Origin of the sequence: Massilia rhizosphaerae (assembly GCF_016093545.1) — a bacterium.
GTDB classification, from domain to species: domain Bacteria; phylum Pseudomonadota; class Gammaproteobacteria; order Burkholderiales; family Burkholderiaceae_D; genus Telluria; species Telluria rhizosphaerae.
Map to the genome: position 1 here is coordinate 56,809 of NZ_JADKYX010000010.1, position 57,671 is coordinate 114,479.

The window sequence follows — 57,671 nt, forward strand, 5'->3', positions numbered from 1 at the left end:
GTGCCGCTGTACTGGCCCGGCCGGTCGGCCGTCAGGCGCAGCACGATCACCTGCGCCGGATGGCTGGCCCACGCCTCGCGCCGGAAATGCACACCGCCGTGCGTGTACGTGACGGCGTGGATGCCGTGCTCGAGATCCAGCGTGCGCCGGTAGTCGCTCGCGTCCGCGTCATGGCCCGGCAGGTCGACAACGACGTCGCCGAACGGCTGATAGGCCCCCATCGACTTGTCGTCGCCGGACCACAGGGTGATGTCGTTGAACTGCAGGTGCTCGCGGGCCAGCCCGCCGAATACCATGGCGCCGATGCGCCCGTTGCCGATCGGGAGCGCTTCCTTTTCCCAGCCCTGGTCGTTGTCCTGGGCCGGCCGGTCGTAGCGCAGCACGAGGCTGGGCGCGGCCGGCGCCGCGGCGCCGAGGCCCGCCAGCGCCAGTGCGAGGATGGTCTTGTGCGCGATCCGGCGCGCGGCCGTGAGGGACAGGTTGGGCATCATGTGATGAAATCGATTACAAACAAGAACCATAAAAATCGCTCCGCCATCCGCACTCAGCGCACGGCAGGCTTCCCGTAGACGATGCCGCGGCCGGCGGTACTCATGTACACGACGCCGTAGCGGTTCATGTCGCCCAGGATAAACCGGCCGTCGCCCGGTCCGCCGTACTGGTGGGCGTCGTCGTTGATGCGGGTCCAGCTGGCGCCGCCGTCGTCCGAACGGTGGATGCCGCGCACGCCCCGGACCTCGCCCCAGATGTACACGGCGGGATAGTCGTGCCCGGGCGCCGCCTTGCCGAAGCCGACCGCGCCGCAGTAGGCTACCTTCGCGATCGGCGCGAAGTGGGCGCCGCCGTCGCGCGAGCGTACGAGGCCGCCGCCCTTGAGCGCGACCCACACGTCCCCCGCCCGGCCCGGCGCCACGCGCACGAGCGGCGATCCGCCCGGCGCCAGGCGCGCGCGCGGCGCGAACGTCGCGCCGCCGTCCGTACTGGCGAAGAGCGCCGTCCCGTCGTAGGCGTAGAACACGTGCGGATCGACGGGGTCGGCCACGGGCCGCAGATTCGGCGCCGCGAGCCCGGCGGCGCGCGTCCACGTGGCGCCGCCGTCGGCCGACCGCCAGACCTCTTGCGCCCGTTCCGGCGCATGCAGGATCACCGCGCCGTCGGCGGACATCGCGACCCGGCCGCGCCGGCCCTCGAGCGCGGCCGTCTTCGTCCAGGTCGCGCCGCCGTCGTGCGTGACGAGCATGCTGTCACCCACGCGCACCATCGTGCGCACGTCCTTGGCCGCGAAGGCGAGGCCGGTCGTCGTGCCGATCTGCGGTTCGTGGATGCGGCCGTAGCGCGCCGGGTCGTCGTGCAGGAAGCCGTCGTAGTCGCCGATCGCCGACACGAGCGGGCCGCCCGGGATGCTGACGAGGCCCAGCGGCACCGTCTCTTCCAGCCCGTCCACCGTGAACGTCCACGTGGCCGGCGCCGCGTCGATGTTCGCCGTGCGGAACACGCCGTTGCCGGACGTGACCCAGACGGCGTGCGTGTCGGCCGGATCGAATGCGACGGAGCCGGCCCAGTGGATCGCGTGGCCCCGCACCCAGGGCACGCCGGCCCCGTCGCGGACGAAGCCGCGCGCGATCACGTCCGTCCAGGTGGCGCCGCCGTCGCGCGACAGGAAGATCCGGTCGCCCTTGGCGTCGCCCTGCGGCAGGAAGGTGTTGATGGTGGAGACGACGAGGCGCTGCGGATTCTTCGGATCGACGCTGATCCCGGCGAACGGCCGCGTCCAGCCGGCCGGCGTGATGTTCGTCCAGGCGCCGCTGGCGATCGCGTACTTCCACACCTGGCCGCGGTCCATCGGTTCGCGGCCGCCGCGGTCCGGATGCGGTCCGGCGCCGTTCGCGAACGTGACGATCAAATTCCCCGCCCCGTCCGGCACGGCGCGCTGCGGCATCAGGTCCACCGGTGCCCCGGCCACCGGCGCGAACGTGGCGCCGCCGTCGTCGCTGCGGTACAGGTTGGGCCCGACGGCGCCGAAGCGCGACACGCCCGCGAACAGGCGGCGCGCCTGGCCGTCGCGCACGCTGGCCGGATCGGGCACGACGGCGACGATGCCCACGTCGTTCGGCGTGGACGTCACCGGCAGGCCCGCCATGCGGCGCCAGGTGCGGCCCGCGTCGACGCTCTTGAACAGACCGTCGCGGCGCGTGCCCACGTACAGCAGCTTGCTGTCGGCCGGATCGACGGCGAGGCGCTCGCCGTCCTGGCGGCCCATGCCGTTGCCGTGGGTCTTGAACTGCCGGGTGACGTCGACGACGGCGAAGGTCTTGCCCCCGTCGGTCGAATGCAGGATCGCGGTGCGGCCGCCGTTCAGGTAGGCGGTGCCGGCGAGGAGCCAGAGATCGTCGGCGTCGCGCGGGTCGACGGCCAGCGCATCGATGCCGAGGAGGCCTGTCTGGTCTTCCGCCACCCAATCGAGCAGCGGGATCCAGCGGTGCCGGCGCGGGTCCCAGCGGTAGGCGCCGCCCACGTCCGTGCGCGCGTACGCGACGCCGGGCGCGGCGCGGCTGGGCACGACCGCCGTGACGAAACCGCCGCCGCCGATGGCGACGCTGTCCCACACGTACGGCACCTGCTGCGCGCGCGCGAGCCCGGCCAGCAACGCCAGCGCCGGGGCCAATTTCAGCGACTTCGTCACGCCATCTCCATCATGCGACCATCCACCTTGTCAGCTCTTGAAGACGCGGAAGCTGTGCGGCGGCACGACCACCTCGCTCACCGCATCGCGGCCGCCGCCTGGCACCGTCTCGGCCGCCGGACGCGCCGCGCCCGCCGCCGCGTGCCTGACCACCTTCACCGTCGTCGCGGTGTCGCGGAACGATTCGATGACGTAGGCGCCGTTATCGTACGTGAACAGGCTGACGCCGGCGGGCGCCTCGATGCGCACGGGCGCGTCGGCCATCAGGTATTTCTTCACGCTGTTCATCACGCCCGGCGGCAAACTGTACAAGTCGCCGATATTGCCGGGAATGGACAGGATATAGAGAATGCCCTTCGAATACCGGTTCATCAGCAGCACGGGGAAGCCGCGCGCGCCCGCCACGCCGCGCACGATGGGCCAGGCGTCGTTCGTGAAATAGTGCAGCTCGGGGAACAGCACGTCGCGCGGCGCCACCTTGGGATCGTCGCGCAGCGATTCGCCGTTGCCCGCGCCGTAGCCGTTGTAGTAGTCGTTCAGCAGCACTTGGTTGCCCGTCGCGTAGACTTCGACGATGTCCTGGAAGCCGCGGTCCTTGCGCGTGCGGTCCTGCGTCGCCTTGACGAAGCCGGACGTCACGAACACGACCTTCCCCGCCTCCAGCTGGCGCTTCACCTTGTTCAATACGTCCGGATCGGCGGCCGACGCCTGCGTCAGCAGGATCGTCTGCGCATCCTGCGGGAAGCGCGCCGTCAGCGCGATCGGGATGCCGACGTTGCCCAGGTAGTTGGGCAGGAAGTCTTCCGCGGACGAGGAATTGGCCGGCCGGTAGGTCGGGATGCCCGTCGGATTGCCCAGCTGGCCCAGCATGGCGTCGATCTGCTTCAGCGCCGCACCGGCGGCCAGGCCCCAGCCCGGCGGCGCCTTCGCGTCCGGATGGGCAGACTTCCAGCCGGCCACGATGCGGTCCCAATCGAAACTCGTGGACTCGCCCGCCCACGGACGCTCGCCCGCGACGGCAGGTGTGTCCAGCGCGGCCGGATGCCAGTTGAACAGCGTGATCTCGGGCGCCTTGGCGAGCAGCGTGTCCCACAACTGCTCGGCATAACGGTCGACGTAGCGGATCGAGTACGTGTCGACCCAGCCGCCGCCGTTGCCGCCGTCGCGCCGCAACGTGTCGTAGTAGCGGATGATGTTGTACGACTCGTACTGCTGCAGCAGCTGGTCGGTGATGACGGGGTCGCGCGTCTCGGTGCCCGCGTAGATCCCGTCGAACATCTCGGGCTGCTGCGCGAGGTCGAAGCCCAGCCCTTCGAAATGCTCGTACCAGTTCGGGTACTTGATGACGACCTTGACGTTCGGGTTGGCGGCGCGCGCCGGTCCGAGGATCAGGTCCTTCGAGACCTTGCGCATCGTGTCCAGGCGGTATTGCGTCCACGAGCGCGTGCCCTTGGCTTTGATGTCGGCGTCGGACTTCGACGTGTAGAACGTGAAGTCGTCGAGGATCACGTGGTCGAAGTGGCGCGCCATCAGCGCCATCGCGCGCTTGCACGTGTCGCGGTCCCGCGGCGATTCGTAGTCGAAGGTCATGAACTGGCCGTTGAAGCCGCCCGCCGCCAGCGTGACGCCGCCGGCCACCTCGATGCCCTTGGCCTGGAACTGGCGCTTGACGGCTTCGATCTCGGCGTCGGTGGCGAAATGGTTGTCGCGGAAGCCCTCGATATACACCTTGTCGAACGGGACCTGGCTCATGGCGCGCGCGAACTGGTGTTCGAAGACCCGCGGGTCGACGAGGCTCTGCGTCACGTTCACGGGGATGTAGATCGCGGTCTTGAAGTGCTTGTAATGACCGGCGCCGGGCGCGGCGAGCGCGGCGGACGGCATGGCGGCCAGCAAGGCGCAGCCGGCGGCGAGAGCGGCCAGGGCGGCGCGTGCGCCGGCGCGGCGGGTGAACGTGGTGCGCATGGGTCTCCGTATATTTTTTGTGCACGTCTTACCGCTATGCTAAGCGAAGCGATGTTTGCGGCGCAAGGAAAATGTTCGCGCTAACAGGCCATCATATTGCCCCGTCGCGTGTTTAGCGTGTTTAGTGCCCTCCCCACGAGACAGCACGCGACGCTGTCAAAAGACAGCGCTGTCACGTCACAGTTGTTGTATTTCTCACACGCCGGAAAAAAAATTTTTGGCAGTTATGAAATCGATTGCGTATAACATCGTGTGGTGATCTTACCGCTGGCAACACCTGCAGTACGCAAACACGGGCGCCAAGTGAAAATTACCCTTTTCACTCGTAATATCAGGGCTTTGCCGCAATCCGACGGCACTCTCTCCCGGCCGCGCGGCGCGGACCGGCAAGCCCCTGGCGGCACCGTTTTTTTCCGTCCAGACCGCGCAATGATTTGTTGCGTTGTCGCAAAACTTACAAGCACGTAAGCTCGTCGGAAAAGATTTATGGTAGCGTATAACAACCAGTGTTAGGCATCACAACAACCCTGGCTTCGCAAGAGCTTGTCATAAAAACACTACCTGATCATCGGGGGAGACAATGAGGAACTTCCAGAAGACCGCAATCGCGGCAGCGGTCGCACACGTGGCCGTCTTTTCCAGCGCGGCGGCATGGGCCCAGACGACCGGCGACACCACCGCGCCTGCGACCGAAAGCGCGGCGCCGAACGTCGTCCACATCAGCGGCCAGCGCGCCGCGCTGCAGTCGGCGCAGAAAATCAAGCAGGATGCCGATGAAGTCGTCGACTCGATCGTCGCCGAAGACATCGGCAAGCTGCCGGACCGCTCGGTCACCGAGGTGCTGCAGCGTATCGCCGGCGTCACCATCGACCGCAACATGGCGGGCGACCCGAACCGCCAGTCGGTCGAAGGTTCCGGCGTGTCGGTGCGCGGCCTGACCTACGTACGTTCGGAAATCAACGGCCGCGACGCGTTCTCGGCCGGCGGCGGCCGTTCGCTCGGCTTCGCCGACGTGGCACCTGAGCTGATGGCCGGCGTCGACGTCTACAAGAACCCGTCCGCGGAACAGATCGAAGGCGCCGTCGCGGGCCTCGTCAATCTGCGCACGGCCATGCCGTTCGACTACAAGGGCTTCAAGGGCTCGATGGGTTTGTCGGAAACCTACTCCACCCTGCGCAAGGGCGCGCCGTCCCCGACCGGCACCATCCTGCTGTCGAACCGCTGGAAGACGTCGCTCGGCGAATTCGGCGCCCTGGTCGACTTCGCGAAGGCGAAAAGCCCGACGCGCTCGGACGGCGTGGGCGTCGACCCGTACTGGCCGCACGTGAACTCGACGGACCCGGCCCTGTACGACCGTTCCAAGACCCAGTGGATCCCGCTCGGCGTGGGCTATCGCTCGCAGGCGTTCGACCGCACCCGCCGCGGCGACTACGCAGCGTTCCAGTGGCGTCCGAACAAGGACCTGACGGCCAGCCTGACCTACTTCAAGACCCGCTACAAGGAAGACCTGGACGAGCACGTCGTCGCCTCGTCCGAGGACAAGTGGTACCAGCAGGTCGCCAGCGCCGACTCGGTCTTCAACAGCAACGGCGCGTTCCAGAGCGGCACGATCTCGAACCCGACGTATGGCGGCTCGCCGTTCAACAGCTCGCAGCGCATCAACACGCGTGAATCGAGCACGCGCGACATCTCGGCGAACGTGCAATGGCGCGTGACCCCTGACCTGACCTGGACCAACGACGTCCAGCACGTCCACTCGACGACCGAGGGCTTCGACGCCGACGTGTCGACCGGCTTCATCATGCCGAACCAGACGATGGACATGACCGGCCGCGTCCCGCAGATCACCCTCGGCTCGCCGGCCTACATGGCGGACCCGAACAACTACTACTGGGCCTACACCCAGGAAGCGCTGGACCACGCCACGGCCAGCCAGACGGCCTGGAAGTCCGACGTCCGCTACACGTTCGACAACCCGGTGCTGCGCGACGTCCGCTTCGGCGTGCGCATGGCCAACCGCGAAGGCGTCAACAACAAGGCCATGCCGTTCTATAACTGGCAGGCCATCACCTTCCCGTGGATGGAAGGCTGGCAGATCAACCACGTCGCCCGCCTGGGTGATCCGCGCTTCGCCGGCGGCGCGTCGCTGCAGCAGATCGACAACTTCTTCGGCGGCAAATACAACCTGCCGCCGATGCTGTTCGCCGACGCGTCGATGGTGCGCGGCTTCCCGGACCAGTGGGCCAAGATCCACGCCTACCACGACGTGCTGTGCGCGGAAAAGGGTTCGACCTGCTCGCCGTGGGTGCCGTCGAGCTTCAACGACCCGGCCTCCGTCAACTCGCAGAACGAGAAGACCCGCGCGGCGTACGGCCAGCTGCGCTTCGGCTGGGACGACCTGAAGTACCCGGTCGACGGCAACATCGGCCTGCGCTACGTGAGAACCAAGGACGTCGGCAGCGGCTACGTTTCGTTCACGCCGCCGACCGTGAACCTGCCCACGGACGGCACGGCCGTGTCCGGCCAGGAAAACCTGGTCAACATCGCGAAGTTCGCGCAGCAGATGTCGGAGACCAATTCGTACAACAACTGGTTGCCGAGCCTGAACCTGCGCCTGAAGTACAGCGACAAGCTGCAGTTCCGCTTCGCCCTGGCCAAGGCGATGTCGCGCCCGGACTTCGGCCAGTTGCAGGTGCAGACGACCTTGTCCGCCCAGACCCTGCAGACGCTCACCAAGGACGCCAACGGCAACACGACCGCGGTCCACTTCGACGGCACGAGCCTGAACGGCAACAGCAACGGCAACGCCATGCTGAAGCCGACCACGTCGACCAACGTCGACCTGACCGCCGAGTGGTACTTCGCCAAGGCCGGTTCGCTGACCTTCGCGCTGTTCAACAAGGACATCAAGGACATCATCACGACGCAGTCCTATGACTACGTGGCGAACGACGTCAACGGCAAGCCGCAGACCTTCGTGGTGACCGGTCCGGTCAACGGCGCCAAGGGCTTCGCCCGCGGTTTCGAGATCGCCCACCAGCAGTACTACGATTTCGTCCCCGACTGGCTGAAGGGCATCGGCACGCAGGCCAGCTGGACCTACGTGTCGAGCCGCCAGACGCTGAACCATCCGGTGTTCTCCGCATGGTGCCAGGGTAACGACGCCGCGTCGAACTACAACCTGTTCATCAACGGCTGCGACACCGACGGCCGCGCGTTCGGCAACACCCCGATGCAAGGCCTGTCGCGTCACACGATCAACCTCGCGGTCATGTACGAACAGCACGGCCTGTCGATGCGCCTCGCGTACAACTGGCGTTCGCGTTACCTGCTGGGCGTGACCCAGTGGGGCAGCCGCGGCAACAACGGCTTGAACACGAATCCGGACGCGCCGGCCGGCAAGTACCTGATCCCGACGACGACGAACGACCAGGCGTTCGGCCTGCCGCTGTACCAGGCGCCGTACGGCCAGCTGGACGGTTCGATCTTCTACGACTTCACGGACAAGTTCCGCGTCGGCCTGGAAGCGACCAACCTGACCAACGCCTACACGCGCCAGATCATGCAGCAGCACGCGGGCGACTTCACCCGCCAGGTCTTCATGAGCGGTCCGCGCTACACGCTGCTGGCACAGTACTCGTTCTGATGAGCCGATTCCCGCGCCAACGGGAATCCGCGTGATTCGATACAATTAGCGTTCGATCGCACCGCACCGCACCGCCGCCGCGGCCGACAAGGCCACGGCGGCGCTTTTTTTTTAAAGACAGACAAGGAGCCCTCATGAACATCCAAGGCGAAATGATCATCGGTAACCAGGCCGTGCGCGGCAGCGCCGCGACGCTGCGCGCCTTCAATCCGGCCACGCGTGCCGAGATCGAACCCGTGTTCGGCGCGGCCACCATGGACGACCTCGCGGCCGCCTGCCTGCTCGCCGAACAAGCGTTCGACGCGTACCGCGACGTGCCGCTCGAGCAGCGCGCCCGCTTCCTCGAAACCATCGCCGACCGCATCATGGACATCGGTCCGCTGCTGATCGAGCGCGCCGGCGCCGAATCCGGCCTGCCGGCCGCGCGCCTGGAAGGCGAACGGGGACGCACGTGCAACCAGCTGCGCCTGTTCGCCAAGGTCGTGCGCGACGGGCACTTCCTGGAAGCGACGCTCGATGCCGCCCTGCCCCAGCGCACGCCGCCGCGCCCCGACCTGCGCATGCGCAAGATCGGCCTGGGCCCGGTCGCCGTGTTCGGCGCCTCCAACTTCCCGCTCGCGTTTTCCGTCGCCGGCGGCGACACCGCCTCCGCGCTGGCCGCCGGCTGCCCCGTCGTCGTGAAGGCCCACAACGCCCACCTGGGCACGTCGGAACTGGTCGCCAAGGCCATCCGCCAGGCCGCGCAAGACTGCGGCATGCCGGAAGGGACCTTCTCCATGCTGATCGGCACCGGCTTCGAGATCGGCCAAGCGCTCGTGTCGCACCCGGCCATCAAGGCCGTCGGCTTCACGGGCTCGCGCGCGGGCGGCCTCGCGCTCGTGAATGCGGCGGGCGCGCGCAAGGAACCGATCCCGGTCTACGCCGAGATGAGCAGCATTAACCCGTTCTTCCTGCTGCCGGGCGCGCTGGCCGCCGGCGGCGCCAAGTTGGCGCAAGGCTTCGTCGATTCGCTCACCATGGGCGTGGGCCAGTTCTGCACGAACCCGGGCCTCGTGATCGGCCTCGCGGGCACGGCGCTGGACGTGTTCCGCACGGCCGCGACGGAAGCCCTGGCCGCCAAGGGCGCGGGCACGATGCTCACGGCCGGCATCCACCAGACCTATGTCGACGCCGTCGCGCGCCGCTCGCGTCTGGCCGGCGTGGAACTGGTCGCACAAGGCAGCGCCGATGGCTGCGGCTGCGCCGCCCAGGCCGCGCTGTACCAGGCCGACGCCGCGACCTTCCTCGCCAACAGCGCGCTGGAAGAAGAGATTTTCGGCCCGACCTCGCTGATCGTCGCCTGCAAGGACGAGGGCGAACTGCTGGAAGTGGCGCGCCACGTCGAGGGCCAGTTGACGGCCACGATCCACGCCACCGCGGCCGACCGCGACCTGGCGGCCAGGCTGATGCCGCCCCTGGAGCGCAAGGCCGGCCGTATCCTGTTCAACGGCTTCCCGACCGGCGTCGAAGTGTGCCACGCGATGGTCCACGGCGGCCCGTTCCCGGCCACGTCCGATAGCCGCACCACGTCGGTGGGCGCCACGGCCATCGACCGTTTCCTGCGTCCGGTGTGCTACCAGGACGTGCCGGCGGACCTGCTGCCGGAGGCGCTGCGCGACGACAATCCGCTGGGCCTCGTGCGCATGGTGGACGGCACGCTGCAAGCCGCGCGCTGAGCGCGCAGGGCCTTCAGCTGCCGCTGTCCGGGGCGAACTCCCGCCCCAGTTCGGGCATCGCCCGCTTCAGTTCCGCTTCGACCATGCGCGCGAAATACGCGGCGCCCTTGCTGCCCAGGTGCGTGCGGTCGAACGCGGTCCTGGGCCCGGACGGCGGCTGGACGTGTTCCGGCACGGACGCGCCGACGCCGGACGTCCCCGGCAGCACGGCCGGCGCGGTCCAGCCGGCGGGACGGGGCGCAACGGCCAGCGTGTCCGCCTCGTCCTGGCCCATCGCCTGGACGGCCGCATGGCTGTCGGCGTTCAGGTCGAGCACGGGCACGTGCTCCCGCGCCGCCACCTTCAGCACCGCGTCCGCCCACGGCCGCAGGTTGTTCTCGAGCCGGCCGGCGACGAACGTGCGGCGCGTCAGCGGCGTCACGAGGATGGGCACGCCGCCCAGCGCCTTGACCTCGCGGGCATAGCGCGCCATGTTGGCAGGGAATTCCGTCGCCAGGTCCGTGCTGTGTCCCGGCTTGCCCGGCTGGTCGTTGTGGCCGAACTGGATCAGCACATAGGTCGCCCGGTACGCGCTGCCGCCGCGCAGCAAGCCTTCCACTTCGTCCCAGCGCCCTTCGCGACGAAAACTGGCCGAACTGCGGCCGGGACTCGCCAGGTTGAGGCAGGTGTCGGCGCCGACCAGCCGGTCGCATAACGCATTCCCATAACCGCTCCGCTTCGCCACCGTCGAGTCCCCGACGAGGATGAAGCGCGCGGGCTTCTCCGCGCCGGCATGGGCGCCGGCGGCCAGGACGGACAGGCCGAACGCCAATCCCACTGCAAATATACTGCGCATGCTGCTCCTTTCAGATCAATGATTCAGGTCGATGCCGCGCGGCGCGCCATAGAATGCCGGTGCGCCGTCGAGCACGACGTCGATCCGGTCCAGCACCACGCCCGGATCCAGCGCATACACCTTGAGCGTGTGCCGTCCCGGCCGCAGCCGCGCCAGCGCGGCCGTCCGCACCGCGCTGTTGGACAGCACGTTGCGCTTCCATTCGTCGCTGCGGCCGCGCGTCGTGTAATCGGCCACGGCGACGGGACCGCCATCGAGGCTGTAGGCGATCCGCACGCGGCCATCGCCGGCCAGCGGATGCTCCGGCAGGGCCACGAGGCGCAAGGTGGCGCCGCCATCCGTCGTCGTGTCGAACGCGTACGCCAGCGGCGCGGCGCCGCCCAGGTGATCCGGCGCGCGCGGGCGCAGGTCCAGGCGCGCGCGCATCGCGCGGCCGCTGCTGCCCAGGCCCGGCTGCAACTCCCAGTCGGGCTGCGCGGCCGCGCTGCCGGCCGCCATGCTGACGATGTGCCCGTGCTCGGCCGGTACGCCTGCGGCGCCGCGCGGCTCCAGGCGCAGGTTCACGCGCAGGTCGCGCCCGCCGCAGCGGAAGGCGACTGCCGGGTCGTCCGATCCGTCGTAGCGGAGGACGATGCGCTGCTCGAAGCCGTTGACGGCATCGAGCGTGCCGGTGCGCCGTGCAGTCGCGATGCCACGCGCGCCGTCCAGCACGCGCCAGTCCGCGGCCGCGCCGCCGCGTGCCGACAGGGTCACGGCGGCCGTCGCCGGCACGCCCTTCACGAACGCCAGGCGGTCCGCATCCGCGGAATACGGGAACGGGTAGACGATGCCGCAGCCCTTGCCGCCGTTCACGGCATACGACGGCCACACGGGTTCCGCGAACACGGGCAGGCGGCGCGGCGCCATGTCCATGATGCCGCGCCATTTGCCGCCCGCGAGGCCGTTGTAGGCCGCCGTGTCGGCCACCAGCCGGGCATGCGCGCGCCGCGCGTCGTCCACGAGATGCTGGGCGGACGGCCGCCCCTGGCGCGCCGCTTCGGCGGCCAGGTCGAGGTCCAGGATGCGCGCGTTCAGGCCGGCCGCCGAGTGCACGGGATACGCCACCAATTCGAAATACGCGTCGCGCAGCTCGAAGGGCACGCGCTGCGCCAGCGCGTCGGCGGCGGCCGCGAGCGCCGTGTAGCGTTCGAGCCGCCGTACGCCCTCCTCGCCGCCGGACCCCATATAGGCCGTGCGCCGGTTCGGCGTGATGGGCTCGACCTGGCCGAAGCCCATGAATTCGGGACGGCGCTCCCACGCCAGGTCGTAGTAATCGCGCAGGATGCGGGCCACGCCGGCGCCCACGTCCGGGCCGAACTGCGCCGTGCTCCACGCGTCCAGGTGGCGTTGCGGGTCCCGGTCCAGCTGGCGTGCGTCGAACGCGGCGTCGAGGAAGTACTGGACGAGGTATTCCGCCGGCTTGATGTCGCCCACGTTCACGACCCACAGCTTGCGCGCGCCCGCGGCCCAGGCGCGCTGCAACTGGTCGCGGATCAGCGCCGGATGCGTCGTCCCCAGCCACAGGTAGTCGTGCGGACGGCCCCAGTACGAGATGTGGTAATAGATGCCCGCGCCGCCCGTCCGGCGGCGTTCGTCCGCGTCGCTCAGCTGGTGCAGGTAGCCGTAGTTATCGTCCGGCCAGACCAGGGTGACGTCGTCCGGCACCCGCATCCCCGCCTTGTACAGGTCGAGCACTTCCTTGTACAGGGTCAGCGCCTGCGGCACGCCGGCGGCCGGGCGCCCGAGGCTGTGCGCGAGAATGCCGCGCTGCAGACGGATCGCGTCCTCGGTGGCGGCGCGCGCCTGCTCGGGCGTCGCGGCGCCTTCCAGCGCCGAGTCGTGCACGCCGCGCAGGCCGACCGAATACACGTTCTCGCCGTCCTTCACCTCGTCCACGCGGCGGCGCCAGTAGTCCGCCATCGCCGCGCGGTTGGTGAAGAAGTTGAATGGTCCGTCCTTGCGGCTGTCCCATTCGCGCACGTTGTTGCGCATCATGGGTTCCGCATGCGACGTCCCGACGACGATCGCATAGTCCGCCGCGGTGCGGGCATTGCCGTCGATCTGGTAGAACGGCTTCGTGGATTCGTGCATGGCCGGCCAGATCAGGTTCGCCTTCAGGCGCCACATCAGCTCGAAGATGTGCGCATACGTGGCCGGGCCGATGTCTCCCGCCGGGTCGTGCGCGGCCGCCCAGGGCTGCAGGCCCCAGTCCTCGTCGTTCAGGAAGATGCCGCGGTACTGGACCGACGGCGCGGCCGACAGGCGCACCGCGCCGTCGACGGCAGGATGCGTGTTGCGGCGCGGCGCCACGTCGGCCCACCATTCCCACGCGGAGACGCCCAGCTCGCGGCCGATGTCCACCACGCCGTACACGGCCCCGCGCACGTCCGAGCCGGCGACGAGCAGGATGCGCCGTCCGGCGCCGTCGCGCACGGCGGCCCGCACATAGCGCTCCCACTGGCCGCGCAGCGGCCGCAGGTCGACGCCGCCCTCGCGCGCGATGCGCTGCACGGCGGGCGACGCCGCGGTGCCGACGACGACGCACACCTGCGAACACGCGGCCAGGTCGTCCTTTGCTGCCGCGTCCACGCCGGACACCGCCCGCAGGTCGTGCCGCAACATCGCGGCCGCCAGCCCGAGTGTCTTGCCGCCGCCGTCGTGGACGATGACGGGCGGCGCGCCCGCCGGCGCCAGATCGAACGGCGCCGCGCCGGCACGCGAGGCCAGGAACGCGCAAAGCAGGACGAGAGACCGGATGGATATCGGCATAGGCATCGGGAACCGGAAGGACGACGAAGCGGGAAAGAACAGCACTCTACGCCGTTGCGCCTTGTCGTCCTATCCCGAAATGCGCGTGCAGGCATGCCGAATTCGGATATGCCCGGCGCCGGCCTCAGTGCGCGTCCGGCACGAGCGTCCACTCGACGCTGTCGGCCAAGGCGCCCGCCCGCGCCTCGATCCGGTTCGCGCCCGGCGCCAGGTGTACCGGCCAGCGCGCGATGTGGTCGTCGACGGTCCGCTCGCCGAGGTCGACGCCGTTCACGGCGAGGCGCACGCGCGGCTGGTTGCTGTACACCTTGACCTCGGCGTCCGCGTGCGTGCGCCGCACGGCGCGGCGCGACGTGACGTGCACCATCGGCTTGTGCGACCAGTTGGCCTGGTACCAGTAATACGCGTCCTTGCGGACCGTGCGGTCCATGCTGACGAGGCCCTTGTCGTTGACGCCCCGCCCGTCGCCTTCGTTGCGGCCGCTGGACGCGAAATCGAAACCCGTCCACACGAAGCTCGCCCACAGCCACGGCGTCGCCTCGATCTGGCGCCACGCCGCTTCGTGGTACAGCGCCTGGTACTGCTCCGGATGCCAGTGGCTGGCCGCCACCGGCCGCCGCGGCGGGTCTTCCTGTTGCCGGTTGCTTCCGCCGGCCCCGTATTCGCTGAGCGCCTCGGGCGTGTGCGGGCGCAGCGCGTGGTTGGACGCGAGGAACGGCGCGAGATCCGCGAATTCCTTGTCGTACCAGCCGAAATACACATTGGACGCGATCGCGTCGGTATGCATCGCCTGCGGCCCGTCGATCGGCGCGCAGCAGTTCGCGTACACGGTCGGCCGGCTGGCGTCCTCGTCGTGCACGAGGCGCTGCATCGCGTCTAGCACGCGCGCGCTGACGGCGTCCACCTTGTAGATCTCGTTGCCGAGGCCCCATACGAACACGGACGGGTGATTGAAGTTCTGGCGCACCAGTTCGCGCGCCTGCTGGGCCGCGTTGGCCAGGAACGCGTCGCTCGCGCCCACCTCGGACGTCAGCGGCAGCTCGGTCCAGACCAGGAAACCCTTGCGGTCCGCCAGCGCGTAACTGTGCTCGTCGTGCTGGTAGTGGGCGAAACGCAGGCCCGTCACGCCCAGCTCGTCGAGGATGCGGTAGTCCGCGTCGACGTCCGCATCCGACACCGCCACACCCTTGCCCGGCGCGTAGGTCAGGTGCACGTTGACGCCATGGACACGGTACGGCCGCCCGTTCAGCAGCAGGCCCTTGTCCGCGTCCAGGCGCACGGTCCGCACGCCCGCTTCAATCTCCACGCGGTCGAGCGGCGCCCCGCCCGCGGCCGGCGCGACGGTCACGTCGCTCGTGTACAAATATGGGTCGTCGACGCCCTGCCACAGATGGGGCGCGGCCAGCACCGCGTCCATCTCCACCGGCACGACGTCGCCGGCCGGCAGCACCACGGCACGCCGCGCCGTCGCCACGACCTTGCCCGCCGCGTCGCGCAGGCGGGCCGCGACGACCACCCGCGCCGCGCCCGCCCGCTCGTTCGCCACGCGCACGCGCCAGTGCAGGCCCGCGCGCGCGGCCGTCACCGCCGGCGTGCTGAAATAGACGCCCGGGCCGCCGGCGTCCAGCATGTCGACGTGCACGTCGGCCGTCGTCACCAGGCGCACGCGCCGATACAGGCCGCCGTACAAAGTGTAGTCGCCGCCCAGCGGCGCGACGTCCGGGTGGCGCGCGTTGTCGACCCGCACCAGCAAGGCGTTCGCGCCCGGTTGCAGGCGGTCCGTGACGTCGAAGCGGAAGCGCGCGAAGCCGCCTTCGTGGCGCCCGACGTGCGCGCCGTTCAGCCACACGTCCGTCGCGAGCGCGGCGCCGTCGAATTCGAGATAGGTGCGGCCGTGGCCCGCCGGCGGCGCCGCGATCGTGCGCCGATACCAGCCGGGTCCGCGATACGGATGCGCCGTCGTGGCGTCGTCCGCGTTGAACGTGTGCGGCAGACGGACGGGCGTCCAGCTGCCTGGCGCGGGCGCGAAGGCGTCCGGCGCATCCCCTTTGATGAACTCCCAGCCGTCGTCCAGCGCGGCTACGGCGCGCGGCGCCGGCGCCGGCGCGCCATGGGCCACCGCCATCCAGGTGAAAGCCAGGCCCACGGCAAGGGCCCGGCACAGGCGAATCGCGAAACTGCGCATGCGTGTATCCGTTAAAAAAAAGGGCCCGCGAACGGGCCCTCGTGACGATCGTGACGATCAGTGGTTGTGGCGCGGCATGTCGTGTCCGACGCCGCGGTACGGCAGCGCCAGTTCCATGCAGGCGCCCGTATGCAGCTGGCCGACGGTGGCGCGGTAGATCTGCTGCCACGGCGTCTGGTTCGGCGGGATCGCCGGCGGCGCGTCCTTGCGGCGCTGGTCCAGTTCGGCGTCGCTGATCAGCACATCGCAGCGGCCCGTGTTCAGGTCCACGCGCACGACGTCGCCCGTGCGCAGCAGCGCCAGGTTGCCGCCCGCCGCGCTTTCCGGCGACGCGTTCAGGATCGACGGGCTGTCCGACGTGCCGGACTGGCGGCCGTCGCCCAAGGTCGGCAGCGCGCTGATGCCCTTCTTGATCAGCGCATCGGGCGGCTGCATGTTCACGACTTCCGCCGAGCCCGGCCAGCCGACCGGACCGGAACCGCGGATCACGAGCATCGTGTTCTCGTCGATGCCGAGCGAAGGATCGTTGATGCGGTGGTGGTAATCGTCCGAACCGTCGAACACGACGACCTTGCACTCGAACGCGTTTTCCGAACCCGGCTTCGACAGGTAGCGCTGGCGGAAGGCGTCGGAAATCACGCTCGTCTTCATGATCGCGAAGTCGAACAGATTGCCCTTCAGGACCATGAAGCCAGCCTTGTCCAACAGCGGCGCGTCAAACGGGTAGATCATTTCCCGGTCGCCGCTTTCGCGGCCGACGAGGTTCTCGGCCATCGTCTTGCCGGTGACCGTCGGACGCTTCGAACGCAGCATGCCTTTCTGCTCCAGCTCCCACATGATGGCGGGCACGCCGCCGGCGCGGTGGAAGCGCTCGCCCAGGTATTTGCCGGCCGGCTGCATGTTCAGCAGCAGCGGCACGTCGTAGCCGTATTCCATCCAGTCTTCGGGGTTGATCTCGACGCCGGCGTGGCGCGCCATCGCCACGATGTGCGGCTGGGCGTTGCTGGAACCGCCGATCGCGGCGTTGACGACGATCGCGTCGATGAAGGCGTCGCGCGTGAGCACCTGCGACGGGCGCAGGTCCTCGAACGCCATGCCGACGATGCGCTTGCCCGTCTCGTACGCCATCTGGCCGCGCTCGCGGTACGGCGCCGGAATGGCCGAGCAGCCGGTCAGCGACATGCCCAGCGCTTCCGCGACGGCGTTCATCGTCGACGCCGTGCCCATCGTGTTGCAATGGCCGGCGGACGGCGCGGACGCGGTCGCGATGTCGATGAATTTCTGTTCGTCGATCTCGCCCGCGGCCAGGCGGCGGCGGCCTTTCCAGATCGCGGCGCCCGAGCCGACCAGCTCACCCTCGAACCAGCCGTCCAGCATCGGACCGCCGGACAGCACGATGGCGGGGATGTCGACGGTGGCGGCGGCCATCAGCTGGGCCGGCGTCGTCTTGTCGCAGCCGGTGGTCAGCACGACGGCGTCGATCGGATAGCCGTGCAGGATCTCGACGAGGCCCAGGTAGGCCAGGTTGCGGTCCAGCGCCGCGGTCGGGCGGCGGCAGTTCTCGAAAATCGGGTGCAGCGGGAATTCCATCGGGATGCCGCCGGCGTCGCGGATGCCGTCGCGCACGCGCTTGGCCAGGTCCAGGTGGATGCGGTTGCACGGCGAGATGTCGCTGCCGCTTTGCGCGATGCCGATGATCGGCTTGCCGGAACGGAGTTCCTCCGGCGTGATCCCGTAGTTCATGAAGCGCTCGAGGTAGAGCGCCGTCATGTCGATGCGCTCCTCGTTGTCGAACCAGTCCTGCGACCGGAAGCGCTTCGGCTTGCTGTTCTGTTGTGTCATTCCGTATTACTCCTGCAACCGCAGCACGTGGTGCGGCAATCCGGCCGTCCCGGCGCGGAAGGTGAACAGCGCGCCCGCGAGCGGCTGCTGGGCCAGTTCCTCGGCCGACAGGCCCTTGCGCGCCGACGTCGCGTACACGGTGCGCAGGTCGTCGCCGGCAAAGGCCAGCTTGGTGATGTTCGAGCAAGGGAAGCGCACTTCGCCCACCTTGCGGCCCGACGGGTCCCGGCGCTCGATGCGCCAGCCGCGGAACACGGCGATCCACACGTGACCCTCGGCGTCGACGGCCATGCCGTCCGGCCAGCCGCCGTCCGTGATCTCCGCGAACAGGCGCTTGTTCGACAGGCTGCCGTCCTCCGCCAGGTCGAAAGCATACACCCGTTTATCGAGCGTGTCGGTGTGATACAAGGTGCGCCCGTCCGGGCTCACGGCCGGGCCGTTCGTGATGATGTAGCCGTCGTCCATCGTGACGACGTTCTTGCCGTCGAAACGGTACAGGGCACCCGTGCGTTCGGCCTCGCTGTCGTCCATCGAGCCGAACCACAGGCGGCCTTGCGCATCCACGTGGCCGTCGTTGAAGCGGTTGCCGTCGACGTCCGCCTCGACCTTCACGAACGGCACGAATTCGCCGCTGTCTTCGATGAAGCGGTACAGGCCGTCCTCCAGCGAGACGACGAGGCCGCCGTCGATGGCGCGCACGACGAAGCTCACCTGGCCCGGCGCGTCCCAGCTGCGCTGGTCCGAGCCGTCGGCCGCGCAGCGGTGCAGGCGGCGACCCTTGATGTCGACGAACCACACCTGCCCGGCCGGGGCATCCCACAGGACGCCCTCGCCCAGGGTCGCGCCGACTTCCCACAGCGGGACCGGTTGCGTGGCGATGTCGGTGTTGGTCTCCATCTTATGCGCCATACCAGCCCGAGTCGACGAAGTATTCGCGGCCGCTGATGTGGCGCGCGTTGTTCGACGCCAGGAACAGCGCCAGCGCGGCCACGTCTTCCATCTCCACGCGCTCGGGGATGCACTGGCCGGCCAGGATGCGTGCTTCCTCTTCCGGGTTGTGCCACAGCGCCTTCTGGCGCGGCGTCACGACGGCGCCCGGGACGACGGTGACGGCGCGGATGCCGTGCGGGCCGAATTCGCGCGCCATGTTGCGGGTCATGCCTTCGATGGCGGCCTTCGCCATCATGTACAGCCCCAGCTGCGTGTGAGGCAGGTGCCAGGAAATCGAACCGAAGTTCAGCAGCACGCCGTACTTGCGCTCCTTCATGCCCGGAATGACGGCCTGCGCGCAGAAGTACTGGTGGCGCAGGTTGACGTTCATGCGGCTTTCCCAGTACGCCGGCGTCACGTTCTCGATGTCGTGGCGGTCGTCGTTCGCCGCGTTGTTCAGCAGGATGTCGACGCCGCCCGCTTCGTCCTGGATGCGGGCGAAGGTGGCCTTCAGCTCGTCGAGGTTGGTCAGGTCGCACTTGATGAACGTCGGCGCGTGGCGCGAGTTCGCCAGCTGCGCCTCGAGCGCGCGCGACGCGTCCTCGGCGATGTCGAGGAAGTAGACGCGGGCGCCCTGGCCCGCGAAGGCCGCCGTCAGTTCGGCGCCGATGCCGCTGCCGCCGCCGGTGATGACGACTCGCTTGCCGGCGAGGTCCGGGTACGTCGCGTAGACGAATGCTTGGTTTTGTTCAGACATGTAATTCTCGTTATTTTGAAATCAGGCCGCGCTGGGCCAGGTTGGCGTACAGTGCGCGTACGCCGAAGGTCCACGGTGCGATCGCATCGCTGCGCTGGACGGTGTTGACCAGCGTGCCCAGCGACGGCGTGGAGATGCTCACGCGGTCGCCCGCGTGGTGGGTAAAGCCGCCGCCTTGCGCATCGCGGTCCTTGATCGGCGAGAACATCGTGCCGAGGAAGAGCATGAAGCCGTCCGGGTACTGGTGATGGCGGCCAGCGGTCTGGCGCACCAGGTCCAGCGGGTCGCGGCTGATTTCGCGCATGAAGCTGGCGCCGGCCAGTTCGAAGCCGTCGTCGACGCCTTCGATCAGCATGCGCACTTCCGCGTTGCGCAGGGTGTCGATATCGAAATCGCCGTCGAACAGGCGGATGAACGGGCCGATGGCGCACGAACCGTTATTGTCCTTGGCCTTGCCCAGCAGGAGCGCGCTGCGGCCCTCGATGTCGCGCAGGTTGACGTCGTTGCCCAAGGTGGCGCCGACCACTTGCGCGCGGCTGTTCACCGCGAGGACGATTTCCGGCTCCGGATTGTTCCAGTGCGACGACGGGTGCAGGCCGACCGGGGCGCCGTGGCCGACCGCCGACATCGGCTGCGACTTGGTGAACACCTCGGCGTCCGGGCCGATGCCCACTTCCATGTACTGCGACCACAGGCCGCGCGCCGCCAGGTCGGCCTTCAGGCGCATCGCGGCCTCGCCGCCCGGCTCCAGTTCCGACAGGTTGGTGCCGATGGTCTCCTGCAGCTGCTGGCGCAGCGCGTTGGCGCGGGCCGGGTCGCCCTTGGCCTGTTCCTCGATCACCCGTTCCAGCAAGCTGACGGCGAACGTGACGCCGCAGGCCTTGATCGCCTGCAGGTCGCACGGAGCCAGCAGGCGCACATCCGCGCCCTCGTCGCCCCGCAGCGCCGCGGCCACGAGGGCGTTCACGTCGCCCAGGTCCTCGCCGTCCGCGTCGCGCACGATGGCGACCAGGTCGTCGCGTTCGAGCAGTTCGGACACGGTCGGCGCGTGGCGCGTGATGTCGACCACGCGGCCCTTGCGTACTGCGACCACGGCCGGGCCGTCGGTCGGGGCGGAGCGCCAGACACGGCCGACCATCAAGGCCTGGTCGAGGTCCTGGGGCAGCGGATTGGCTTGGATTGCTGTCATGTTTCTCTCTCTTGGTTTATGCCACCGTCAAGGTCGCCTTCTTCAGGTCGACGCTGTTCGGTCCTGCGAAAATGGTGAACGTCCCCGGCTCCACGACGCGCTTCATGTCGGCGTTGTAGAACCACAGGTCGGACGGTTTGATGTCGAACGTGACGGTGCGCCGTTCGCCCGGCTCCAGGGTCACGCGCTGGAAGCCCTTCAGTTCCAGCAGCGGACGGGTGACGGAGCTGACGTCGTCGCGGATATACATCTGCACGACCTCGTCGCCGCGCACGGCGCCCGTGTTGCGCACGTCGACCTGCACGCGGGTCGAGCCGTCCGGCGCGATGCGGTCGTGTTCCAGCCGCGGCGCGGAGATCTCGAAGCGCGTGTACGACAGGCCGTAGCCGAACGGGTACAGCGGCGTCGTCACGTCGTCGATGTAGCCGCGGCGGCTGCTCGGCTTGCGGTTGTAGAACATCGGCAGCTGGCCGACGTCGCGCGCGATCGTCACGGGCAGCTTGCCGCCCGGGTTGGCGCGGCCGAAGATCAGGTCGGCGACGGCGTGGCCCGTCTCCTGTCCCATGTACCAGCACTCCATCAGCGCGTCGGCGCGCTGGGCCAGGAAGTTGACGGACAGCGGACGGCCGTTCAGCAGCAGCACGACGGTCGGCTTGTTCAGCGCGAAGATCGCGCGCGCCAGGTCGTTCTGCTGGCCGACCAGGTCGAGCGACGTGCGGTCGCCCAGGTGGTTGTCGGCCCAGGCCTCGCGCGCGGTCTGCTCGTTGTCGCCCAGGACCATGACGATGGTGTCGGCCTGCTTGGCCGCTTCCACGGCTTCCGCGATCAGGCGCGCATTCACCTCGGGCTTGGTCCACACGATCTCGTCCTGGCCCCACACATGGCCTTCCGTCAGGCGCACGCCTTCCGAATACGCGAGCGAGAAGCCGTGGTCCTGCGCTTCCTGCTGCAGCGCCTCGTACACGGAAACGACGTGGCGCGGCTTGTCCGAATAACCGCCGATCGGAGTGTCCCGCGCATGCGTGCCGACCAGCAGCAGCTTGCCCATCTTCTGCGGCGCCAGCGGCAGCAGGCCCTTGTCATTTTTGAGCAGCACAGCCGTGCGCTGGGCGGCCTTGCGCGCGAGCGCGATCGCTTCCGGCGTGGCCGTGCGGGCCGCGGCCTGCGCGGCGTCGGCATACGGGTTCTCGAACAGCCCGGCCTCGAACTTCAGGCGCAGGATGCGGCGCACGACCGCGTCGATGTCCTTCGTCGCGATCTTGCCTTCCTTGACCAGTTCGGCGAGCGCCAGGTAGCCCGCCGGATCCGGGGTCTCGACGTCGACGCCGGCCTTGAACGCGGCGAGGCCCGCTTCCTTCATGGTGGCGACGAGGTGATGGCGGCCCTGCAGTTCGGCGATCGCCATATAGTCGGACACGGTCAGGCCCTGGAATCCCCACTCCTTGCGCAGCACGTCCGTCAGCAGCCAGCGGTTGGCGTGCGACGGGATGCCGTCGATCTCGTTATACGACGGCATCACGGCCGCGATCCTGGTTTCCTTGATGATCTTCTCGAACGGCGGGAAGAAGTCTTCGCGCAGCGTGCGCTCGCCCACGTTCGCGGGGCCGGTGTTGGTGCCGCTCTCCGGCTGGCCGTGGCCCGTCATGTGCTTGAGGGTCGCGTAGACCTTGTCGCGCGCCAGCGGCAGCGAGTCGCCCGAGAAGCCCAGCACGGCGGCCTTGCCCATGGTGCCGCACACGTGCGGGTCTTCGCCGTAGGTCTCTTCGATGCGGCCCCAGCGCGGCTCGCGTGCCACGTCGACGACCGGCGCCAGCGCCAGGTTGGCGCCGCGCGCGCGCATTTCCTTCGCCGCGAGCGAAAACACCTGCTGAACGAGTTCCGGATCGAAGGTGGACGCCAGGCCGATCGCCTGCGGGAAGCTGGTCGCCTCGGGCGCCACGTAGCCGTGCAGCGATTCCTCGTGCATGAAGACGGGGATGCCGAGGCGCGTGCGTTCCAGCGCCCACTTCTGCACGGCGTTCACGTAGTCCGCCGTTTCCTTCGGGCCGCGGTTGCCGACGGCGCCCGAGTTGCCGGCGTTGTTGTCGGCGCCGACCTGGCGGTCGGACGGGCGCGCGAACATGCCCATGCCGTTCGGGTGCGCGCGGCTCGCCTTCTCGGCCGAGAAGCTCGTGTCCGCGTTCTGCAGATCCTTCTTCGTCAGCCACACGCACTGCATCTGCGCGATCTTTTCGTCGAGCGTCATGCGGCCCAGCAGATCCTCCACGCGCGCCGCCACGGGCGCACTCGCCTGCTTGTACACCGGCACGCCGCCCTTGACGGCCTTGGCCGCCATCGCGCCCGGGACCGCGGCCATGCCGGCCGCGCCGCCTACCGTCGCCAGAAACTCCCTGCGTTTGATACCCATCGAATCGTGTCTCCTGCTTGTTTTTGTATGTGCCGCCGTGCGAACCGGCGGTGTCCTCTGCCTGGCATGCGCGCAACATTCCAATAACAAAAATGTTACCGCAACCATTCCAGTCTAATCGGCACATTTGGGGCTTGTCAATCAATTATTCGGGAGATGTCCGGCCGATGCGACGCAGCCGATGCCGGCGGTGGCGGAATCGGCTGGGAAAGCGGGAAAATGGGATGTTAGCGTGAACAAGCCATGCGTCACGCATGCGGGCCGCGGCGGGCGCGGCGGCCCGGGAAGGATCAGCCGACGCGCTTGGCCGCAGTGAGCGGCGGCAGCGCCGACGGGCGGGTGCGCGGCGCGGCGTCCGACTGGCGGCGCACCAGTTCGAAGTCCATGCGCACCTGTTCCGGTTCCGCGGCCGCGCCTTCGCGCAGCGCGCGCACGCGGCGCACGAGCGATTGCACGGCTTCGCGCGCCATGCCGGCGATCGGCTGGCGCACGGTCGTCAGTTCCGGCCAGATCGTGGTGGCGAGCGCCGTGTCGTCGAAACCGGTGACGGTCAGGTCGCCCGGCACGTCCAGGCCCAGGCGGTGCGCGACGGCGACGGCGGCCGCGGCCATGTCGTCGTTGCTGGCGAAGATGGCAGTCGGGCGTTCTTCCAGCGCCAGCAGGTGTTCGGCCGCGTCCAGGCCGGAGCGGTAGGTGAACATGCCTTGCACGACGAGTTCCTCGGACGCGTCCGCGCCCTGCTCCGCGATCGCCGCGCGATAGCCTTGCAGGCGGCGCGCGCTGGCCGTCTGGTTCGGATGGCCGACGACGAAACCGATGCGGTGGTGCCCGAGGTTGATCAGGTGGCGCGTCATCGCGTGCGCGGCCTCGTAGTCGTCGATGCTGACGGCACCCACGCGGGCGTCCGGCAGGCCGCAGGCGACGACCACGGCGGGGATGCTGGCCTGCGCGATGGCGGACAGCACGGCTTCGCTGTCGCACAGCGGGGGCGGCAGGATGATCCCGTCCAGGCCGTTTTCGACGAGGCGCCGGGTCTGTTCGGCCTCCTGCTCGCCCGCCTCGCATTTTTCGACGAACAGCTGGACGTTGTTCAAACCGGACTGGCTCAACAGGCCGACGAGGAATTCGCTCAGGTAGGCGGCGCTCGGGTTACTGTACAGGAAGCCGACGCGGATCGGCTTGGAGCCCGCGAGGTTGCGGGCTTCCTGGTTCGGCGTGTAGTTCAGCGCCGCCACGGCTTCCGCCACCTTGCGGCGCGTGCTTTCGCGCACGAGGCCCTTGCCGTTCATGACGCGCGACACCGTCATCGCCGACACGCCGGCGAGCTTGGCGACGTCCGCCATCGTCGGCTGTCCGCGGCGTTCCACCTCTTCCTGGACAGTCCCTGTTTTGGCTTTGCTCATTCTCCCGATTCCCCATCATTTTTTGTTTGCGCTATCTTAGCACTTCAGGGGCATGCAAAGATAGCCATAACAATGGCCGTAAACACCCAGAAATCGATTTCGCATTTCCTAAGTTTGCGCTAACATTCCTGCGCCGGGCGGGCCGCCGCATCCGGCAACCATAAATACAACGGAGACTACGATGCAGCATTACCTGCGGCGCGTCCGCGCGCGGCTCATGGCGGCGCTCGCCCTGGCCATCCTTCTCGGGCCGTTCGGCGCCCATCTTGCCCACGCCGCCGGCGAAGACGGCTACGACCTGTGGCTGCGTTACCGGCCGCTGCCCGCCGCTCGACGCGCCGCGCTGCAGGCCGCCGCCACCGGCATCGCCACGCCGGACGACACACCCACCGTGCGCGCCGCCGAGGCGGAACTCAAACGCGGCCTCGCGGGCCTGCTGGGACGTGCGCCGGACACCATCCCGGCCGCCGGAGAGCCGCGCGCCGGCGCCGTCGTCCTGGCGCGCGCGACGCTGCCCGCCGGCTTGAGCGGCGCCGAGGCCGTCCGCCGCGACCTCGCCACGCTGGGCGCCGAAGGCTATCTCGTGCGCAGCGCGCGCGTCAACGGCAAGCCGGTGACGCTCATCGCGGCCAACACCGACATCGGCCTGTTGTACGGCAGCTTCGCGTGGCTGCGCCAGCTGCAGCTGGGCGCCGCCCCGGACCGCATCGACCTTCTCGACAAGCCCGCGCTGCCGCTGCGCGTGCTCGACCACTGGGACAATCTCGACCGCACGGTGGAACGCGGCTATGCCGGCGAATCGATCTGGAACTGGTGGGAGCTGCCGGGCATCATCGATCCGCGCTACACGGATTATGCGCGGGCCAATGCGTCGATCGGCATCAACGGCACGGTCCTGAACAACGTGAACGCGAAGGCCGAGGTCTTGAGCGCGGCGTTCATCGCCAAGACGGCCGCCATCGCCAACGTGCTGCGGCCGTACGGCATCCGCGTCTATCTCTCGGTGCGCTGGTCGACGCCGCTGGAACTGAAGGAAACGAAGACGGCGGATCCGCTCGACCCGCAGGTGGCCGCCTGGTGGGCGCGCAAGGCCGACGAGATCTACCGCAGCATCCCCGACTTCGGCGGCTTCCTCGTGAAGGCCAATTCGGAAGGCCAGCCCGGTCCGCAGGATTATGGCCGCAACCACGCGGACGGCGCCAACATGCTGGCGCGCGCCCTCGCCCCGCACCACGGCGTCGTGATGTGGCGCGCGTTCGTCTACGCGCCGCCGGCGCATCCAGGCCAAGTGAGCGACCGCGCGGCCCAGGCGTACGACCAGTTCAAGCCGCTGGACGGCAAATTCGACAAGAACGTCCTCGTGCAGGTGAAGAACGGCGCCATCGACTTCCAGCCGCGCGAGCCCGCGCATCCGCTGTTCGGCGCCATGCCCGACACACCGCTGATGATGGAATTCCAGGTGACGAAGGAATACCTCGGCTTCGCCACCCACCTCGTCTACCTCGGCCCGCTGTTCCAGGAAACGCTGGGCTTCGACACCCGCGCCGGCAACAAACCGATGACCGTCGCCCGCGTGCTCGAAGGCGCGCAGGACGGTAAGGTCGGCGGCATCGCCGGCGTCGCGAACATCGGCAGCAGCCGCAACTGGACCGGCTCCACGTTCGACCAGGCCAACTGGTACGCGTTCGGCCGCCTCGCGTGGAACCCGGCCCTGGACAGTCGCGCCATCGCGCGCGAATGGGCGGGCCAGACGTTCACGCCCGACGCGCGCGTGGTCGACCCCGTCGTCGACATGATGATGCGCTCGCGCGAAGCGGCGGTCGACTACATGACGCCCCTCGGCCTGCACCACATGATGGGCACCGGCCACCACTACGGCCCCGCGCCCTGGGTCGACAGCCTCGCACGCGCCGACTGGAACCCCGTGTACTACCACCGCGCCGACAACGGCGGCATCGGCTTCGACCGCACCGCGTCGGGCAGCAACGCCGTGGCCCAGTACGCGCCGGAAGTCGCGCGCCGCTTCGCCGACCCGGCCACCACCCCACCCCGATTCCTGCTGTGGTTCCACCACCTGCCGTGGGACTATCGCATGGCGGACGGCCGCACGCTGTGGGCGAGCCTCGTCGCGCACTACGACCACGGCGTGGCCGAAGTGGACGCCATGCAGGCCGAGTGGCAGCGCCTGCGCCCGTACGTGGACGCGCGCCGCTTCGACGACGTCGCCCAGCGCCTCGCCCAGCAACGGCGCGAGGCGCAGTGGTGGCGCGACGCGTGCATCGCCTACTTCCAGCACCGGTCCGGCCTGCCGCTGCCGGCCGGCACCCGTCCGCCCGCGCACAGCCTCGACTATTACAAGTCGCTGACGTTCCCGTTCGCGCCCGGCCACGGCTGACCGTTTTCACCCCACCACGCAACACAGAAGGATAGAACAATGACATCGAGACGAGAGATCATCAAGGCGCTCGCCGGCGCCGCCCTGCTGCCGGGCGCCCTGCCCCTCGCGCGCGCGCAGGGGCCCGCGCACGAGCCGCTGAAGGACATCGCCGCGCGCAAGGGCATGCGCTTCGGCACGGCCATCAGCCACGGCCGCAACCAGTTCGGCGATCCCGCCTACCGGGCACTGGTCGAGCGCGAATGCAACCTGATCGTGCTCGAGAACGAGATGAAATGGCAGGCCCTCGAACCGGCGCCGGGCAAGCTAGAATTCGGCCCGGCCGACGAGGTGATCGCCTGGGCCAGGGGCAAGGGCATCGCCGTGCGCGGCCACAACCTGTTCTGGCAGGCCGAGAAGTGGCTGCCCGCGTGGGTCGGGCGGCAGAACTTCGGCCCGCAGCCCGCGAAGGCCGTCGAACAGCTGATGCGCACGCACGTGAGCACCGTCTGCGGCCACTTCGGCAAGGCGATCAAGAGCTGGGACGTCGTCAACGAGGCCGTCGACCCGGCCGACGGCAAGCTGCGCCAGAACGCGCTCACCCGGCCGCTGGGCGCCCTCGCACAGATCGACCTCGCGTTCCGCCTCGCCCGCGAGCACGCGCCGCAGGCGCAGCTGGTCTACAACGACTACATGCGCGGCGACGCCGGCAGCGCGCGCCATCGCGCGGGCGTCCTCACCCTGCTCGCGGAACTCAAGAAGCGCGGCACGCCGGTCCATGCGCTGGGCCTGCAGAGCCACATCGGTTCGTGGGATCTCAGTGACTCGGGTAGCGACAAGGGTCGCGCCGACCTGGCCGAGTGGCGCAAATTCCTCGACGAGGTGACGGGCATGGGCTACGACCTCCTGATCACGGAACTGGACGTGAACGACCGCCGCCTCCCCGCCGACATCGCCAAACGCGACGCCGGCGTGGCCGCCGCCACGCGCGACTACCTGGACGTGACCCTGTCGTATCCGCGCCTGCGCGACATCCTCGTGTGGGGCCTGGCCGACAACATCAGCTGGCTCCAGACGTGGTACGAGGCGCCGCGCCAGGACAAGCTGCCGATGCGCCCGACGCCGTTCGACGGGGAGCTCAAGGCCAAGCCGATGCGGCAGGCCATCGCGGACGCCATCAAGGCGGCGCCGCCACGCCAGGGCTGACGCTTCCGATATCGATTCGGATATCGGTCGGCGCGCACAAGTGATTGGCGCGCGGCCCTGGCGTTGTCTATACTCGGGCCGCCCAATTTCTACCCGAGCCTATACCCAATGGATTCCTACCGCCGCCGCCTCCTGACCGCTTCCCTCGCCACCGCCGCCGCTGCCGGCCTTCCCTCGATCGCCGGCGCCGCCGCGCGCAAAGCCACAGCATCCAAGGCCGCGCCGTCCGCCGCCGGACTCGCGCCGACGCCGCCCATGGGCTGGAACAGCTGGAACTCGTTCGCGACGACGATCACCGAAGCACAAACGCTGGAGACGGCGGACATCATGGCCGCGAAGCTGCTCCCGTTCGGGTACAACGTCCTGACGGTGGACATCCAGTGGTACGAACCGAACGCGAAGAGCTACGAGTACCGCAAGGACGCGGAACTGACGATGGACAAATACGGCCGCCTGCTGCCGGCGCCGAACCGCTTCCCGTCGGCGCAGGGCGGCGCGGGTTTCAAGAAGCTCGCGGACCAGATCCACGCGCGCGGCATGAAGTTCGGCATCCACGTCATGCGCGGCATCCCGCGCCAGGCCGTGCGCCAGAACACGCCGATCCTCGGCACGAACCTGCACGCGCGCGACATCGCCGACACGTCGTCCATTTGCGAATGGAACGGCGACATGTACGGCGTCGACATGACGAAGCCCGGCGCGCAAGCCTATTACGACTCGGTGTTCAAGCAGTTCGCCGCGTGGGGCGTGGACTTCGTCAAGATGGACGACATGTCGCGCCCGTACGAAAAGAACTGGCGCGAGATCGAGGCGGCGCACAAGGCCATCGTCGCCAGCGGCCGCCCCATCGTCCTTTCGCTGTCGCCGGGCGAGACCGACCTGCGCTGGGCCGAGCACGTGCCGCATTACGCGCAGATGTGGCGCATCTCGGACGACTTCTGGGACGAGTGGCGCCTGCTGGCCGAACAATTCCAGCGCCTGGAAAACTGGAACCCGACCATGCGCGCGAACGCGTGGCCGGACGCCGACATGCTCCCGCTGGGCCGCCTCGCGCTGGGCGCGCGCGACACCAAGTTCACGCCGGACGAGCAGCAGACCCTGATGACGTTATGGAGCATCGCGCGTTCGCCGCTGATCATGGGCGGCGACCTGCGTCACCTGGATGAGAAGACGCTCGCGCTGCTGACGAACCCGGAAGTGCTGGCCGTGAACCAGAAGAGCCGCGACAACCGCCCGCAGCGCGCCGACGCCGGCACCCGCATCTGGAGCGCCCGCGCGGCCGACAAACGCGGCCTGCGCTACCTCGCGCTGTTCAACACGGGCGACGCGCCGGCCGACATCGTGTTCGACCTGTCGCGCCTGGACCTGGGCGACCGCGCCGTTGCCGTGCGCGACCTGTGGGCCCGGCGCGACCAGGGCACGGTCAAGGGCGCCATCCGTGCGACGCTGCCGCCGCACGGATCGACGCTGCTGGGCTTGACCGCCTGAACGGTCAGTACGCCGTGACCGAGAAGTTGCGCGCGCCGAAGTTCATGCCGCCGGACGACGACGTGATCTCGAAGCCATACTGGACGTCGCCCAGCGTGACGTTGCCGATCCAGCCTTGATTCTGCAGGTAGCGCATGATGGCGAGGATGTCGACGGTCGTGTTGTTGGTGTACGACGTGCGCAGGAACGAGTACACCATGTTGCCGCCGTTATTGCCGCGATAGACGTTCCACGTCGCGCCGCCGACGTTCACGTTCCAGTACACCGGGATCGCGCAGCCTTGCGCCGACCAGTTGTACGAGACCGGCTTGACGTTGCCGCAGCCGCTCGACGAGCCCGTGTAGTTCAGCCACAGCATGATCTCGTTGGCGTGGTTGGAGTCCCAGATGTCGTACGCCGACTCCCACGCGCCGCCGGCCGGCGTCGTGGCCGAGATGACGGACGTGACGCGCGACAGGGAACTCAGCGACCTGCCGACGTAGAAGCCGATGTGCGGGTAGGACTTGATGCCGCCGGTGTTCGGCTGATCCGACCACACGCCCCAGTCGCTGGGCGAATTGACCCACAAGGTCTGCGGCCCGGCGCCCGAGCCCCATATGTCGTTGTTGAAGGTGTAGGCGCCCATCGTCGTCGACCCGTATTGCGCGCTGGTCGCCCACGTCGCGGCCTGTGACGGCATGGCGAAGCTTGCTGCAAGTACCACTGCGGTCATGCAAAGTGACTTCTTCATCTTATCTCCTCGTCGTATGGCCCCGCTGGGAACGGACCGCTGGCTGCCGGTATCCGCGCGCGGCATCCGGGGCATGAGATGCCGCTGATTTTTTTCGATGAAGGCGTGGTCCCCTCAGGGACCGTTCGACACAAGGGCTGCGACGGCGCCGTCGCTGTGGCGGAAGGGATGGATGGCGGATCTGCCGGACACGCGGGCCCGGTCGCGCTGCTTGGCTGTCATTGCGAGTCTCCCCTGGCCACGAGCGTGGCCATTGTTATTTTTCTATTTCGGTACTTATCGTAGGGATGACTGTTCGACGAGTCAATCGTGCTAACACTATTTGTTAACCGCTATCAGGCAGGCATGCCATCTTCGTATGGCAAATATCGTTTTCGATATAGCTCGGACACCCCGGGCGCGGCGCCCGGGGCCGCGCGTCAACGGATCTGCGTGCCGACGATCGTGCCGTTCGCCGTGCCGTAGACGTACGGACCGTTCAGCGAGGAACCGTCGCCGAACGTCTGCACGGTCTGCTGCGCCCAGTCCGACAGGTTGAACGCCGCCTGCACCTTGAAGCTGTACAGCGGTGCGGACGGATACGGCGACGGCTGCGTGGGCTGGGCGCTCAGGCGGTAGACCTGGATGCCGGCGGCGTCGTTCAGCGGCAGCTTGGCCGCGCATTGCGAGGGCGCGCGAACGATCTTCGCGAAATAGGCCGAATTCTGCGGCGTGTACGGCGCCGTCGTGTTCTCCGTGTTGTACGGATTGGCGACCAGCTGCGCCTTCGCGCCGCCGCGCGGGCCGGACACCAGCAAGGCCGTCTCCTCGTCGATGCCGACGCCCAGCACCGCGCCGAACGCCTCCACGCCGCCGGGACAGCCGTTGCCGATGCGGGCGACGAAGCCCAGCAGCCGGCCCAGGCGGTCGCGCGTGTTGAAATGGTCGTCCGTGATCGTCCTGGCCAACGTGGGAATCGCGAGGAAGCTGCCGGTCTGGACGAACTTCCTGGACGAGGTATTCAGCGGATCGATCGTCATGTATTTGTTGAACGGATCGGCCAGCGCCTGGTCCGACGTGACGCTCCCGTTCAACGCGGCGAACGCGTACTGGCCCAGCATCGCATTGCCGGCGCTCGTGCCGCCGACCGGAACGCCGGCTTCGACCGCCCGCTGCAGCGCGGTGTCCAGCGCCGTCCCCTGCCAGAAATTATAGTAATCCGCCTGGTCGCCGCCGGCGATGAAGATCGCGCTGGCCTTGGCGATCACGCCCAGCACGAACGGATCCTCGGCCGCCTTGCGGCTCGGGATCACGAGCGTTTCGACGGACGTCACGCCCAGGTCGATGCCGCCGACCGTTTCGTACAACCGCGGCGTCGTGGTATCGACCTGCCCGAGCCGGCTGTACACGTACGGGTTGTAGGCGTCGGTGCCCGTCGCGCGGATGATCACGAAGCGGCCGCCGGTGGCGCGGGTGATGCCCGCCTGGGCGATCATCCAGCGAAACGCCTCCGCCACGTCGTAGCCGCCGCCCATCAGGACGACGGACGGCGTACAGGCGGAGCCCCAGCACGACGCCGGCTTCGCGCTGACGGGCGCCGACGGCGTGCCGAGATAGCTGTACGTGTAGCTCGATCCGGCCAGCGCCGGCTGGATGGCGAGGAAGGGGATGGCGGCGAGCCAGGCGCGGCCTGCCTTCTTGATGAGATTCGGTGTCATGCGGGCTCCGTGTGGTCGATGCGTTCGGGACCGGGTGCCGACGGCAGGCCACCCTGGCGAACTCAGCATATTATTTTTTTTGCACCGCCGGAGCCGGATACGGCAACCGTGCGCCACATTTCGCGGTATCGTCTTGCCTGTCCCGTTTCCCACGAAAGACCCACGATGAGTTTCGACCTGATGGTATTCGCTCCCGAGGCCGCGCCGGCCAGGCGCCCCGCCTTCCTCGACTGGTACGAGGAACAGACGGCGTGGCTGGAAGACCACGGCGGCATTGACCCCGCCGCCGCCGCGCCCGCGCTGCAGGCGTTCTACACCGACCTCGCCGCCGAATTCCCGCCCGCGCCGGCCGACGATCCGGACCCCGGCTTCGGCACCGAGTACACCATCGGCCGCGCCCTGATCTATATGTCGTTCCTCGACTGGGACAAGATCGACGCGGCCTGGGAAGCCGTGCATCGCCTCGCGGCGCGGCACGAACTGGGCTTCTTCGACGTCAGCTCCGACCTGGGCGAAGTGTGGCTGCCCGACCGCAAGGGCGGGCTGCGCGTGGCGCACGCCGATTAATCGGCCCGCACGCGCGGGCTTTCCGGCGGACCGAGATAACTCGGCTTCAGCCCACCTGCGTCGATCACGACCCGCTGCAGCACGAGGCCCGGATCCAGCGCCCAGAACTTGAGCGTGTGCCGGCCCGCCGCCTTGATCTCGTGCGCCGTCGTGAACTGCGCGACGCCGTCCGACACGATCTTTTCCCAGTGCTCGAGCGACCTGTCGGCGTGGACGTCGACGACCTGCGGCGCCTCGTCGTCGATCGACACGACATAACGGAATCCCGGCCCCGGACGGAATTTCAACGTGGGGGCCAGCGTCGCCTGCACGTTCACCTTGCCCGGCTCGAACAGATACACGTCGTATTCCAGGCGCATGCCGTCGGCCGGCGTGACGGCGGGCGCGTCGGCCGGTACCGTCGTCATGCCGGACAGCGTGCGGCCCAGCCCCGGCACGCGCAGCCATTCATGGCCGTGCGGCGCGTACGCGCGGCTGTAGTGCTCCGCCTCGATGGCGACCGTGCCGCCAGTCTCGACGAATCCGGACACCGCCGCGTCGCGCCGGTCCGCGTGGCGCAGCGGGACGTCGACGGTGGCCGCCTGCCCGTCCGCACCGCGCACGAGCACGTGGCCGCCGGCCGCCCCGGCCGGCACCTGGTCCCAGCGCACATCGACCGTGATGCGCTCGGTCTTGTCCGTCGTCCCCTGGGCGTCGCTCAGCACGATCCACGCCTGGTCGGCTCGCGCCGTCCAGCTCACGGGCGCCGCGCCGCGGTCGAACACCTCGATATACCGGTTCGACTTGTCGAACGGCTCGAACGCCGGCAGGCGCAGGCTGCCGGCGGCCGGCCACGCGGCCTCACTGCCCTCCACCGCCACGCCCAGCGCGGGCGCGGCCGGCACGGCGATCTCGCGAACGTCGGGCATGATGTTGGTCGCCGGGTCGCGCCAGCTCGTGTAGCCGATATGCGTCTGCGCCATCATGTGGTTCCACTTGCCGCCGTGGATCTCGTGGTATGCGCGCGAGATCGCGGCGTCCCGCGCGAACAGGTCGCGCGCGCGGGCGGCCAGGTCGTTCGTGTCGGCGCGGCCCTGGTCCGCATGGATGCGGTTGGCCTGCACCGTCGCATACAGCTCGCCCAGCGTGCCGGCCGCGAGGACGGGATGCTCGACGAGCTGGAAGAACGCGTCGCGCCGGGCCGGCGCCAGCTTCGCCTTGACGCGCTCCACGCGCGCGGCCAGGTCGCGCCAGGCGGCGACGATGCGCTCGGACTCGCGGTAATTCGTCGCGCTGTACGTGCCGGGTTCCAGCTGCTCGGGCTTGCGGCGCCCGTTGTAGCGGGTATAGGTGGCGACGATGTCGGCGATTTCGGCCGCATTGTCCGCGCCGAATTCGCGCGTGGCCCACAGTGTCAGGTAGTCCGGCAGGCGCGCGGCGGGCCATGCGGCCGGGTTCCACGCGTAGGTGAGGAAGAATTCCGTCGGCACTTCCATCGGCTTTAGGTCGCCCACGTTCACCACCCACAGGCGGTCCGCGCCGAGGCGCCACGCGAGATGCATCTGCTCCCACACCTTCGGCAACGGCGTCACGTTGATCCACTTGTACGAACGCGGACCGCCCACGTAGTCGAAGTGGTAGTAGATGCCGGCGCCGCCGCTGCGCTTGCGCTCATCGAGCGTGGGCAGGCGGCGGATATTGCCCCAGTTGTCGTCGCACCAGAGCAGGGTCACGTCGTCCGGCACACGCATGCCCTTCTCGTAATACTCCTGCACTTCCTTGTACAGCGCCCACACCTGCGGCACCTCGGGCAGCGGCTTGCCCATCGTCTTGGCGATCATCGCGCGCTGGTCGGCGACGATCCGCTCCAGCAGCGCCACGTTGGACTGTTCCGACATCGGCTCGTCGCCGTCGCCGCGCATGCCAATGGTGATGACCTTGTCGAAGTCCTTCGCGCGGTCCAGGCCCTGCTGCCAGAACGCGCGCAGCACCTCGCCGTTGCGGCTGTAGTCCCACGGGCCCTTGCCGTACTTCGCCCATTCCGCGTGGGCGCGCATCAGCGGTTCGTGGTGCGACGTGCCCATCACGATGCCCATCTCGTCGGCCAGCGGGCCGTTTTCGGGGTCGTCGTCGTAGAACGCGTTGCCCCACATCGCGGGCCACAGGTAGTTGCCGCGCAGGCGCAGGATGAGTTCGAACAGCTTCCCGTAGAACTTGTGATTGAAGCCGCCGAATTTTTCCTTGGCCCAGCCGGACAACGCCGGCGCCTCGTCGTTCAGGAAGATGCCGCGGTAGCGCACGACGGGCGCGTCGGCGACACGCGTGCCGGCCGCCACGGCCAGCACGTCGTGGTGCGGCGCCGGCACGTCGGCCCACCAGTTCCACGGCGACACGCCGATCTGCTCGGACACCGTGTACAGCCCGTAGATCGTGCCGCGCTTGTCGCTGCCCGCCACGACGAGCGCGCGCGCCACGCCCGGCAGCGGATTGCGCACGGTCTGCACGAGATAGCCTTCCCACTTGCCGCGCAAGCCCTGCGCATCGATCCTGTTTTCGCGCGCCAGGCGGTCGATCAGCGCGCTTTTCCCGAGCGTGCCGACGATGACGACGTCGGGGCCGGGCGCGACGCGCGCCCCGGATTCCAGCAACGCCGGCCGCGTGCCGGATACACGCTCCACGTCCGCCTGCAGGTCGGCGGCCGCGCGGCGCACGCCGGCGAAGTCGTTGCGGTCGACGACGATGCGCGCGGCTTGGCCGGCGCGCGCCAGCACGACGGCGTCCTTGCCCGCATCGAACGTCACGAACTGGCGCTCGCCCAGCGCCCATGCCGGCTGCGCGGCCGCGAGGGCGAGCATGGCGGCGGCGACGACTGATCTCATAGGTCTCCCGACAGATGGCAGGACTTGAGCTGCTCCAGCGGCACGGCGTCGGCCATGGCCCGGTAGCCGGCCGGGGACGACGGGTGCAGGCCGTCGTTGTCCAGCGCCTTTTGCAGGTGGTCGGGCCGCGCCGGGTCGCGCAGCGCCGCGTCGAAATCGACGACGCCGTCGACGACGCCGGACGTGCGGATCCAGCGGTTATAGGCGAGACGGTCGGCCTCGTTGTCCGGCCCCGGCGCGTAATAGCCGCTGCCGCCGTACGGGGTGATCGTGGCGCCCAGCACGCACACGCCGCGCTCGTGGGCGCGCGCGACGATCTGGCGGTACGCCTGCTCCAGGCCGTCCACCAGTTGCGCGCGCGCCGCCGGGCTGTCTTCCTTGTTCCGGTGCTGCACGCCGAAGTCGTTCACGCCGATCATGACGATCGCGTGCGACACGCCGGGCCGGGCCAACACGTCGCGATCGAAGCGGGCGACGAGGTTCGGCCCCAGGCCGTCGTGCAGCATGCGCCCGCCGCCGATGCCCGCGTTGACGACACCGACGTCCGTCATGCCGGCGCCGCGCAGGCGCACCGCGAGGGCATCCGTCCAGCGCGCATAGGTGTCGGGCTTGACGCCGTAGCCGTCCGTGATCGAATCGCCGATCGCGACGACCGTGTGCGCGGCCGGACCGGCCAGGACCTCGACGCCCGCGATCTGGTACCAGCGCGTGAACGTGTCGGCCTGCGTCCAGTGCGCGGCCCGCACCTGGTTGCCCGGCACGCGGAAGCTCGTCGCGCGCGCGCCCGGATGGCCCGTCTGGCGTGCCGGGGCCTGCGTGAAATGCAGCGAGATCGCGAGGTCGGCGCCGGCCGCATGCGCCAGGTCGACCGGGTCGCTCAGGTACTCCCCGCCGGCGGGAATCGTGACGCCGGCGGCGCCGTCGAAGCGAAGCGGCCGCAGGCTGGCCGCGTGGACGTCGGCCTGGCCGGGCGCCGTCGCCAGCGCGACGCTGCCGGCATCGATCACGAGGGGCGCCGTGCCGAACACGTTACTCAGCTTGACGCGCAGCGTCCGGGCACCGAGCGACACGCGCACGATCTGGCGCAGGCTCGCGTCCTGCCATTGGGCGGCGGGCAGTTCGTTCTGGCCTTCCGGCACCAGTTGCGCACTACCCCAGGAGGCGACCCAGTGGTCGCCGGCGGGTGGTTGGGAAGCCGCACCGCCCGGGAGGGCGGCACAGCCGGCGAGGGACAGGGAAAGCAGGCCGGCAGCCAGAATGCATTGACGCGACATCGTTATTCCTTCACACTTGGGGGACCAATGGTTGCGCTACCATTCTAGTTTAGATATATGTTACGGGCAACCCGATATATTTTTTTCGTATGCCCGACATCACCAGGAGACCCACATGACCCCGATCCGGCGCGCCGCCAGCCCGACCATCACCGAGATGCAGGTGATTCCCGTGGCCGGCCGCGACAGCATGCTGCTCAATCTGTGCGGCGCCCATGCGCCCTACTTCACCCGTATCCTCGTCCTGCTGAAGGACAGCGCCGGCAACACCGGCATGGGCGAAGTGCCCGGCTCGAACGGCATCCTGCGCGCGCTGGAAAAGCTCGTGCCGCTCGTCATGGGCACCGAGGTCGCGCGCTACAACCGCACCTTGAACGTGCTGCGCGCCGCGATCTGCGGCGTCAGCCACCAGGTGACGTCGAGCGCCGAGGAAGCCGTCATGAAGCAGCCGCACGAAATCAACCTGCGGCTGGAGAACGTCGTGACGGCCGTCGAGGCGGCGCTGCTCGACCTGATGGGCCAGCACGTGGGTGTGCCGTTGTGCGAACTGCTCGGCAACGGCCAGCAGCGCACGCACGTGACGATGCTCGCCTACCTGTTCTACATCGGCGACCGCAAGCGCACCGACTTGCCATACGACGGCGCTGCGGCGCGCGACGGCTGGTATCGCATGCGCGACGAGGAAGCCATGAACCCCGAGCAGATCGCCGACCTCGCGAGCAGCGCGGTCGACAAGTACGGCTTCACCGACTTCAAGCTCAAGGGCGGCGTGATGCGGCCGGAAGACGAAGTGGCCGCCGTCGCGGCGATCAAGCGGCGCTTCCCGCACGCGCGCGCGACGCTCGACCCGAACGGCGCCTGGTCGCTGAGGGAAGCGATCGAGGCGTGCAAGGGCCAGGGCCACGTGCTGGCGTATGCGGAGGACCCGTGCGGACCGGAACAGGGCTACTCGGGCCGCGAGATCATGGCCGAATTCAAGCGGGCCACGGGCATCCGCACGGCGACGAACATGGTGGCCACCGACTGGCGCCAGATGGCCCATTCGCACCTGCTGGGCGCCGTCGACATCCCGCTCGCCGATCCGCACTTCTGGACCATGCAGGGCTCCGTGCGCCTCGCCCAGCTGTGCCACGACTGGGGCCTGACGTGGGGCTCGCACTCGAACAATCACTTCGACGTGTCGCTCGCGATGTTCACCCACTGCGCCGCCGCTGCGCCGGGCGCCATCACGGCGATCGACACGCACTGGATCTGGCAGGAAGGCCGCGAGCGCCTGACGACGGAGCCGCTGCAGATCGTCGGCGGCGAAGTGGCCGTGCCGGACGCGCCGGGCCTGGGCGTCGCGCCGGACATGGAACGCATCCGGGAAGCGCACGCGCTGTACAAGCAGGTCGCGGGCGGCGCGCGCGACGACGCGGTGGCGATGCGCTACCTCGTGCCCGGCTGGACCTACGATCCCAAGCAGCCGAGCTACGCGCGCTGACCCGCGCCGTCCGGCCCGCCCGCGCAGATGTCGAACACCCAGCGCCGCAGCCAGCGGTGCGCCGGGTCGGCTTCCATGCGCGGGTGCCACATCATCGACACGGTGAGCACGGGCGTCGCCACCGGCAGCTCGAACGTGTGCATGCCGTCGCGCAGCCGCGCCGTGTGGCGCTCCGGGACGTTGGCGACGAGGTCGGACGCGCGCGCCAGCGCGAGCGCCGTGGCGAACGAGCCGACCAGCACCGCCACCGGCCGCTCCAGCCCCAGCGGCGCCAGCGCCGCATCGATGGCGCCCCGTTCGCGCCCGCGGCGCGACACGGACACGTGCCGGCACGCCGCATACCGCGCCGGCGTCATTGAACCCGCGGCCAGCGGATGGCCGGCCCGCACGGCCCCCACGAAGCGGTCGCGGAACAGCGCGCGCGTGCGGATCTCCGGTCCCGTCTCCTCCCCGATCACGCCGATCTCGAGGTCGATGAGCCCCTCGCGCAGCGGCGTGCTGTCCTTGTTCACCTTTTGCACGAAGCGCAACCGCGCGCCCGGCGCGTCGCGGTCCAGGCGCGCGAGCAGCGCCGGTCCGTAGTTTTCCACGAAGCCGTCCGTGACGCGCAAGGTGTACACGCGCGCGATCGTGGCCGGGTCGACGTCGGATAGGGGACGCAGCATGCGCCCGGCGTCCTGCACGAGGGCGCCGGCCTGCGCGCGCAATTCCTGCGCGCGCGGCGTCAGCACGAGGCCCCGGCCCGCCCGCACCAGCAGCGGGTCGCCCGTCACGTCGCGCAGCCGGGCCAGTGCGCGGCTCATCGCCGACGGGCTCAGTTTCAGGCGCCGCGCGGCGCCGGCCACGCTCCCTTCGGTCAGCAGCACGTCGAGGGTCACGAGGAGGTTCAGGTCGGGCATCGTCATGCCGGCACGATAGCACAGCCGCGCGGCGGCAGACCCCGCATGGCGCCGCGCGCAAGGTGTCATTGCGTCCGGCGCGCCTTCCGCCCGCGCGCTGCATGGCCTAGTCTGCAGGACGACGACACCCACCGGAACCACGATGACGACTTCTCCCGCCACACTCTCGAAAACCGCCAACGCCGACCGCGCCCTGCCCGGTCTCGCGCTGGCCGTGCTGCTGTCCTCGTTCGGCGCGAGCGGCGCCAACGTCGCGCTGCCCGTGCTGCAGCACGCGTTCGGCACCGGCTTCGCGGCCGTACAATGGATCTTGCTGGCCTACCTGCTGGCCGCCACGGCCGCCTCGGTCGGCGCGGGCCGCCTCGGCGACGCGATCGGCCGGCGCCGCGTGCTGCAGGGCGGGATCGCGCTGTTCGCGGCGGCATCGAGCCTGTGCGCGCTGGCGCCGACGCTGCCGCTGCTGGTGGCCGGGCGCGCGCTGCAAGGCCTGGGCGCGGCCGTGATGCCGGCCCTCGCGATGGCGCTGGCCGCCGCGCGCCTGCCGCAGGGCCGCACCGGCCGCGCCATGGGGCTCTTGGGCAGCATGTCGGCCGTCGGCACGGCGCTCGGACCCGTGCTGGGCGGCCTGCTGCTGGCCGGCCCGGGCTGGCGCGCCATCTTCGTCGCGATGCTGGCGGCGGCCGGCGCGACGCTCGTCCTCGTGCGGCGCGTGCCGGACGACGCGCACGCGCGCCCGTCCGCCGGGGCACCGTTCGACGTGCGCGGCCTGCTGCTGCTCGTCGGCCCGCTGCTCGCGTTCGCCCTCGCGTCCACGAGCATCGGGGCCGCCTGGCGCGGCTGGCTGCTCGGTGCGGCCACGCTGGGTGCCGTCCTGTTCGTCCGCTCCCAGGCCCGGGTGCCATCGCCGCTCGTGCCGCTGGCGCTGCTGCGCGACCGCATCCTGGCATCCGGCTTCGCCATGAGCGCGCTCACGATGGCGCTCATGATGACGACGGTGCTCGTCGGTCCGTTCTATCTCGGGCATGGCCTCGGGCTACCGCCGGGCGGCGTCGGCCTCGCGCTGGCGACCACGCCGATCGTCGCGGCGCTGGGCGGCGTGCCGGCGGGACGTCTCGTCGACCGCTACGGCGCCGGCGCGGCCGGCATCGCGGGCCTCGCCGCGATGGCCGGCGGTTGCGGCCTGCTGGCCCTCATGCCGCTATGGTCCGGCGTGGCCGGCTGGGTCGCGCCGCTCGTGCTGCTGGCCGCCGGCTACGCGCTGTTCCAGGCCGCGAACAACACGGCCGTGATGCACGCCGCCGGGGATGCGCGCCGCGGCGTCGTGGCCGGCTTGCTGAACCTCGCCCGCAACCTGGGGCTGATCGCCGGGTCGGCGCTGCTGGGCGCGGTGTTCGCCGCCCACCCGCGCGGGACGGCGGCCGAGGTGGCCGCCGCGACGCGGGCCACGTTCGCGCTGGCGACGCTGTTGCCGCTGCTGGGCCTGGGCGCCGCGTTTCTCGGCGGGCGCGCCAGGCGGCGCTAGGGTCTATCTGATTGACATGTTTTGCCAGCAGTCCCGGTAGGGTGGGCACCCCGTGCCCACCAAACCCAAGCCGGTCCGCGAACGCATGGTGGGCACAGGGTGCCCACCCTACCCGCTCGATATCCGCAGACAGTCAGACACACCCTAGTTGCGCCGCGCTCACGCCGCGACCGTGGCCGGCACCTCGCATTGCAGGAATTTGTCGAATTCCGGCAGCGCCATCGGCCGGGCGAACAGATAGCCCTGCGCCTCGTCGCAGCGGCAGTCGCGCAGCGTTTCCATCACCTCTTCCGTCTCGATGCCCTCCGCGACCACCTTCAGGCCCAGCGCATGGGCCATGTGGACGAGGGCCGCGACGAACTCGTCGCCGTTCGCGTCGAGGCTCTGCTCCAGGAAGTAGGAGCGGTCCAGCTTGAGCACGTCGACGGGAAAGCGCTTCAGGTACGACAGGCTCGAATAGCCGGTGCCGAAATCGTCCAGCGCGAGTTTGACGCCGAGCCGCTTGAGGCGCCGGAGCACGTCGACGGATTGTTCGGTGTCCTCGATCAGGGCGCTTTCCGTCAGTTCCAGTTCCAGCGCGCGCGCCGGGAAGCCGGATTCGCGCAACGCCTGCTCCACCTCGGCCACGAGGCTGGCCGTGCGCAGCTGGCGGGCCGACACGTTCACGGACACGTGCAACGTGGTCCCGTACTTGTCGCCGAGGCGCTTGCCCACGCGGCAGGCTTCCTGCAGCACCCAGCGGCCGATCGCCTCGATGTGGCCGCGCTCTTCCGCGATCGGGATGAATTCGAGGGGCGACACGCGCCCGAGGTCCGGATGGTGCCAGCGCAGCAGCACTTCCACGCCGCGCAGGCGCAGGGTGCGCACGTCCACGCGCGGCTGGTAGTAAAGCTCGAACTGGCCCAGTTCCAGCGCGCGCCGCAGCGCCGCCTCGATCTGCAGGCGGCGCCGCGCCTCCACGCTCATCTCCGGCTCGAAGAACTGGTAGGAGCTTGCGCCCAGCGCCTTCGCCCTGTACATCGCCGTGTCCGCGTTCTGGAACAGCAGGTCGGCCGTCACGCCCTCCTGGCAGGACAGGCTGATGCCGATCGACGCGCCCACGCACATCTCGAGGCCGTCGATGTAGAACGGCACGGTCAAGGTCTTGAGCAGCCGCTGCGCGATGCCGGCGGCGGCTTCGCGGCCCGTGCAATGGGCCGCCACGACGAATTCGTCGCCGCCCAGCCGCGCCACGACGTCGCCCGGCCGCATGCACGACTGCAGCCGCTGCCCCACCTGCTGCAGCAGGACGTCGCCGGCCGCGTGGCCCAGCGAATCGTTGACTTCCTTGAAGCGGTTCAGGTCGATGAACATCACGGTCGTCGCGGCCTGGCTGCGCTTCTGCGCCAGCATCGCCTTCAGGTGGCCGTTGAGCCACGCCCGGTTGGGCAGGCCCGTGAGGTCGTCGCGCGTGGCCAGCTGTTCCAGCCGTTCTTCCGCGCGCTTGCGGTCCGAGATATCGTGGAAGAACACGGACAGGCCGTCCTCGCGGGCGTACACGCGCAGGCTGAGCCACGTACCGGCCGGCTCGTAGAATGCCTCGAACGACGCGTTCTCGCGCAGCTCCATCGCGCGCCGGTAGGTGCGCGCGATATCCGTGTCCGCGAGGCCCTGCGCGAGATCCCACAGCACGCGGCCCGTCGACTCGCCCGGCGGCACGCCGGCGAACACCTCGGCCAGGGTGTTGGCGTAGGTGATCTCCCAGTTGCGGTTCACCGAGAAGAAGCCGTCCTCGATACTTTCCAGGATCGTGCGCACGTGCGCGTGCGCGTGCTCGACCCGGTGCAGCATCTCCCGTTCGCGCGTGATGTCGCGCGACACGAGGACGGCGCCGAACACGGTCCCGGTGACGGGGTCCGCCACCTTGCGCGCCTTCGTCCCCAGCGACACGTAATGGCCGTCGCGGTGCTGCTTGCGGACTTCGACCGCCTCGGCGATGTCTTCCCCGGCCAGGATGCGCGCCAGCACGTCGGCGGCGGCCGCGCAGTCGTCGGGATGCAGGAAACGGAACACGGGCTGCCCCACCATCTCCGCCGCCTGCCGGCCGATGACGGTCTCGTACGACGGCGACACGTGGAGGTAGCGGCCCTCGGCGTCGCAGTGGGCGATCAGGTCCATGCTGTGATCGACGATCAGCCGGTGCTCCGCCTCGCTCCTGAGCGCCCGGTCGAGTGTCGCCCGCTGTTCCGTGACGTCGGCGAACGCGCCGGCATAGCCCGCGCAGCGGCCGTCGGCCGCCACGCGCGGCAGGCCGGACATGACGACGCGCCGCATGGCCCAGTCCGCGCACCGGACCTGGACGTCGAGCTCGAACGGCGCCTGGCGCGCCAGCGCGTCCGCGACGGCGCGCGCGGCGTCGGCCCCGTCGGCGGCGACGCGCTCGCGCAGCCAGTCCACGAGCGCCGTGCCGCTCGTGAGGGGCGGCAGCGGGCCGGTGCCTTGATCGACGGCGGACGTGCAGATGCCTTGCGTATCCGTTGTCCAGATGCTCGCGATGAACGATGTGGGCTGTAACATGGGCTGAAAAAGTGGGAACCGGAGTCTATGCGACCATTATGCGTCGATAGTGTTTCCGTAGGAAAACTCTTACGAGGATTCGGTGCAAAGCGTTGCCCAGCTACAACTGAACGGGGCGCGCGGCGACACCGCCGACGCAGAGTCGGTACCGGGGCGAAGTCGGGTGAAGGCGGTGCGGGGAGCGCGGCCCGGCCAATGTGGCCGGCACCGCGCGGAAAAACGGATTACTGGCGCAGCAGCGTGCGCAGCGTGCGCGACAAGTCCTCGGCCGAGAACTTGGCGACATAGGCGTCGGCGCGCACGTTCTTGACGTGTTCCTCGTTCGTCGTGCCGGACAGCGACGAGTGGATGACGACCGGCATATTGCCGAAGCGCGCATTGGACTTGATGTTGCGGGTCAGCGTGAAACCGTCCATCTCCGGCATCTCGAGGTCGGTCAGCACGAGCGCGACCTTGTCGTGCACGGTCTTGCCTTCGGCCTCGGCCGCCTCGGCGATGTGGTTCAGCTGGTCCCAGCACTCCTTGCCGCTCTTGGTCATCACGAACGGCAGGCCCATGGCGTCCAGTCCCTGCTCGATCAGCGCGCGCGCGACGACGGAATCGTCGGCCGCGAGGATCACGGCGCCCGGCTTGAGCTTCATCTTGTCGCCCACGGCCTGCTCGACGTTTTCCGTGTGCGCGTCCGGGTTCAGGTTGCGCAGGATCGTCTCGACGTCCAGCACCTGGGCCAGGCGGGCGGGCTCGCCGTCCACCGCTTCCAGGCGCGCGATGCTCGTGACCATGCCGCTGCCGGCGCTGCGCTCGGCCGACATCACCTGCGTCCAGTCGAGGCGCACGATTTCTTCCACGCTTTCCACGGCGAATGCCTGCGTGGTGCGGGCGAATTCCGTCACCAGCATGATGTTCAGGCCCGTCACGGGCGTCACGCCGGCGATGCCGGGCAGGTCGAGGACCTGGATGATCTGGCCGCGCAGATTGACCACGCCGAGGACGTGATCGGGCGCGCCGGCGACCTTGGTGATCGTCGGCATGGCGACGATCTCGCGAATCTTGAAGACGTTAATGCCGAACAATTCGCTATGTTCGCCATTGGCGTCGCCGCCGAGGCGGAAGAGCAACAGCTCGAATTTGTTCGTGCCCGTAAGGTTGCTGCGCTCGTCGACTTCCTGCTGAACCGATTTCATGTCTCATCCCAGAGAGGTTGATTCTTTTGGGAAATTCTAGACGTGAACCGGCCTTCGGTGTAACGACGAGCTTGAATCTTGGTAACTTTTTGGCGATTCCGTTCCAAAAAACCACACAAGTTTGACGAATTCGTAACGCGGGTGCCGCCCGCCTCACGCGGCCGGCGCCCCCGTCGGCGCCGCATCGACTTCGCGCAGCGCCTGGCGCGCCATCTCGAGGATGCCTTCGTACGATTTCGCCGCCGCGATGAAGCGCCCGTTGTGGCAAAACCCCGCATCCGGCACGCCCGTGACGGCCGCCAGGTCGGCGTCGCGCAGGCCGGCCCAGGCCGCCGGCAGGTCGGCGCGCGCCTCGAAGCTTTCGGCGCTGACGGGCACCGTGTGGATCATGTGGCGCTGCTCGGCCAGGTTGTAGCTGATGACGAACAGGACTTTCGGCATCTCCTTGCGCACGACGGCCGTCCACGGCAGCGCCCCGTTCTTGAGGAACAGCACGCGGCCGCCCTCGAGGACCTCGGCCCGGCGCACCTGCTCAACGGCGAGCAGCGCGCCCACGCGGTACTTGACGGCGTTGATCATCAGGTCGGTGAGGAGGTCCAGCACGCGCCGGAACTGGGCGTCGCGATAGGCTTCCGCGGCGGGGCCGTAGCCCAGCCGCTGCTCGTCCATCCAGTTCGGATTGAAGCCGGACACGATGGCGGACAGCCCGTAGCTGCCGGGCGCGTTGCGGGCCGCTCCGACGTCGGACAGGTCGAGGTATTGCACGACGTCGGCGTCGATCGCATACGCCATCTGCTGCGCGACGTCGTCCGACAGCTTGTAGCCCGCATGGCGCTCGGCCAGCAGCGCGACGCAGCGTGCACCGTGCTCGCGCCACACGAGGCCCGCGCTGGCATACGGCACGCCGCTGACGCGGGCGCCGTCGAAGCCCTTCTGGTGATGGTCGAAGCGGCCCGCGGCCGGGTCCCACACGCCGCCCACGTCGATGGCGACGTCGGCCTTGGCAATTGTAGCCGGGTCGCGCGTGCGCACGAGTTCCGCCTCCGGATACAACAACAACAGGACGGCCACCGCCCACGCATCGTCCGCGTGGAATTTACCGCCATGGGTCACGATCAACATGCTTGCTCCAGTGTGAATGCCCGGCACCGCATCGTTCGCATGCGCGCCACATGCCGGATGATACCGGCTTTGGCGCCAAGGCCGGGCACGCATGTCATGACTTTCAGCCGCGTGCCGCGCCGATGAAGTATTTTTCGAACGCGTCGCGGGGCATCGGCTGGCTCAGGTAATACCCCTGGATCTCGTCGCACCTCAGCAACCGCAACAGGTTCAGCTGCTCGACGGTCTCCACGCCTTCCGCTACGACCCGCAACTTGAGGGCATGCGCCAGGCTGATGATGGTCGACACGAGCGTCAGGTTCTCGGGCTTCTCGGTCATGTCGACGATGAAGCAGCGGTCGATCTTGAGCGTATCCGCGGGCAATTTGAGAAGATAGTTCAGCGAAGAAAAACCGGTCCCGAAGTCGTCGATCGCGATGCGCACGCCCATCGCGCGGATCGCGCTCAACTTCGTGATGCTGTCTTCCGGGTGTGCCATGATGGCACTCTCCGTGATTTCGATCTCCAGCGCGCCATCCACTGCCTGCGTGCCGAGGTCCTGCTTGAAATACTCCATGAAGCGCGGATGCTGCAGCTGCACGGTGGACAGGTTGACGGCCACGCGCACTGGCCGCAGTCCCGTCGCGCGCCAGTGCGCGAGGTCGGTGATCACCTGGCGTATGACCCACCGGCCGATGTCGTGGATCATCGTCGACTCCTCGAGCATCCCGATGAAACGCGCCGGCGTCACCAGGCCGAGTTCGGGACTGCGCCAGCGCAGCAATGCTTCGGCACTGTCGGTCTTGCCCGTCAGAATATCAAGCTTGGGCTGGTAATACAGGTCGAATTCGTCGTGTCCGTAGGCATTGCGCAACTGGTTTTCCAGCGTCATCTTCGACGCGATCTCCTCCGTCATTCTCTGGGTGAAGAAGAGATAACGGGCCGCGCCCGCCTTCGCCTGCTTCAATGCCGCCTCGGCATGGCGAAACAGCGTTTCCGCATCGGTGCCGTCGCCCGGAGAGACGGCGACGCCGACCTTCGCGCCGAGCCGCACGGGCGTGCCGTCGATGTGAAACGCATGTTGCGGGAAGACTGCCGTCATCCGCTCGGCGAAGCGCGCGGCGCGCTCGCCCCGCTCGGCACGGGGCAGGACGACCGCGAACGCGTCGCCGCCGAACCGCGCCAGCAGGTTCGGATCGCCCGTTTCATTCTGGAGCCATTGGGCAACCTGGCGCAACAGGTCGTCGCCGGCCTGCCAGCCATAGTTGTCGTTCAACTGCTTGAAGCGCTCCAGGTTGATCGCGCACACCGCGACTTCTTCCTGCGCCGTGCCCCCCATCCTCACGAATTGCGACACGCGCTCAAAGAACAGCGTCCGGTTGGCGAGTCCGGTCAACTCGTCGTAGTACGCCAGGTAGTTCAGGCGCTGTTCCTTTTCGATGTGGTCCAGGGAAAAAGCGATGTCGCGCGCGATTTCGTCGAGCGCCTTCAGTTCCTGCGGCTGTGCGAGCGCGGCGCGGTCCCCGGCGAAGAAGACCGCGAGGCCGACGCATTTCCCGTCGACCAGGAACGGCAGCACCGCCATCGCGACGAGGCCGTGCTCCGCCGCCAGACGTGCGAGCTGCGGGCTGGCCGAGTGGTCGAGGTGGTCGGCAACGACGACCTTTCCCCCGGCGGCGGCGCGCGCGGTCGCCTCCGCGAACGCCGGGTCGCCGCGCGCCAGCAGCTTGCGCAACGCCTCCGGCAACGCCGCGCCCGAGGGAGCGCACGCTTGCGCGCAGAGGCGGCCCGACACGGCGTCGCGGTCGCAGACGAGCGCGGCGCGGAATTCGCCGACTTCACACGCGATCCGGCTCGTCTCGTGATACAGGTAGTCGCGGTCGTGCGCGTGCACGATCAGCATGTTGATGCTGCTTTGCATCGCATAGACGCGGTTCAGGTAGCGGATCTGGCGCACCGCGTCGATACGCTCGGTGACGTCCGTCAGGCCCACGACGCAGCCGATCAACCGTTCTCCGTCCACCAACGGCGCGGCGTTCAGGATGAAGTGGCGTTGTGCGCCATCCGACGCGAGGATGACGTCGACGTGCCGCATCGGCTTCCCGGCCAGCGCGGCGCCGAGGTCGAAAGCGCCGCCACCCTCGCACGTCAACGGAAACGCCGTGCCGAAGGCCTGCCCGGAAGGGTCCATCGCGCACAATGCCCGGGCCGAATCGCTGATGCGCTCGATCTTCCCGGCGGCATCGCACACGACGATCGCCTCGATCGTCTGGCGCAGGATGGACCGCGCCAGCCGCTCGGCGGCGGCCACCTCCGCGAGCCGCTGGCGCTGCTCGCTGATGTCCGTGACGACGAGGCAGAAGATGGCTTCCTGCTCGCCGCCGAACAGGCGCGCGGCGGACAGGCTGGCCGGCAGCACCCGGCCTCCGGCGCATTTCAGGTCGACCTCGGTGCGCGTCGGCGCGGCGCCCGCGGCGGCGATGGTCGCCTCGAGCGACGCGCGCGAGTCGCCCACCACGTAGTCGCGCAGGAGGCTGCCGATCACCCGCTCCAGCGGCACGCCGAGCATGCGGGCCAGTTGCTGGTTGCAGTACAGGACGACGCCGGCCGGGGACAGCGTGACCGCGCCCTCGCTCATCGACTCGATGAGATGGCGGTAGACGCGGTCGGCCCCTTCCAGCGTATAGATCTGCGCGCCGCGCGTGCCCTCCACCACCACCGCGTCGACCTCCCCGCCGCGGATGGCGCGCAGGACGTCCTCGGCCTCGGCCAGTCGCTGCCGCAGGGCGTCGCGCTCGGCCGCGAGTTCCTCCGTCGACGGAACATGTGCCATCGGGGCCCCTTCGTCAAGCGGCCGGCACCAGGTCGAGCTGCACCAGCACGCGCTCCGTGTCCGACAGGTCGCCGACGACCCGCCGCAGCGGCGCCGGCAGCTGCTTGATCAGCGTGGGCACCGCCACGATCTGGGCATTGCGGGCAAGCTCCGGCTGCTGGCGCACGTCGATCACCTCGAGTTCGTAGCGTCCCTCGAGGTGACTCTTGCAGATCGCGCGCAGGTTCTCGATGGCGCGGCTGGAACGCGGCGTCAGGCCCGTGACGTACAGGCGCAGCACGTAACGGCCCGCGCCGCGCTCGCGCAAGGCCCGCTCGAAAGCCGAGGTGGCGTCCGTCTTGCGTTCGGTCATCGGGCGCCTCCCGGTTGCGCCGACGCCCCGTGCCCCTGGCCGGGCAGCAACTCGAGCCCGACGAGCACGCGCTCCGTGTTGGCCAGGTCGCCGATGATCCTGCGCACCGGCTCGGGCAGCTTGCGCACGAGCGTGGGGATCGCGAGGATCTGGTCCTCCCGGGCACGCTCGGGATGATCGACGAGGTCGATCACCTCGATCGTATATTTGCCCGCCAAATAGGTTTCGCACAGGCGCTTCAGGTTACCGAATGCGGTGATCGACCTGGGCGTCAGGCCGGCCACGTACAGCCGCAGCGTCCAGTGGTCGCGATCGTCCTCGGGAGCGGCGCCCTGCTCGATGGTCATGTCGAACTCCTTGTCGTTCCGCTCGCGGCTGGCCGACCGTACGGCGCCGGGCCGGCACGCGCACCGGCCATCTCGGCCTCGGCCTGCTGCACCGCCAATTCGGCCTGCAGCGCCGCGATATGCGCCTGCGCGGCGGCATGGCGCCGTTCGGCCAGGCGTTGACGCGCGGCCATCGCCTGCATGTCCGCGTAGGCGATGTCGCGTTCCCGGCGCTCGCGCAGCGCCCGCATGCTGCCGGTCTGCAATTCGCCCGACGGGCCTGTGCACGCTTCGCGGATCTCGATGCCGTGTTCCGTCAGGACGAATTCGCGGATCTGGTTCGAGTTGGCCACGCCGCGCGCCTTGAGCACGTGCAGGATACGGTTGCGTTCGGCGCCGACTTCCAGGTCGCGCAGCAGCAGCCAGACGTCCATCAGCGACGCGATGCCGGCGTCGGTCGCTTCCAGCGGCGCGCCGCCCGCCGTCAGGCTGGTGAAGAACGCCGTAATGCCGTGCGTCTTGAACAGGTCGATCAGCGCGATCAACGTCGCCTTGACCTCGTTCGGCGCGCCGAGCGCGCCGAAACCCGTGATCGGGTCGACGACGACGAGTTGCGGCCGGAACTCGGCTACGCCCTTGTGCGCCGCCAACAGGTGCATTTCGAGCCCGCAAAAAGTCGGGCGCTCCGCATGGAACCGCAACAGGCCGTCCCGCTGCGCCGTCTCGAGGTCGATGCCGATCGACCGCATGTTGCGCATGATCTGGCCGGGCGACTCCTCGTACGCGAACCAGAGGCAGCGTTCGCCCCGGCGCCGCCCCGCGTCGACGAAGTGGGCGGCGAGGCTGGACTTGCCGGCACCGGCCGTGCCGGAGACGAGGACGCTGCTGCCGCGAAAGAAGGAGTGGCCGTCCAGCATCGCGTCCAGCGCGGGAACGCCGGAGGACACGCGCTCCGTGCTGGCCGCGTGCGCGAGGCCGAGCGCGGTGAGCGGAAGCAGGGACATGCCCGTGCTGTCGATCAGGAACGGGAATTCCCCGCTCCCGTGCAGCGAGCCGCGGTACTTGACGATGCGCAGGCGCCGCGTGGCCAACTGCCCCTCGATACGGTTGCTCAGGAGAATTACACAGTCGGCGATGTATTCCTCGAGCCCGAAGCGCGACAGATTGTCGCCGCTGCGCTCGGCGGTGGCGATCGTGGTGACGCCCTTGCCTTTCAGCCACTCGAACAGGCGCCGCACTTCGGCGCGCAGCAGCGCGGCGTCGGACAGCGCGGCGAACAGCACTTCGAGGGTGTCGAGCACGACGCGCTTCGCGCCGATGGCGTCGATGGCCGCCTCCAGGCGAACGAACAGACCATCCAGGTCGTAGGCGCCGGCCTCCTCGATCTGGCTGCGATCGATGCGGACGGTATCGACCACGAATTTGCGCGCCTGGGCGAGCGCGTCGAGGTCGAAGCCGAGGGACGCGACGTTGTCGCGCAACTCGGCCGCATCTTCTTCGAACGCCATGAAAACCCCGGGTTCGCCGGATTCCATCGCGCCGCGCAACAGGAATTCCATGGCGAGCAGGGTCTTGCCGCATCCCGGACCGCCGCACACGAGCGTGGCGCGCCCGCGCGGCAGGCCGCCGTACGTGATCGCGTCCAGGCCCTTGATACCGGTCGGACACTTCTCGATGCCTTTCCGCAATCCAGGCGCGGCCTCGATCATGGTCTTTCCACCGTCGACGAATCGGCGCCGCGAGACAGCCGGCGCGCACATGTTGGATTACCTCCAGCACGTTAGAGTGCCCGTCTCACGCATGGTTCAATGGCCGCTTTGCTCAGCGCGCGATCGACACCGCCAGCGTTTCCTTGACCTCTTCCATCACGACGTAGCTCTTGGACTGGCCGCCGTCGGCCACGTGCAGGATCTCGCCCAGCAGCCGGCGGTATTCCGTCATCTCCGGGATGCGCGCCTTGATCAGGTAATCGAAATCGCCCGACACGAGATGGCATTCCATCACTTCCGGAATCGTCAGCATCGCGCGACGGAAGCGCTCGAACGCCTGTTCCGACTTCTGCCTGAGCGTGATCTCCACGAACACCAGCACCTGCAGGCCGAGCGCGCGCGGCGTCACGCGCGCGTGGTAGCCGGCAATGACGCCGTCGCGTTCCATGCGCTTGACCCGCTCGATGCACGGCGTCAGCGACAGGCCGACGCGCTCGGCCAGGTCCTTCATCACGATGCGGCCGTCGTCCTGCAGGATGGAGAGGATGTGCAGGTCGATACGGTCCAGCACACGATTCGAGTCTTTTTGCACGCGCATGATTCTTCACTAAAAAGATTGTCGCAAACAGAAACTATTATGGCAGTCCCACAACTAAAATGAAAACAATTTCTAATTCCTGAAAAACCTTAATTACAAGGGAAGCTATGCGCGTCATCGTACTCGGCAGCGGCGTGGTCGGCGTGACCACCGCTTATTATCTGGCCAGGGCCGGCCACGACGTTACCGTCATCGACCGTCAACCGGGTCCGGCGCTCGAGACCAGCTTCGCCAACGCCGGCCAGATCTCGCCGGGCTACGCGTCGCCCTGGGCGGCGCCGGGCATTCCGCTGAAGGCGTTCAAATGGCTGTTCCAGCGCCACGCGCCGCTGGCGATCCAGCCGGACGGTTCCCTCTTCCAGCTGCAATGGATGTGGGAGATGTTCAAGAACTGCGACGCCGGCCGCTATGCCGTCAACAAGGAACGCATGGTACGCCTGGCCGAATACAGCCGCGATCGCATCCGCGCGCTGCGCGCGGAGACCGGCATCGCGTACGAAGGCCGCCAGCAAGGCACGCTGCAGCTGTTCCGCACGCAGGCCCAGTTCGACGGCGCCGCCAAGGACATCGAGGTGCTGAAGGAAGCCGGCGTCCCGTTCGAGCTGCTGACGCGCGACCAGCTGGGCACCGCCGAACCGGCGCTCGGCCGGGTACGCGACAAACTGGTGGGCGGCCTGCGCCTGCCGAACGACGAGACGGGCGACTGCCAGCTGTTCACGACGCGCCTCGCGCAGATGGCGCGCGAACTCGGCGTGCGCTTCCGGTTCGACACCGCGATCGAGCGCCTCGACATCGTGGGCGGCCAGGTCGCCGGCGTCCACACCGACAAGGGCCGCATGACGGCCGACCGCTACGTGCTGGCGCTGGGCAGCTATTCGCGCCTGCTGCTGCGGGACCAGTTCCGCGTGCCGGTCTATCCGCTCAAGGGCTATTCGATCACCGTGCCGATCGTCGACGCGGCCAGGGCGCCCGTGTCCACGATCCTGGACGAGACGTACAAGATTGCCGTCACCCGCTTCGACGACCGCATCCGCGTGGGCGGCATGGCGGAGATCGCGGGCTACAGCCATGCGCTGAACCCGCGCCGCCGCGCGACGCTGGAACTGGTCGTGAACGACCTGTTCCCGGGCGGCGGCGACGTGTCGCGCGCCACGTTCTGGACGGGCCTGCGGCCCATGACGCCGGACAGCACCCCGATCGTCGGCGCCACGCCGCTCAAGAACCTGTATCTCAACACGGGCCACGGCACGCTGGGCTGGACGATGGCGTGCGGCTCCGCCAGCGTCATCGCGGACCTCGTCAGCGGCAAGGTCCCCGCGATCCACGCCGACGACCTGGCCGTGTTCCGCTACGCCGGCACGCGGCCCGCCCACGTCCGCCTGGAAGCGGCCAAGGCATGAACGCGGCCGTGCAACCTTTCCATGTCGCGCCGGCGTCCCGCGCCGGCGCCGTCCTGACGGTCGACCTGGATGCAGTCGCGGCGAATTACCGCCTGCTGGCCGAACGTGCCGGCCGCGCCGTCGTCGCCGGGGTGATGAAGGCCGACGCGTATGGCCTCGGCATGGCGCGCGTCGCGCCCGCGCTCGCGCGCGCGGGCTGCCGCGTGTTCTTCACGGCCCACGTCGACGAAGGCATCCGCCTGCGCGGCATCGTCCCGGCCGGCAGCGCCATCTACGTGCTGCACGGCCCGCCGCCGGGCAGCGCCGCCGATGTCGTCGCGCACGGCTTGATTCCGGTGCTGAACGATCCGGGCCAGGTGCGCGAGTGGAGCGCGCTGTGCGCCCGTGCCGGTCGCCGCCTGGCCGGCGCCGTGCAGGTCGACAGCGGCATGTCGCGCATGGGCCTTTCTCCCGCCGACCTCGACGCGCTGGGCGATCCGCGCGACTGGCTGGCGGCGTTCGAACCGGTCCTGTTGATGAGCCACCTGGCGTGCGCCGACGTGCCGGACCACCCGATGAACACGCGCCAGCGTACGCGCTTCGACGCCCTCCGCGCCCGATTCCCGGCCATGCCGGCGAGCCTCGCGAATTCGTCCGCCGTCTTCCTCGGCCCGGACTTCCACTACGACCTCGTGCGCCCAGGCGCCGCGCTGTACGGCATCAATCCGCAGCCGGGCCATCCGAACCCGCTGCGCCAGGCCGTGTCGCTCGACGCCCGCATCGTGCAGGTGCGGACGATCCAGGCCGGCGCCGCCGTCGGCTACGGCGCCCGCTACGTGGCCCACGGCACGCGCCGCATCGCCACCATCGCCGTCGGCTACGCGGACGGCTGGCTGCGCGCGCTGTCCGGCCACGGCCACGCCTACGTCGACGGCGTGCGCGTGCCGGTCGCCGGCACCGTGTCGATGGACAGCATCACCCTGGACGTCACCGGCATCCCGGACGCGCGCCTGCAGCCCGGCATGACCGTCGAGCTGATTGGGCCGCACCAGCACGTGGACGCCGTCGCGGCGGAAGCGAACACGATCGGTTACGAGGTGCTGACCCGGCTGGGCAGCCGCTTCGAGCGGCGCTATGTCGGCGGCGGCGGCGACATGTGAGAATCTGCGTATCTCTGGCGGCGGCAAGCTGATATCGTTCCATGACGATCACCCGTTGAAGGATTGCCGCAATGAAGAGCCTGGGCGCCGCCGTCTGCCTGTCCCTGTTGTCCGCCCATGCGCCGGCGTGCCCGATGGCGCAATCCCTGGCCGACCGCTACGGCATTTCGTTCTCCGGTTTTACGACGGCGATTCCGGCCGCCGCGGCCCCCGACACGTCGCATGACGGGCCGTTCGTCCGGGTCGCGCTGCCCGACGACAGTCACGTCGCCGACGGCTTCCGCCACACGGCCGTCGTCGACACCAGGACGCACAAGGCCTGGATTCTCCGCACCGGCGGATTCGTCGGCGTGCATGAGTGGTACGGCCCGGTCGACGCCGGCGACGCGTCGCTGGACGGCTGCGGGCCGGAACCGGCACTCGCGGCGGCGCGGACCGCGCCGCCGCGCCAGCCCTGATGCGCATCCTGCTGACCGGCTCCTCGGGGTGGCTCGGGCGCTTTCTGGCGCCGCTGCTGCTGCGGGCCGGGCACGAGCCGTTCGGACTCGACGTCGCGCCCGGACCGCACACGCAACGGGTCGGCAACGTCGCCGACGCGGCCCTGGTTCGGCAGTTGTTCGCCCAGCACCGCTTCGACGGCGTGATCCATGCGGGCGCCCTGCACAAGCCGGACATCGCGCGCTATCCCCGCCAGGCGTTCGTCGACGTGAACGTCACGGGCACCCTCAACCTGCTGGAAGCGGCGGTCGCGCACGGGGCGAGCCGGTTCGTCTTCACGTCGACCACCTCGCTGATGATCACCGAGGAGATCCGCGCCGAAACCGCGCCCGCCGCCGTGTGGCTGGACGAATCCAGCGGACCGCTGCGGCCCCGCAACATCTACGGCGTGACCAAGCGCGCCGCCGAAGAACTGGCGCGGCTCTTCCACGCGGAGCACGGCCTGCCCGTGGTCGTACTCCGGACGGCCCGCTTTTTTCCCGAAGAGGACGACACGCACCGCGCGCTCTCCGGCGAAAACATGAAGGCCAACGAATTCCTGCATCGCCGCCTCACCGTCGAAGACTGCGCCCGCGCGCACCTCGCCGCGCTCGACCAGGCGCCGGCCATCGGTTTCGGCCTCTACCTCGTGTCCGCGCCGACGCCCTTCGCGCGCGCGGACGCGGCCCGGCTCAAGGCCGATGCGCCGGCGGTCATCGCAGCGCACTTCCCCGACGCCGCCGCGCTCTACGCCGCGCGGGGCTGGACGCTGCCGGCGACCATCGGCCGGGTCTACGATGCCGCCGCCATCGAGCGCGACCTGGGCTTTCGCTGCCGGACCGACTTCGCCGCCGTCCTGGCCGCATTGCGCGAGGGCCGGCCGCTGCCGTTCGAGCACGATCCGGCCTACACGTCGCCCAAGGACGAGGGCCGGTCATGATTCATTTCTTGCGATGGAGCCGACGCGCGTTGACCGGCCTTCCTGCCGCGTACTCGATGAATTCGATATGGTTGATGTCGTAAATCAGCGGAAATCTGACGCGCACCTGCTCGCCGGGCGTGCCGCAGGTGCCCGCGCCGAGCGTCATCAGGTACGTCGGGATGCTGCCCGGGGAGCCGGCCACGAATTTCGTGCCGCGTCCATCCGTGTACACGGTGCCGGGACGTTCCTTGATCAGCACGTAGTCCTGCGCGCAGGCGGGCGCCGGCGGATTGCGCCCGCGCCAGGACAGGGTCGCGTCCTTGATCGTCAGGACGGCGCGGCCGGCCTCGGGCTCGTCCGGCAGCCAGCGTCCGTGGAGCGGCAACGGCGCCGCCAGCAGCGGCGCGGCGCACGCGAGGCCGAGGACGAAGACGAAGAGGCGTGCCCGGCAGCGCGGGCTCAGGTCGGGTTTCATCCCGCCATGATAGCGTGCCCGGCGCGAAGTACAAATCGAGACGATCTCGCGACAAATTTTGGACAGGATCCGGGCTATATTGCCGGGCGACGCAACCCAACGCCAAGGAGTGACACAGCATGCTGAAACATCTCTTCATCGCCGCAGGCGCCGCCTGCCTCCTCGCCGCCTGTGCCCAGACCCCGGCCACCGACGGGCAAAAACTGTCGCGCGAGGACCGCGAGGCGCCGACCGGCAGCATGCTCCCGCGCCGCCACGCGCCCGGCGGCGCCCAGGTGATCAACAAGGACCAGATCGACACCAACCAGATCCTGAATCCCGGCGCCGTCCAGCCGCACGTGAAGCCCTGAGCGGGACCTGTCACAAACGCGCGACCCGTTCCGTCTAATCGATAGGAGGCTGCATCCGGCAGCCTCGTTCAAACGAAAGGAACCATCATGTCGCACGACGCCCGCATCAACCTGTTCAAGCACGCCCCGTCCGCGCTGAAGGCCATGGTCAATCTGTCGCAGACCGTCAAGCAGGGCGCGCTGGGGCCGCGCATCGTCGAGCTGGTCAACCTGCGCGTGTCGCAGCAGAACGGCTGCGGCGTCTGCGTGGACATGCACTGGCGCGACCTGATCAAACAGGGGGCGGACCCGCGCCACCTGAACACCGTGGCCGCCTGGCGCGAATCGCCGTTCTTCAGCGAGCGCGAACGCGCGGCGCTGGCCTGGGCCGACGCCGTCAACGCCCTGCCCCACCGCGACGACACGGACGCCGCCTGGCCGCTGCTCCGCGAGCATTTCAGCGAGTCCGAGATCGCGGAACTGGGCTATGCGATCGCCGTCATCCGCGGCTGGAACGCGATCAACGTGTCGCTGCGCAACCCGATCCCCGTCGAGCCGCCGGCCGGCATGTGATCAACGCACGGCGGCGGGATCGAACAGCGGGTTCTCGATGAGCCCGAGCACGTTGCCGAACGGGTCCTGCAATTCCGCCACATTGATGCCCTCGCCCACCTCCTGGATGGCCGCGTGGACGACGGCCCCCAGCCCGACGATGCGGTCGACCTCGGCCGCGATGTCGTCCACGCCCCAGAACGTGGTGGAGCCGGACGTCCCGGGCGTGCCGTCCGGGACGAGGCCCAGTTCGAAGCCGCCGACGGCGAAGCCGACGTAGAACGGCTGGTCGAAATACGGCGCTACGCCGAACACGTCGGCGAACCAGGCTTTCGCGCGGGCGAGGTCGGCCACGGGATAGGTCACGGTGCGCAGTCCTTTGATCATGGGAGTCTCCTGTCGAAAACCGTCATGATGCCCGGTCCGCGCGTCCCTGGATTGGAAAAATGGAAGATGCCCCGGCCACCATGCAGGAACTTGATAATCTGGCCAGATTTTCCGCACACCATTATTTTCAATGTTACAATGTTTGTATTTACCCGGAAACCAATAGGCCCCCCATGAAACTTTCCACTATCTCAGTCGCCCTGGCCTCCCTGCTGGCAGCGGCATCAGCCCCCGCCGCCGTGATCAATCTGGTCCAGAACGGCAGCTTCGAAGCCAATCCCGTGGCCAACGGCGTCGCGGCCAATTTGTGGAGCATGAACGGCTGGACGGTCGGTGGCAACGCGGTCGAAGTGCGCAACAACGTTGCCGGCACCGCGTCCGACGGCTCGATTTACGTGGAACTGGATACCTTTGCCAACAGCTGGATCAGCCAGACGATCAACACGTCGGCTGCGGCGCCGTACACGGTATCGTTCGACTATTCCCCCCGCGAATTCACCAGCGCCGCGACCAATGGCATCGAAGTGCTGTGGAACGGCCAGGCGCTGGCCACTTACAGCGGCAACAACGGCGGTCCCGGCAACCAATGGCAGCGCTACAGCCTCTCGGTGATGGGCGCGGGCATGTCCTCGAACCTCGAGTTCCGCGCGGTCGGCGCTTCGGACGGTCAGGGCGGCTCGCTCGATAACGTGTCCGTGACAAGCGCCGTGCCCGAACCCGGCACGTTGGCCAGCATCCTGCTGGGCCTCGGCGTGCTGGGCTTCTCGCTGCGCCGGAAATACTGATCTTTCCGGCGCTGTCGATCCGGCTCAGAGCAAACCGTCGATCTGCGCCGACATCTCGGTCCGGGCCGAAGTCACGGCGTTGC

General features: G+C 68.9%; 42 protein-coding genes (1 of these 42 running past the window's edge). 15 read left to right on the plus strand and 27 right to left on the minus strand.

Annotated elements, in window-relative coordinates; translation table 11 throughout:
• The 3 genes in view from ISF28_RS15940 to ISF28_RS15950 are tightly spaced (at most 53 nt apart) and all read right to left on the minus strand, a layout consistent with a single transcriptional unit that may run on beyond the window.
• Positions 1 to 491, minus strand: partial view of a glycoside hydrolase family 95 protein gene (locus ISF28_RS15940; RefSeq protein ID WP_229519123.1) — the 5' portion only. The gene continues 1,837 nt to the left of window position 1, outside the view; 491 of the gene's 2,328 nt are visible here — the first part of the coding sequence; it begins with the start codon at positions 489 to 491; its stop codon lies off the left edge, out of view.
• A gap of 53 nt (positions 492 to 544) precedes the next feature.
• On the minus strand, positions 545 to 2,683 hold the full coding sequence (locus ISF28_RS15945) for a beta propeller repeat protein (protein ID WP_198118160.1): 2,139 nt from the start codon (positions 2,681 to 2,683) through the stop codon (positions 545 to 547).
• A gap of 30 nt (positions 2,684 to 2,713) precedes the next feature.
• Positions 2,714 to 4,648, minus strand: coding sequence for a putative glycosyl hydrolase (locus ISF28_RS15950; protein ID WP_198118161.1), 1,935 nt, complete (start codon positions 4,646 to 4,648; stop codon positions 2,714 to 2,716).
• Positions 4,649 to 5,228: 580 nt separating this feature from the next.
• Here ISF28_RS15950 and ISF28_RS15955 point away from each other — a divergent pair.
• The gene (locus ISF28_RS15955; protein ID WP_198118162.1) at positions 5,229 to 8,294 is read left to right on the plus strand and encodes a TonB-dependent receptor; all 3,066 of its coding nucleotides are present in this window, start codon (positions 5,229 to 5,231) and stop codon (positions 8,292 to 8,294) included.
• Positions 8,295 to 8,428: 134 nt separating this feature from the next.
• Complete coding sequence (locus ISF28_RS15960) at positions 8,429 to 10,009, plus strand: aldehyde dehydrogenase (NADP(+)) (protein ID WP_198118163.1); 1,581 nt, start codon at positions 8,429 to 8,431, stop codon at positions 10,007 to 10,009.
• Positions 10,010 to 10,022: 13 nt separating this feature from the next.
• On the opposite strand, the gene ISF28_RS15965 is transcribed toward ISF28_RS15960, so the two are convergent.
• The 9 genes from ISF28_RS15965 to ISF28_RS16005 form a co-directional block, all read right to left on the minus strand.
• Positions 10,023 to 10,844 (minus strand): rhamnogalacturonan acetylesterase, encoded by an 822-nt coding sequence (locus tag ISF28_RS15965; RefSeq protein WP_198118164.1) that lies wholly within the window; start codon positions 10,842 to 10,844, stop codon positions 10,023 to 10,025.
• 15 nt (positions 10,845 to 10,859) lie between these two features.
• Positions 10,860 to 13,652, minus strand: a complete 2,793-nt coding sequence (locus ISF28_RS15970; protein ID WP_229519124.1) for a glycosyl hydrolase 115 family protein — start codon at positions 13,650 to 13,652, stop codon at positions 10,860 to 10,862.
• Between the two features lie 124 nt (positions 13,653 to 13,776).
• Complete coding sequence (locus ISF28_RS15975; protein ID WP_198118166.1) at positions 13,777 to 15,837, minus strand: glycoside hydrolase family 2 protein; 2,061 nt, start codon at positions 15,835 to 15,837, stop codon at positions 13,777 to 13,779.
• A gap of 57 nt (positions 15,838 to 15,894) precedes the next feature.
• Positions 15,895 to 17,679 carry an IlvD/Edd family dehydratase gene (locus tag ISF28_RS15980; RefSeq protein WP_198118167.1) on the minus strand — a complete coding sequence of 595 codons (1,785 nt, stop codon included), beginning with the start codon at positions 17,677 to 17,679 and terminating at the stop codon, positions 15,895 to 15,897.
• A gap of 6 nt (positions 17,680 to 17,685) precedes the next feature.
• Positions 17,686 to 18,576, minus strand: coding sequence for an SMP-30/gluconolactonase/LRE family protein (locus ISF28_RS15985; protein WP_198118168.1), 891 nt, complete (start codon positions 18,574 to 18,576; stop codon positions 17,686 to 17,688).
• A 1-nt stretch (position 18,577) separates the two neighbouring features.
• Positions 18,578 to 19,366 carry a D-xylose 1-dehydrogenase gene (xylB, locus tag ISF28_RS15990; protein ID WP_198118169.1) on the minus strand — a complete coding sequence of 263 codons (789 nt, stop codon included), beginning with the start codon at positions 19,364 to 19,366 and terminating at the stop codon, positions 18,578 to 18,580.
• A gap of 10 nt (positions 19,367 to 19,376) precedes the next feature.
• A complete protein-coding gene (locus ISF28_RS15995) occupies positions 19,377 to 20,555 on the minus strand; it encodes a fumarylacetoacetate hydrolase family protein (protein ID WP_198118170.1) in 1,179 nt (392 codons plus the stop codon).
• 16 nt (positions 20,556 to 20,571) lie between these two features.
• Positions 20,572 to 22,962 (minus strand): glycoside hydrolase family 3 N-terminal domain-containing protein, encoded by a 2,391-nt coding sequence (locus tag ISF28_RS16000; RefSeq protein WP_198118171.1) that lies wholly within the window; start codon positions 22,960 to 22,962, stop codon positions 20,572 to 20,574.
• Positions 22,963 to 23,252: 290 nt separating this feature from the next.
• Entirely contained in the window at positions 23,253 to 24,365 is a 1,113-nt protein-coding gene (locus tag ISF28_RS16005; protein WP_198118172.1) for a LacI family DNA-binding transcriptional regulator, read from the minus strand.
• A 181-nt stretch (positions 24,366 to 24,546) separates the two neighbouring features.
• On the opposite strand from ISF28_RS16005, the gene ISF28_RS16010 reads away from it, so the two are divergent.
• The 3 genes from ISF28_RS16010 (at position 24,547) to ISF28_RS16020 (ending at position 29,433) form a co-directional block, all read left to right on the plus strand.
• Positions 24,547 to 26,760 carry an alpha-glucuronidase family glycosyl hydrolase gene (locus tag ISF28_RS16010; protein ID WP_229519125.1) on the plus strand — a complete coding sequence of 738 codons (2,214 nt, stop codon included), beginning with the start codon at positions 24,547 to 24,549 and terminating at the stop codon, positions 26,758 to 26,760.
• Between the two features lie 39 nt (positions 26,761 to 26,799).
• Positions 26,800 to 27,945, plus strand: coding sequence for an endo-1,4-beta-xylanase (locus tag ISF28_RS16015; protein WP_198118173.1), 1,146 nt, complete (start codon positions 26,800 to 26,802; stop codon positions 27,943 to 27,945).
• A gap of 108 nt (positions 27,946 to 28,053) precedes the next feature.
• A complete protein-coding gene (locus ISF28_RS16020; RefSeq protein ID WP_198118174.1) occupies positions 28,054 to 29,433 on the plus strand; it encodes a glycoside hydrolase family 27 protein in 1,380 nt (459 codons plus the stop codon).
• Between the two features lie 4 nt (positions 29,434 to 29,437).
• Here ISF28_RS16020 and ISF28_RS16025 read toward each other — a convergent pair whose 3' ends face one another.
• Positions 29,438 to 30,163 carry a GH12 family glycosyl hydrolase domain-containing protein gene (locus ISF28_RS16025; protein ID WP_229519126.1) on the minus strand — a complete coding sequence of 242 codons (726 nt, stop codon included), beginning with the start codon at positions 30,161 to 30,163 and terminating at the stop codon, positions 29,438 to 29,440.
• 419 nt (positions 30,164 to 30,582) lie between these two features.
• Positions 30,583 to 31,860, minus strand: coding sequence for a cyanophycinase (locus ISF28_RS16030; RefSeq protein ID WP_198118175.1), 1,278 nt, complete (start codon positions 31,858 to 31,860; stop codon positions 30,583 to 30,585).
• Positions 31,861 to 32,025: 165 nt separating this feature from the next.
• On the opposite strand from ISF28_RS16030, the gene ISF28_RS16035 reads away from it, so the two are divergent.
• On the plus strand, positions 32,026 to 32,427 hold the full coding sequence (locus ISF28_RS16035; protein ID WP_198118176.1) for a hypothetical protein: 402 nt from the start codon (positions 32,026 to 32,028) through the stop codon (positions 32,425 to 32,427).
• Here ISF28_RS16035 and ISF28_RS16040 read toward each other — a convergent pair.
• Positions 32,424 to 35,285: a glycosyl hydrolase 115 family protein gene (locus tag ISF28_RS16040; protein ID WP_198118177.1), complete on the minus strand. Its 2,862-nt coding sequence runs from the start codon at positions 35,283 to 35,285 to the stop codon at positions 32,424 to 32,426. The genes ISF28_RS16035 and ISF28_RS16040 overlap by 4 nt on opposite strands.
• The gene (locus ISF28_RS16045) at positions 35,282 to 36,559 is read right to left on the minus strand and encodes an SGNH/GDSL hydrolase family protein (RefSeq protein ID WP_198118178.1); all 1,278 of its coding nucleotides are present in this window, start codon (positions 36,557 to 36,559) and stop codon (positions 35,282 to 35,284) included. The genes ISF28_RS16040 and ISF28_RS16045 overlap by 4 nt, the downstream gene beginning before the upstream one ends.
• Before the next feature lie 115 nt (positions 36,560 to 36,674).
• Between ISF28_RS16045 and ISF28_RS16050 the strand changes: the two genes are divergently transcribed.
• Positions 36,675 to 38,042 carry an enolase C-terminal domain-like protein gene (locus ISF28_RS16050; RefSeq protein WP_198118179.1) on the plus strand — a complete coding sequence of 456 codons (1,368 nt, stop codon included), beginning with the start codon at positions 36,675 to 36,677 and terminating at the stop codon, positions 38,040 to 38,042.
• Here ISF28_RS16050 and ISF28_RS16055 read toward each other — a convergent pair.
• Positions 38,030 to 38,947, minus strand: coding sequence for a LysR family transcriptional regulator (locus tag ISF28_RS16055; RefSeq protein WP_198118180.1), 918 nt, complete (start codon positions 38,945 to 38,947; stop codon positions 38,030 to 38,032). The genes ISF28_RS16050 and ISF28_RS16055 overlap by 13 nt on opposite strands.
• Positions 38,948 to 39,083: 136 nt before the next feature.
• Here ISF28_RS16055 and ISF28_RS16060 point away from each other — a divergent pair, with 136 nt between their 5' ends.
• Positions 39,084 to 40,463 (plus strand): MFS transporter, encoded by a 1,380-nt coding sequence (locus ISF28_RS16060; RefSeq protein ID WP_198118181.1) that lies wholly within the window; start codon positions 39,084 to 39,086, stop codon positions 40,461 to 40,463.
• 159 nt (positions 40,464 to 40,622) lie between these two features.
• Here the strand turns inward: ISF28_RS16060 and ISF28_RS16065 are convergent, their stop codons facing one another.
• The 8 genes from ISF28_RS16065 to ISF28_RS16100 form a co-directional block, all read right to left on the minus strand.
• Complete coding sequence (locus ISF28_RS16065) at positions 40,623 to 43,019, minus strand: putative bifunctional diguanylate cyclase/phosphodiesterase (protein WP_198118182.1); 2,397 nt, start codon at positions 43,017 to 43,019, stop codon at positions 40,623 to 40,625.
• 224 nt (positions 43,020 to 43,243) lie between these two features.
• Positions 43,244 to 44,203: a chemotaxis protein gene (locus tag ISF28_RS16070; RefSeq protein WP_198118183.1), complete on the minus strand. Its 960-nt coding sequence runs from the start codon at positions 44,201 to 44,203 to the stop codon at positions 43,244 to 43,246.
• A 153-nt stretch (positions 44,204 to 44,356) separates the two neighbouring features.
• Positions 44,357 to 45,325: an MYG1 family protein gene (locus ISF28_RS16075; protein ID WP_198118184.1), complete on the minus strand. Its 969-nt coding sequence runs from the start codon at positions 45,323 to 45,325 to the stop codon at positions 44,357 to 44,359.
• A 103-nt stretch (positions 45,326 to 45,428) separates the two neighbouring features.
• Entirely contained in the window at positions 45,429 to 48,137 is a 2,709-nt protein-coding gene (locus ISF28_RS16080) for a sensor domain-containing protein (RefSeq protein ID WP_198118185.1), read from the minus strand.
• 13 nt (positions 48,138 to 48,150) lie between these two features.
• Positions 48,151 to 48,489 (minus strand): circadian clock KaiB family protein, encoded by a 339-nt coding sequence (locus ISF28_RS16085; RefSeq protein ID WP_198118186.1) that lies wholly within the window; start codon positions 48,487 to 48,489, stop codon positions 48,151 to 48,153.
• Positions 48,486 to 48,836, minus strand: coding sequence for a circadian clock KaiB family protein (locus tag ISF28_RS16090; protein ID WP_198118187.1), 351 nt, complete (start codon positions 48,834 to 48,836; stop codon positions 48,486 to 48,488). The genes ISF28_RS16085 and ISF28_RS16090 overlap by 4 nt, the downstream gene beginning before the upstream one ends.
• The gene (kaiC, locus tag ISF28_RS16095; RefSeq protein WP_198118188.1) at positions 48,833 to 50,524 is read right to left on the minus strand and encodes a circadian clock protein KaiC; all 1,692 of its coding nucleotides are present in this window, start codon (positions 50,522 to 50,524) and stop codon (positions 48,833 to 48,835) included. Before kaiC ends, ISF28_RS16090 begins: the two co-directional genes overlap by 4 nt.
• 112 nt (positions 50,525 to 50,636) lie before the next feature.
• Positions 50,637 to 51,122: an Lrp/AsnC ligand binding domain-containing protein gene (locus ISF28_RS16100; protein ID WP_198118189.1), complete on the minus strand. Its 486-nt coding sequence runs from the start codon at positions 51,120 to 51,122 to the stop codon at positions 50,637 to 50,639.
• Between the two features lie 107 nt (positions 51,123 to 51,229).
• Between ISF28_RS16100 and ISF28_RS16105 the strand changes: the two genes are divergently transcribed.
• From ISF28_RS16105 to ISF28_RS16120, 4 genes are all read left to right on the plus strand, one after another.
• A complete protein-coding gene (locus ISF28_RS16105) occupies positions 51,230 to 52,522 on the plus strand; it encodes a D-amino acid dehydrogenase (RefSeq protein ID WP_198118190.1) in 1,293 nt (430 codons plus the stop codon).
• An 8-nt stretch (positions 52,523 to 52,530) separates the two neighbouring features.
• On the plus strand, positions 52,531 to 53,661 hold the full coding sequence (gene alr, locus ISF28_RS16110) for an alanine racemase (protein WP_370663445.1): 1,131 nt from the start codon (positions 52,531 to 52,533) through the stop codon (positions 53,659 to 53,661).
• 71 nt (positions 53,662 to 53,732) lie between these two features.
• Entirely contained in the window at positions 53,733 to 54,119 is a 387-nt protein-coding gene (locus ISF28_RS16115) for a hypothetical protein (protein ID WP_198118192.1), read from the plus strand.
• On the plus strand, positions 54,119 to 55,078 hold the full coding sequence (locus ISF28_RS16120; RefSeq protein ID WP_198118193.1) for an NAD-dependent epimerase/dehydratase family protein: 960 nt from the start codon (positions 54,119 to 54,121) through the stop codon (positions 55,076 to 55,078). Before ISF28_RS16115 ends, ISF28_RS16120 begins: the two co-directional genes overlap by 1 nt.
• Position 55,079: 1 nt before the next feature.
• Here ISF28_RS16120 and ISF28_RS16125 read toward each other — a convergent pair whose 3' ends face one another.
• A complete protein-coding gene (locus ISF28_RS16125; RefSeq protein WP_198118194.1) occupies positions 55,080 to 55,535 on the minus strand; it encodes a hypothetical protein in 456 nt (151 codons plus the stop codon).
• A gap of 119 nt (positions 55,536 to 55,654) precedes the next feature.
• Here ISF28_RS16125 and ISF28_RS16130 point away from each other — a divergent pair, with 119 nt between their 5' ends.
• Complete coding sequence (locus ISF28_RS16130; RefSeq protein WP_198118195.1) at positions 55,655 to 55,885, plus strand: hypothetical protein; 231 nt, start codon at positions 55,655 to 55,657, stop codon at positions 55,883 to 55,885.
• A gap of 87 nt (positions 55,886 to 55,972) precedes the next feature.
• Positions 55,973 to 56,437: a carboxymuconolactone decarboxylase family protein gene (locus ISF28_RS16135; protein ID WP_198118196.1), complete on the plus strand. Its 465-nt coding sequence runs from the start codon at positions 55,973 to 55,975 to the stop codon at positions 56,435 to 56,437.
• On the opposite strand, the gene ISF28_RS16140 is transcribed toward ISF28_RS16135, so the two are convergent.
• The gene (locus ISF28_RS16140; RefSeq protein WP_198118197.1) at positions 56,438 to 56,803 is read right to left on the minus strand and encodes a VOC family protein; all 366 of its coding nucleotides are present in this window, start codon (positions 56,801 to 56,803) and stop codon (positions 56,438 to 56,440) included.
• 173 nt (positions 56,804 to 56,976) lie between these two features.
• Between ISF28_RS16140 and ISF28_RS16145 the strand changes: the two genes are divergently transcribed.
• On the plus strand, positions 56,977 to 57,588 hold the full coding sequence (locus tag ISF28_RS16145) for a PEP-CTERM sorting domain-containing protein (RefSeq protein ID WP_198118198.1): 612 nt from the start codon (positions 56,977 to 56,979) through the stop codon (positions 57,586 to 57,588).
• Positions 57,589 to 57,671 lie beyond the last annotated feature (83 nt).

What these genes read in the sequence shown, in the direction of transcription:
- kaiC (WP_198118188.1), bottom strand. Translation starts at nt 50,524, where the DNA reads ATGATCGAGGCCGCGCCTGGATTGCGGAAAGGCATCGAGAAGTGTCCG.
- ISF28_RS16115 (WP_198118192.1), top strand. Translation starts at nt 53,733, where the DNA reads ATGAAGAGCCTGGGCGCCGCCGTCTGCCTGTCCCTGTTGTCCGCCCAT.
- ISF28_RS16050 (WP_198118179.1), top strand. Translation starts at nt 36,675, where the DNA reads ATGACCCCGATCCGGCGCGCCGCCAGCCCGACCATCACCGAGATGCAG.
- ISF28_RS16070 (WP_198118183.1), bottom strand. Translation starts at nt 44,203, where the DNA reads ATGAAATCGGTTCAGCAGGAAGTCGACGAGCGCAGCAACCTTACGGGC.
- ISF28_RS15960 (WP_198118163.1), top strand. Translation starts at nt 8,429, where the DNA reads ATGAACATCCAAGGCGAAATGATCATCGGTAACCAGGCCGTGCGCGGC.
- ISF28_RS15950 (WP_198118161.1), bottom strand. Translation starts at nt 4,648, where the DNA reads ATGCGCACCACGTTCACCCGCCGCGCCGGCGCACGCGCCGCCCTGGCC.
- ISF28_RS16015 (WP_198118173.1), top strand. Translation starts at nt 26,800, where the DNA reads ATGACATCGAGACGAGAGATCATCAAGGCGCTCGCCGGCGCCGCCCTG.
- ISF28_RS15975 (WP_198118166.1), bottom strand. Translation starts at nt 15,837, where the DNA reads ATGCGCAGTTTCGCGATTCGCCTGTGCCGGGCCCTTGCCGTGGGCCTG.
- ISF28_RS16120 (WP_198118193.1), top strand. Translation starts at nt 54,119, where the DNA reads ATGCGCATCCTGCTGACCGGCTCCTCGGGGTGGCTCGGGCGCTTTCTG.
- ISF28_RS16135 (WP_198118196.1), top strand. Translation starts at nt 55,973, where the DNA reads ATGTCGCACGACGCCCGCATCAACCTGTTCAAGCACGCCCCGTCCGCG.
- ISF28_RS15985 (WP_198118168.1), bottom strand. Translation starts at nt 18,576, where the DNA reads ATGGAGACCAACACCGACATCGCCACGCAACCGGTCCCGCTGTGGGAA.
- xylB (WP_198118169.1), bottom strand. Translation starts at nt 19,366, where the DNA reads ATGTCTGAACAAAACCAAGCATTCGTCTACGCGACGTACCCGGACCTC.
- ISF28_RS16065 (WP_198118182.1), bottom strand. Translation starts at nt 43,019, where the DNA reads ATGTTACAGCCCACATCGTTCATCGCGAGCATCTGGACAACGGATACG.
- ISF28_RS15970 (WP_229519124.1), bottom strand. Translation starts at nt 13,652, where the DNA reads ATGCCGATATCCATCCGGTCTCTCGTCCTGCTTTGCGCGTTCCTGGCC.
- ISF28_RS15995 (WP_198118170.1), bottom strand. Translation starts at nt 20,555, where the DNA reads ATGACAGCAATCCAAGCCAATCCGCTGCCCCAGGACCTCGACCAGGCC.
- ISF28_RS16030 (WP_198118175.1), bottom strand. Translation starts at nt 31,860, where the DNA reads ATGACACCGAATCTCATCAAGAAGGCAGGCCGCGCCTGGCTCGCCGCC.
- ISF28_RS16105 (WP_198118190.1), top strand. Translation starts at nt 51,230, where the DNA reads ATGCGCGTCATCGTACTCGGCAGCGGCGTGGTCGGCGTGACCACCGCT.
- ISF28_RS16040 (WP_198118177.1), bottom strand. Translation starts at nt 35,285, where the DNA reads ATGAGATCAGTCGTCGCCGCCGCCATGCTCGCCCTCGCGGCCGCGCAG.
- ISF28_RS16140 (WP_198118197.1), bottom strand. Translation starts at nt 56,803, where the DNA reads ATGATCAAAGGACTGCGCACCGTGACCTATCCCGTGGCCGACCTCGCC.
- ISF28_RS15980 (WP_198118167.1), bottom strand. Translation starts at nt 17,679, where the DNA reads ATGACACAACAGAACAGCAAGCCGAAGCGCTTCCGGTCGCAGGACTGG.
- ISF28_RS16125 (WP_198118194.1), bottom strand. Translation starts at nt 55,535, where the DNA reads ATGAAACCCGACCTGAGCCCGCGCTGCCGGGCACGCCTCTTCGTCTTC.
- ISF28_RS16130 (WP_198118195.1), top strand. Translation starts at nt 55,655, where the DNA reads ATGCTGAAACATCTCTTCATCGCCGCAGGCGCCGCCTGCCTCCTCGCC.
- ISF28_RS16100 (WP_198118189.1), bottom strand. Translation starts at nt 51,122, where the DNA reads ATGCGCGTGCAAAAAGACTCGAATCGTGTGCTGGACCGTATCGACCTG.
- ISF28_RS16060 (WP_198118181.1), top strand. Translation starts at nt 39,084, where the DNA reads ATGACGACTTCTCCCGCCACACTCTCGAAAACCGCCAACGCCGACCGC.
- ISF28_RS16080 (WP_198118185.1), bottom strand. Translation starts at nt 48,137, where the DNA reads ATGGCACATGTTCCGTCGACGGAGGAACTCGCGGCCGAGCGCGACGCC.
- ISF28_RS16020 (WP_198118174.1), top strand. Translation starts at nt 28,054, where the DNA reads ATGGATTCCTACCGCCGCCGCCTCCTGACCGCTTCCCTCGCCACCGCC.
- ISF28_RS16085 (WP_198118186.1), bottom strand. Translation starts at nt 48,489, where the DNA reads ATGACCGAACGCAAGACGGACGCCACCTCGGCTTTCGAGCGGGCCTTG.
- ISF28_RS15965 (WP_198118164.1), bottom strand. Translation starts at nt 10,844, where the DNA reads ATGCGCAGTATATTTGCAGTGGGATTGGCGTTCGGCCTGTCCGTCCTG.
- ISF28_RS16010 (WP_229519125.1), top strand. Translation starts at nt 24,547, where the DNA reads ATGCAGCATTACCTGCGGCGCGTCCGCGCGCGGCTCATGGCGGCGCTC.
- ISF28_RS16075 (WP_198118184.1), bottom strand. Translation starts at nt 45,325, where the DNA reads ATGTTGATCGTGACCCATGGCGGTAAATTCCACGCGGACGATGCGTGG.
- ISF28_RS16035 (WP_198118176.1), top strand. Translation starts at nt 32,026, where the DNA reads ATGAGTTTCGACCTGATGGTATTCGCTCCCGAGGCCGCGCCGGCCAGG.
- ISF28_RS15955 (WP_198118162.1), top strand. Translation starts at nt 5,229, where the DNA reads ATGAGGAACTTCCAGAAGACCGCAATCGCGGCAGCGGTCGCACACGTG.
- ISF28_RS16145 (WP_198118198.1), top strand. Translation starts at nt 56,977, where the DNA reads ATGAAACTTTCCACTATCTCAGTCGCCCTGGCCTCCCTGCTGGCAGCG.
- ISF28_RS16005 (WP_198118172.1), bottom strand. Translation starts at nt 24,365, where the DNA reads ATGAGCAAAGCCAAAACAGGGACTGTCCAGGAAGAGGTGGAACGCCGC.
- ISF28_RS16025 (WP_229519126.1), bottom strand. Translation starts at nt 30,163, where the DNA reads ATGAAGAAGTCACTTTGCATGACCGCAGTGGTACTTGCAGCAAGCTTC.
- ISF28_RS16000 (WP_198118171.1), bottom strand. Translation starts at nt 22,962, where the DNA reads ATGGGTATCAAACGCAGGGAGTTTCTGGCGACGGTAGGCGGCGCGGCC.
- ISF28_RS16090 (WP_198118187.1), bottom strand. Translation starts at nt 48,836, where the DNA reads ATGACCATCGAGCAGGGCGCCGCTCCCGAGGACGATCGCGACCACTGG.
- ISF28_RS16045 (WP_198118178.1), bottom strand. Translation starts at nt 36,559, where the DNA reads ATGTCGCGTCAATGCATTCTGGCTGCCGGCCTGCTTTCCCTGTCCCTC.
- ISF28_RS16055 (WP_198118180.1), bottom strand. Translation starts at nt 38,947, where the DNA reads ATGACGATGCCCGACCTGAACCTCCTCGTGACCCTCGACGTGCTGCTG.